Source organism: Dactylosporangium sp. NPDC005572 (assembly GCF_040605515.1).
GTDB lineage: Bacteria > Actinomycetota > Actinomycetes > Mycobacteriales > Micromonosporaceae > Dactylosporangium.
The window spans coordinates 1-53,384 of record NZ_JBEXCY010000067.1; the positions used below are offsets into that span (position 1 = coordinate 1).

Annotated in this window: 56 protein-coding genes; 19 read left to right on the forward strand and 37 right to left on the reverse strand. The window is 72.9% G+C overall.

What is annotated here, in order from left to right; translation table 11 throughout:
- Nucleotides 1-202: 202 nt before the first annotated feature.
- On the forward strand, nt 203-601 hold the full coding sequence (locus ABZS66_RS28465; protein ID WP_354762847.1) for a MarR family transcriptional regulator: 399 nt from the start codon (nt 203-205) through the stop codon (nt 599-601).
- Here the strand turns inward: ABZS66_RS28465 and ABZS66_RS28470 are convergent.
- The 3 genes from ABZS66_RS28470 to ABZS66_RS28480 all read right to left on the reverse strand — a co-directional run bounded on the left by ABZS66_RS28470 (nt 593) and on the right by ABZS66_RS28480 (nt 1,814).
- Nucleotides 593-1,195 carry an MBL fold metallo-hydrolase gene (locus tag ABZS66_RS28470; protein ID WP_354762849.1) on the reverse strand — a complete coding sequence of 201 codons (603 nt, stop codon included), beginning with the start codon at nt 1,193-1,195 and terminating at the stop codon, nt 593-595. The two genes, ABZS66_RS28465 and ABZS66_RS28470, sit on opposite strands and share 9 nt — an antisense overlap.
- 33 nt (nt 1,196-1,228) lie before the next feature.
- Entirely contained in the window at nt 1,229-1,447 is a 219-nt protein-coding gene (locus tag ABZS66_RS28475) for a hypothetical protein (RefSeq protein ID WP_354762851.1), read from the reverse strand.
- Between the two features lie 85 nt (nt 1,448-1,532).
- On the reverse strand, nt 1,533-1,814 hold the full coding sequence (locus ABZS66_RS28480) for a WhiB family transcriptional regulator (RefSeq protein ID WP_354762853.1): 282 nt from the start codon (nt 1,812-1,814) through the stop codon (nt 1,533-1,535).
- A 145-nt stretch (nt 1,815-1,959) separates the two neighbouring features.
- Here ABZS66_RS28480 and ABZS66_RS28485 point away from each other — a divergent pair, with 145 nt between their 5' ends.
- Nucleotides 1,960-2,862, forward strand: coding sequence for a phosphotransferase (locus ABZS66_RS28485; RefSeq protein WP_354762855.1), 903 nt, complete (start codon nt 1,960-1,962; stop codon nt 2,860-2,862).
- A gap of 29 nt (nt 2,863-2,891) precedes the next feature.
- On the opposite strand, the gene ABZS66_RS28490 is transcribed toward ABZS66_RS28485, so the two are convergent.
- The 7 genes from ABZS66_RS28490 to ABZS66_RS28520 form a co-directional block, all read right to left on the reverse strand.
- On the reverse strand, nt 2,892-3,761 hold the full coding sequence (locus ABZS66_RS28490) for an RNA polymerase sigma-70 factor (protein ID WP_354762857.1): 870 nt from the start codon (nt 3,759-3,761) through the stop codon (nt 2,892-2,894).
- Entirely contained in the window at nt 3,758-4,915 is a 1,158-nt protein-coding gene (locus ABZS66_RS28495; protein WP_354762859.1) for an FAD-dependent oxidoreductase, read from the reverse strand. The genes ABZS66_RS28490 and ABZS66_RS28495 overlap by 4 nt, the downstream gene beginning before the upstream one ends.
- A 99-nt stretch (nt 4,916-5,014) precedes the next feature.
- On the reverse strand, nt 5,015-5,578 hold the full coding sequence (locus ABZS66_RS28500; protein WP_354762861.1) for a hypothetical protein: 564 nt from the start codon (nt 5,576-5,578) through the stop codon (nt 5,015-5,017).
- Nucleotides 5,579-5,672: 94 nt separating this feature from the next.
- On the reverse strand, nt 5,673-6,482 hold the full coding sequence (locus ABZS66_RS28505; protein WP_354762863.1) for a PhzF family phenazine biosynthesis isomerase: 810 nt from the start codon (nt 6,480-6,482) through the stop codon (nt 5,673-5,675).
- 73 nt (nt 6,483-6,555) lie between these two features.
- Nucleotides 6,556-6,957 carry a hypothetical protein gene (locus ABZS66_RS28510; RefSeq protein ID WP_354762865.1) on the reverse strand — a complete coding sequence of 134 codons (402 nt, stop codon included), beginning with the start codon at nt 6,955-6,957 and terminating at the stop codon, nt 6,556-6,558.
- A gap of 132 nt (nt 6,958-7,089) precedes the next feature.
- The gene (locus ABZS66_RS28515; RefSeq protein ID WP_354762867.1) at nt 7,090-7,995 is read right to left on the reverse strand and encodes an RNA ligase family protein; all 906 of its coding nucleotides are present in this window, start codon (nt 7,993-7,995) and stop codon (nt 7,090-7,092) included.
- Nucleotides 7,996-8,040: 45 nt separating this feature from the next.
- Nucleotides 8,041-9,234 carry an FAD-dependent monooxygenase gene (locus ABZS66_RS28520; protein ID WP_354762868.1) on the reverse strand — a complete coding sequence of 398 codons (1,194 nt, stop codon included), beginning with the start codon at nt 9,232-9,234 and terminating at the stop codon, nt 8,041-8,043.
- Nucleotides 9,235-9,328: 94 nt separating this feature from the next.
- Between ABZS66_RS28520 and ABZS66_RS28525 the strand changes: the two genes are divergently transcribed.
- From ABZS66_RS28525 to ABZS66_RS28535, 3 genes are all read left to right on the forward strand, one after another.
- Entirely contained in the window at nt 9,329-10,252 is a 924-nt protein-coding gene (locus ABZS66_RS28525; protein ID WP_354762869.1) for a TetR/AcrR family transcriptional regulator C-terminal domain-containing protein, read from the forward strand.
- Nucleotides 10,253-10,302: 50 nt separating this feature from the next.
- On the forward strand, nt 10,303-11,322 hold the full coding sequence (locus tag ABZS66_RS28530; RefSeq protein WP_354762870.1) for a DUF6461 domain-containing protein: 1,020 nt from the start codon (nt 10,303-10,305) through the stop codon (nt 11,320-11,322).
- A gap of 218 nt (nt 11,323-11,540) precedes the next feature.
- Nucleotides 11,541-12,407, forward strand: a complete 867-nt coding sequence (locus ABZS66_RS28535) for a calcium-binding protein (RefSeq protein ID WP_354762872.1) — start codon at nt 11,541-11,543, stop codon at nt 12,405-12,407.
- Here ABZS66_RS28535 and ABZS66_RS28540 read toward each other — a convergent pair.
- The gene (locus tag ABZS66_RS28540; protein ID WP_354762874.1) at nt 12,396-13,472 is read right to left on the reverse strand and encodes a DUF4872 domain-containing protein; all 1,077 of its coding nucleotides are present in this window, start codon (nt 13,470-13,472) and stop codon (nt 12,396-12,398) included. The two genes, ABZS66_RS28535 and ABZS66_RS28540, sit on opposite strands and share 12 nt — an antisense overlap.
- A 247-nt stretch (nt 13,473-13,719) precedes the next feature.
- Between ABZS66_RS28540 and ABZS66_RS28545 the strand changes: the two genes are divergently transcribed.
- Together ABZS66_RS28545 and ABZS66_RS28550 are read left to right on the forward strand one after the other, a co-directional pair.
- Nucleotides 13,720-14,247: a SigE family RNA polymerase sigma factor gene (locus ABZS66_RS28545; protein ID WP_354762876.1), complete on the forward strand. Its 528-nt coding sequence runs from the start codon at nt 13,720-13,722 to the stop codon at nt 14,245-14,247.
- The gene (locus tag ABZS66_RS28550) at nt 14,234-15,274 is read left to right on the forward strand and encodes a hypothetical protein (RefSeq protein ID WP_354762878.1); all 1,041 of its coding nucleotides are present in this window, start codon (nt 14,234-14,236) and stop codon (nt 15,272-15,274) included. The genes ABZS66_RS28545 and ABZS66_RS28550 overlap by 14 nt, the downstream gene beginning before the upstream one ends.
- A 149-nt stretch (nt 15,275-15,423) precedes the next feature.
- Here ABZS66_RS28550 and ABZS66_RS28555 read toward each other — a convergent pair whose 3' ends face one another.
- Both ABZS66_RS28555 and ABZS66_RS28560 read right to left on the reverse strand, forming a co-directional pair.
- Complete coding sequence (locus tag ABZS66_RS28555) at nt 15,424-16,644, reverse strand: GAF domain-containing SpoIIE family protein phosphatase (protein ID WP_354762880.1); 1,221 nt, start codon at nt 16,642-16,644, stop codon at nt 15,424-15,426.
- The gene (locus tag ABZS66_RS28560) at nt 16,641-16,940 is read right to left on the reverse strand and encodes an STAS domain-containing protein (protein WP_354762882.1); all 300 of its coding nucleotides are present in this window, start codon (nt 16,938-16,940) and stop codon (nt 16,641-16,643) included. Before ABZS66_RS28560 ends, ABZS66_RS28555 begins: the two co-directional genes overlap by 4 nt.
- Before the next feature lie 140 nt (nt 16,941-17,080).
- Here ABZS66_RS28560 and ABZS66_RS28565 point away from each other — a divergent pair, with 140 nt between their 5' ends.
- Together ABZS66_RS28565 and ABZS66_RS28570 are read left to right on the forward strand one after the other, a co-directional pair.
- Nucleotides 17,081-17,458, forward strand: coding sequence for an ATP-binding protein (locus ABZS66_RS28565; RefSeq protein WP_354762884.1), 378 nt, complete (start codon nt 17,081-17,083; stop codon nt 17,456-17,458).
- A gap of 84 nt (nt 17,459-17,542) precedes the next feature.
- A complete protein-coding gene (locus ABZS66_RS28570; RefSeq protein WP_354762886.1) occupies nt 17,543-17,770 on the forward strand; it encodes a hypothetical protein in 228 nt (75 codons plus the stop codon).
- On the opposite strand, the gene ABZS66_RS28575 is transcribed toward ABZS66_RS28570, so the two are convergent.
- From ABZS66_RS28575 to ABZS66_RS28615, 9 genes are all read right to left on the reverse strand, one after another.
- Nucleotides 17,767-17,970, reverse strand: a complete 204-nt coding sequence (locus ABZS66_RS28575) for a hypothetical protein (protein WP_354762888.1) — start codon at nt 17,968-17,970, stop codon at nt 17,767-17,769. The two genes, ABZS66_RS28570 and ABZS66_RS28575, sit on opposite strands and share 4 nt — an antisense overlap.
- Nucleotides 17,967-18,347 (reverse strand): YbaB/EbfC family nucleoid-associated protein, encoded by a 381-nt coding sequence (locus tag ABZS66_RS28580; protein ID WP_354762890.1) that lies wholly within the window; start codon nt 18,345-18,347, stop codon nt 17,967-17,969. The genes ABZS66_RS28575 and ABZS66_RS28580 overlap by 4 nt, the downstream gene beginning before the upstream one ends.
- Nucleotides 18,347-18,757, reverse strand: a complete 411-nt coding sequence (locus ABZS66_RS28585; RefSeq protein WP_354762892.1) for a YbaB/EbfC family nucleoid-associated protein — start codon at nt 18,755-18,757, stop codon at nt 18,347-18,349. The genes ABZS66_RS28580 and ABZS66_RS28585 overlap by 1 nt, the downstream gene beginning before the upstream one ends.
- Nucleotides 18,754-19,482 carry a hypothetical protein gene (locus tag ABZS66_RS28590; RefSeq protein ID WP_354762894.1) on the reverse strand — a complete coding sequence of 243 codons (729 nt, stop codon included), beginning with the start codon at nt 19,480-19,482 and terminating at the stop codon, nt 18,754-18,756. The genes ABZS66_RS28585 and ABZS66_RS28590 overlap by 4 nt, the downstream gene beginning before the upstream one ends.
- Before the next feature lie 13 nt (nt 19,483-19,495).
- Nucleotides 19,496-19,804: a hypothetical protein gene (locus ABZS66_RS28595; protein ID WP_354762896.1), complete on the reverse strand. Its 309-nt coding sequence runs from the start codon at nt 19,802-19,804 to the stop codon at nt 19,496-19,498.
- A gap of 166 nt (nt 19,805-19,970) precedes the next feature.
- Entirely contained in the window at nt 19,971-21,056 is a 1,086-nt protein-coding gene (locus ABZS66_RS28600) for a lytic polysaccharide monooxygenase (RefSeq protein ID WP_354762898.1), read from the reverse strand.
- A gap of 137 nt (nt 21,057-21,193) precedes the next feature.
- Nucleotides 21,194-22,630, reverse strand: a complete 1,437-nt coding sequence (locus ABZS66_RS28605) for a DNA polymerase ligase N-terminal domain-containing protein (RefSeq protein WP_354762900.1) — start codon at nt 22,628-22,630, stop codon at nt 21,194-21,196.
- Between the two features lie 9 nt (nt 22,631-22,639).
- Nucleotides 22,640-23,662 (reverse strand): hypothetical protein, encoded by a 1,023-nt coding sequence (locus ABZS66_RS28610; RefSeq protein ID WP_354762902.1) that lies wholly within the window; start codon nt 23,660-23,662, stop codon nt 22,640-22,642.
- Complete coding sequence (locus ABZS66_RS28615; RefSeq protein ID WP_354762904.1) at nt 23,659-24,981, reverse strand: hypothetical protein; 1,323 nt, start codon at nt 24,979-24,981, stop codon at nt 23,659-23,661. Before ABZS66_RS28615 ends, ABZS66_RS28610 begins: the two co-directional genes overlap by 4 nt.
- Nucleotides 24,982-25,192: 211 nt before the next feature.
- Here ABZS66_RS28615 and ABZS66_RS28620 point away from each other — a divergent pair, with 211 nt between their 5' ends.
- Nucleotides 25,193-25,675 (forward strand): universal stress protein, encoded by a 483-nt coding sequence (locus tag ABZS66_RS28620; RefSeq protein WP_354762906.1) that lies wholly within the window; start codon nt 25,193-25,195, stop codon nt 25,673-25,675.
- A gap of 408 nt (nt 25,676-26,083) precedes the next feature.
- Here ABZS66_RS28620 and ligA read toward each other — a convergent pair whose 3' ends face one another.
- Together ligA and ABZS66_RS28630 are read right to left on the reverse strand one after the other, a co-directional pair.
- Entirely contained in the window at nt 26,084-28,114 is a 2,031-nt protein-coding gene (gene ligA / locus ABZS66_RS28625; protein ID WP_354762908.1) for an NAD-dependent DNA ligase LigA, read from the reverse strand.
- Between the two features lie 10 nt (nt 28,115-28,124).
- On the reverse strand, nt 28,125-28,898 hold the full coding sequence (locus tag ABZS66_RS28630) for a thioesterase family protein (protein ID WP_354762910.1): 774 nt from the start codon (nt 28,896-28,898) through the stop codon (nt 28,125-28,127).
- 23 nt (nt 28,899-28,921) lie between these two features.
- Between ABZS66_RS28630 and ABZS66_RS28635 the strand changes: the two genes are divergently transcribed.
- Nucleotides 28,922-29,956: a LacI family DNA-binding transcriptional regulator gene (locus ABZS66_RS28635; RefSeq protein WP_354762912.1), complete on the forward strand. Its 1,035-nt coding sequence runs from the start codon at nt 28,922-28,924 to the stop codon at nt 29,954-29,956.
- A gap of 27 nt (nt 29,957-29,983) precedes the next feature.
- On the opposite strand, the gene ABZS66_RS28640 is transcribed toward ABZS66_RS28635, so the two are convergent.
- The 6 genes from ABZS66_RS28640 to ABZS66_RS28665 form a co-directional block, all read right to left on the reverse strand.
- Complete coding sequence (locus tag ABZS66_RS28640) at nt 29,984-32,908, reverse strand: glycoside hydrolase family 3 C-terminal domain-containing protein (protein WP_354762914.1); 2,925 nt, start codon at nt 32,906-32,908, stop codon at nt 29,984-29,986.
- A gap of 19 nt (nt 32,909-32,927) precedes the next feature.
- Nucleotides 32,928-35,255 carry an alpha-xylosidase gene (yicI, locus tag ABZS66_RS28645; protein ID WP_354762916.1) on the reverse strand — a complete coding sequence of 776 codons (2,328 nt, stop codon included), beginning with the start codon at nt 35,253-35,255 and terminating at the stop codon, nt 32,928-32,930.
- A 23-nt stretch (nt 35,256-35,278) separates the two neighbouring features.
- Complete coding sequence (locus ABZS66_RS28650) at nt 35,279-36,148, reverse strand: carbohydrate ABC transporter permease (RefSeq protein WP_354762918.1); 870 nt, start codon at nt 36,146-36,148, stop codon at nt 35,279-35,281.
- A complete protein-coding gene (locus ABZS66_RS28655) occupies nt 36,145-37,026 on the reverse strand; it encodes a sugar ABC transporter permease (RefSeq protein ID WP_354762920.1) in 882 nt (293 codons plus the stop codon). The genes ABZS66_RS28650 and ABZS66_RS28655 overlap by 4 nt, the downstream gene beginning before the upstream one ends.
- On the reverse strand, nt 37,023-38,330 hold the full coding sequence (locus ABZS66_RS28660; protein WP_354762922.1) for an extracellular solute-binding protein: 1,308 nt from the start codon (nt 38,328-38,330) through the stop codon (nt 37,023-37,025). Before ABZS66_RS28660 ends, ABZS66_RS28655 begins: the two co-directional genes overlap by 4 nt.
- A 261-nt stretch (nt 38,331-38,591) precedes the next feature.
- Nucleotides 38,592-39,836 (reverse strand): helix-turn-helix domain-containing protein, encoded by a 1,245-nt coding sequence (locus ABZS66_RS28665; protein ID WP_354762924.1) that lies wholly within the window; start codon nt 39,834-39,836, stop codon nt 38,592-38,594.
- 99 nt (nt 39,837-39,935) lie between these two features.
- Here ABZS66_RS28665 and ABZS66_RS28670 point away from each other — a divergent pair, with 99 nt between their 5' ends.
- Complete coding sequence (locus ABZS66_RS28670) at nt 39,936-41,564, forward strand: FAD-binding dehydrogenase (protein ID WP_354762926.1); 1,629 nt, start codon at nt 39,936-39,938, stop codon at nt 41,562-41,564.
- Nucleotides 41,565-41,623: 59 nt separating this feature from the next.
- Here ABZS66_RS28670 and ABZS66_RS28675 read toward each other — a convergent pair whose 3' ends face one another.
- Both ABZS66_RS28675 and ABZS66_RS28680 read right to left on the reverse strand, forming a co-directional pair.
- Nucleotides 41,624-43,183, reverse strand: a complete 1,560-nt coding sequence (locus tag ABZS66_RS28675; protein ID WP_354762927.1) for an alkaline phosphatase D family protein — start codon at nt 43,181-43,183, stop codon at nt 41,624-41,626.
- Nucleotides 43,184-43,229: 46 nt separating this feature from the next.
- Complete coding sequence (locus ABZS66_RS28680; RefSeq protein ID WP_354762929.1) at nt 43,230-44,558, reverse strand: sodium:proton exchanger; 1,329 nt, start codon at nt 44,556-44,558, stop codon at nt 43,230-43,232.
- A gap of 122 nt (nt 44,559-44,680) precedes the next feature.
- Between ABZS66_RS28680 and ABZS66_RS28685 the strand changes: the two genes are divergently transcribed.
- Nucleotides 44,681-45,109, forward strand: a complete 429-nt coding sequence (locus ABZS66_RS28685) for a hypothetical protein (protein WP_354762931.1) — start codon at nt 44,681-44,683, stop codon at nt 45,107-45,109.
- Nucleotides 45,110-45,184: 75 nt separating this feature from the next.
- A complete protein-coding gene (locus ABZS66_RS28690; protein ID WP_354762933.1) occupies nt 45,185-45,451 on the forward strand; it encodes an acylphosphatase in 267 nt (88 codons plus the stop codon).
- Here the strand turns inward: ABZS66_RS28690 and ABZS66_RS28695 are convergent.
- Nucleotides 45,448-45,951, reverse strand: coding sequence for a SigE family RNA polymerase sigma factor (locus tag ABZS66_RS28695; protein ID WP_354762935.1), 504 nt, complete (start codon nt 45,949-45,951; stop codon nt 45,448-45,450). The genes ABZS66_RS28690 and ABZS66_RS28695 overlap by 4 nt on opposite strands.
- Nucleotides 45,948-46,829, reverse strand: a complete 882-nt coding sequence (locus tag ABZS66_RS28700) for a hypothetical protein (protein WP_354762937.1) — start codon at nt 46,827-46,829, stop codon at nt 45,948-45,950. The genes ABZS66_RS28695 and ABZS66_RS28700 overlap by 4 nt, the downstream gene beginning before the upstream one ends.
- Before the next feature lie 135 nt (nt 46,830-46,964).
- On the opposite strand from ABZS66_RS28700, the gene ABZS66_RS28705 reads away from it, so the two are divergent.
- Both ABZS66_RS28705 and ABZS66_RS28710 read left to right on the forward strand, forming a co-directional pair.
- Nucleotides 46,965-47,897, forward strand: a complete 933-nt coding sequence (locus tag ABZS66_RS28705; protein WP_354762939.1) for an ATP-binding protein — start codon at nt 46,965-46,967, stop codon at nt 47,895-47,897.
- A gap of 11 nt (nt 47,898-47,908) precedes the next feature.
- The gene (locus ABZS66_RS28710; RefSeq protein WP_354762941.1) at nt 47,909-48,295 is read left to right on the forward strand and encodes an SCO5389 family protein; all 387 of its coding nucleotides are present in this window, start codon (nt 47,909-47,911) and stop codon (nt 48,293-48,295) included.
- A gap of 20 nt (nt 48,296-48,315) precedes the next feature.
- Here the strand turns inward: ABZS66_RS28710 and ABZS66_RS28715 are convergent, their stop codons facing one another.
- A complete protein-coding gene (locus ABZS66_RS28715; protein WP_354762943.1) occupies nt 48,316-48,981 on the reverse strand; it encodes a hypothetical protein in 666 nt (221 codons plus the stop codon).
- A gap of 42 nt (nt 48,982-49,023) precedes the next feature.
- Here ABZS66_RS28715 and ABZS66_RS28720 point away from each other — a divergent pair, with 42 nt between their 5' ends.
- On the forward strand, nt 49,024-49,794 hold the full coding sequence (locus ABZS66_RS28720; protein ID WP_354762945.1) for an SDR family NAD(P)-dependent oxidoreductase: 771 nt from the start codon (nt 49,024-49,026) through the stop codon (nt 49,792-49,794).
- Nucleotides 49,795-49,882: 88 nt separating this feature from the next.
- Entirely contained in the window at nt 49,883-50,632 is a 750-nt protein-coding gene (locus tag ABZS66_RS28725) for a hypothetical protein (protein ID WP_354762947.1), read from the forward strand.
- Here the strand turns inward: ABZS66_RS28725 and ABZS66_RS28730 are convergent.
- Together ABZS66_RS28730 and ABZS66_RS28735 are read right to left on the reverse strand one after the other, a co-directional pair.
- A complete protein-coding gene (locus ABZS66_RS28730; protein WP_354762949.1) occupies nt 50,616-51,296 on the reverse strand; it encodes a response regulator transcription factor in 681 nt (226 codons plus the stop codon). The two genes, ABZS66_RS28725 and ABZS66_RS28730, sit on opposite strands and share 17 nt — an antisense overlap.
- Nucleotides 51,293-52,426 (reverse strand): histidine kinase, encoded by a 1,134-nt coding sequence (locus tag ABZS66_RS28735; RefSeq protein WP_354762951.1) that lies wholly within the window; start codon nt 52,424-52,426, stop codon nt 51,293-51,295. Before ABZS66_RS28735 ends, ABZS66_RS28730 begins: the two co-directional genes overlap by 4 nt.
- A gap of 153 nt (nt 52,427-52,579) precedes the next feature.
- On the opposite strand from ABZS66_RS28735, the gene ABZS66_RS28740 reads away from it, so the two are divergent.
- Nucleotides 52,580-53,254 (forward strand): hypothetical protein, encoded by a 675-nt coding sequence (locus tag ABZS66_RS28740; RefSeq protein WP_354762953.1) that lies wholly within the window; start codon nt 52,580-52,582, stop codon nt 53,252-53,254.
- The last annotated feature ends 130 nt before the right edge of the window (nt 53,255-53,384 follow it).

Sequence of the window (53,384 nt, forward strand, 5' to 3'; positions counted from 1 at the left end):
AGGGCGACCGCGGCACCCAGGACCACCACGCCGAGGCTCGCGAACGGCGCGAGCGTCGCGACCGTGGCCAGCACCGGCAGGAACGCCGACGCCGGCCGGAGGATATTACGCACCTGCTGAATAATCCGCCCTACCGGAATCGGGGTCAAGGGGTCCGTATAGTGAGGCGATCGACGATCCCGAACTGGCGGCCGCCCGGGCCGTGCGGCGGGCCACGCAGCGGCTCTCGCGGCGGCTTCAGGCGCAGCGCGCGCCCGACGGGCTCAGCCTGACCAAGATCAGCCTGCTCGGACACCTCGCGCGGCGGGGGCCCATGGCCGCCGGAGCGCTCGCCACGGCCGACCGGCTGCAGCCGCAGTCCGTCACCCGCGTGCTCGCCGAGCTGGAGCAGGCCGGGCACATCGAGCGGGTCGCCAACCCCACCGACCGGCGGCAGCGGGTGTTTTCGATCAGCGCCGCCGGGCGGGCGGCGCTGCGCGAGGACATGCGGTGGCGCGACGAGTGGCTGGCCTCGGCCATGCGGGCCGGGCTGAGCGACGCGGAGCGCGAGGTGATCGTGGCGGCGGCTGCGGTGCTGGAGCGGCTGGCCGACTCAGAGTGAGCGCGCCTCGGCGCCGATCGTCGTGTCGGTGCCGTGGCCGGTGTGGACGACCGTGTCCGCGGGCAGCGTCAACAGCCGGGTGCGAATCGAGTTGAGGATCGTGGGCTTGTCCGAAAATGATCGGCCCGTCGCGCCCGGCCCGCCCTGGAACAGGGTGTCGCCGGTGAAGACGACGCCGAGCGACGGCGCGAACAGGCTGACGGCTCCGGGGCTGTGGCCGGGCGTGTGCATGACCGTCAGCGCCACCCCACCGGCGGTGATCTCCTGGCCGTCCGTGAGGTGCGTGTCCGGCTCCAGGTCCGGGTACTTCATGTGCCACAGCATCAGGTCGTCGGCGTGCAGCAGGATCGGCGCGCCGGTGCGCAGGGCCAGCTCGGGGGCCGCGTCGATGTGGTCGTCGTGGCCGTGCGTGCAGACGATCGCCACGACTCGCCGGTGGCCGACGGCGTGCAGGATCGCGTTCGCGTCGTGGGCGGCGTCGATCACGACCACCTCGTCGTCGTCGCCGACGATCCACACGTTGTTGTCGACGTCGAAGGTCTCGCCGTCGAGCGAGAACGTCCCCGCCGTGACCACCCGGTCGATGCGCGCCATAGCCTTACCGTATGCGCTGCGCCCGGCCGGCGCTCACCCTTCGAGAGCGGCACGCCGCCGCTTCACGTACGGCAGCACGAACATGTACAGCCCGGTGACGAGCAGCAGCCCGAGCGGCAGCAGCGGCGTGAGCGTGATCCAGATCGCCGGCTCCTCCTGCCCGACCACGACGGCGGTGACGAGCACGACGCTCAGCGTGAACGCGATCGACGTCCAGCGGTGGAACTGCCGGATACCCTTGCTCCAGTTCATGGCGACCTCCCGGGTGTGTGTTCCGCAACCGGTTGCCACGCTAGGCGCGGTACTCCCACCGCCGCTTCTCGAATCCTGCGCGACCTCATCGCCGACCTCCGCGCGCGGAAGCCGTTCGTCTCGTCATGGCGCGGCGGAAGGCCGCACGCTCCTGTTCGGTGCTGCCACCCCAGATGCCGTGGCGTTCGCCGGCCGTGATGGCGTGGCGCGCGCACGGGCGGCGGACCGGGCAGGTCGCGCAGAAGGACTGGGCGCGGGTCACGGCCAGGCGGTCGTCCGGGTCCGGGTAGAACCAGGTCACGTCCAGGCCGCGGCAGGCCGCCTGGTCCCGCCACTCGTCCTGCGAAGATCGGCAGACAAAGCGCATGCTGCGCACGCTACTGACCGAGCATGCGTGCGACATCCGTACTTTGACTGCGGGGCGCGCCGGCTCGCCTGCCCCGGTGCTCCCGAACGTCAACCCGGCGGGATACGGGCTGGTCACGGCCCGGTAGGACTGCTGTAATCGGCCGATGACACGCGCACGCATCGGCTATCCCGACCTGCCGGTCCCCGTCCGGCTGGGCGTCGAGGACATCCTCGGCGGTCCCGTGGTCGCCGCGGTGTCGCAGTTCGGCGGCTTCTCCCCCGGCTCCGCGGACCGCGTCGTCACGGCGTCGGGCACCCGCGCCTTCGTGAAGGCGGTCAGCGGCGCCGCCAACGACGTGAGCCCGTCGATGCACCGGGCCGAGGCCCGCGTGACGGCGGCCCTGCCCGCGTCGACCCCGACCCCACGCCTGCTCGGCCTCTACGACGACGGCAGCTGGGTGGCGCTGGTCTTCGAGGACGCGGGCGGCCACCCGCCCGAGGTGCCGTGGCGCGCCGACGAACTGGAGGCGGTCCTGGACGCGCTGCGCCGGCTGCCGGTGCCGGTGACCGGCCTGCCGCCGCTCGCGTCGGTGGTGTCGTTCGGCGGCTGGCGCGACCTGGCCGCCGACCCGTTCCCGGACCTCGATCCGTGGGCCGCCGCCCGGCTGGACGAGCTGGCCGCCTGGGCCGACCGCGGCACGGCGGCCCTGGCGGGCGCCAGCCTGGTGCACGGCGACCTGCGCGCCGACAACGTGATCATCCGCGACGACGGTTCGGTGATGGTGGTCGACTGGCCGTTCGGCTCGGCCGGCCCGCCGTGGTTCGACACGCTGTCGCTGATCCTCAACGTCCGCCTGTACGGCGGCACCCTCTCCGACTCTGTGCTCGACCCGTTCGGGCCGGACCCGGACGCCGTGACGGGCTGCGTGGCCGGCCTGGCGGCGTTCTTCACCGACCAGGCCCGGCTGCCCGCGCCCCCGGGCCTGCCGACGCTGCGCAGGTTCCAGCACGACCAGTCGGTGGTCATGCTGGACTGGCTGCGCGAGCGGCTGCGCTGGACTCCGTGACCGGGTGACCGGCGCCCGCTCCGACCGGGTCAGCGCTCCAGCGTCGTGCCGGTCGCGACCGCGCCGAGCTTGTCGGGGTTGGCCACGTTGTGGATCTCCCGGATGCGCCCCTCGTCGTCCAGGTCGAAGGTCACCGTGGCGATCACGCGGCCCGCGCCCGTGAAGACGATGCCCGGGGCGCCGTTCAGGTCGACCAGGGCGGCGCCCATGTCGGCCGGGTCGACGCCCTCGTAGGGGCGGGTGGCGACCGCCGCGAACCACGTCGCCACGTGCTCGGCGCCGACCACCGGGCGCAGGGCCTGGCGGACCTTGCCGCCGCCGTCCGTCCACAGTGTCACGTCCGGGGCGAGCAGCTCCATCAATGCATTGAGATCGCCGCCCGTCGACGCGGCGAAGAACCGCTCGGTCACCTCCCGGTGGCGGCTGCGCGTCGCCGGGTACCGGGGCCGGCGGGTCCGCACGTGCTCGCGGGCCCGGTGGGCCGCCTGGCGGACGGTGTCCTCGGAGCGCTCGACCGCCGACGCGATCTCGCCGTAGCCGAACCCGAACGCCTCCTTCAGCACGAAGACCGCCCGCTCCAGGGGACTGAGCTGCTCCAGTACCACCAGCAGCGCCATCGACACCGAGTCCGCATCGACGGTCTCCGTGGTCGGCACCGGCTCCGGCAGCCAGGGCCCGACGTAGGTCTCCCGCCGCGCCTGCGCCGACCGCAGCCGGTCCATGGCCAGGTTCGACACGATCCGCACCAGGTACGAGCGGGGGTCCGCGACCTGCGAGCGGTCCGCCGACGACCAGCGCAGCCAGGCGTCCTGCACCGCGTCCTCGGCGTCGGCCGCCGAGCCGAGGACGCGGTACGCCACCGAGAACAGCAGGTTCCGGTGTTCGTCGAAGACACTCACCGGGTGTAGTTCCCGCCGCGCCGCCAGGCGAACATCCCCGACGCGGGCAGCTTGTAGGTGCGGGCGAACCCGGGCCACGGCGAAGCGCTCACCGTCTCCTTGTACCAGGCCGCGCGGCGGCCCGTGAGGTACATCCGCCGCGGGCTCCCGTCGGGGTGGGTGAACTGCACCACCGCGTCGCCCCGCCCCAGGCTGACCGGCGTGTGGAAGTAGCCGTAGCGGAACGGCCGCGGCGCCTTGCCGGCGAGCGCCCGCACGATCGTCGCGGCGGCGTGGACCCCGGTCGGCATGCCGCTCTGGCAGGTGCCGTGCATCATGCCGTACCGCTGGCGGATCGCGGCCGCGTCCCCGATCGCGTAGACGTCCGGGTGCGACACCGACCGCAGGTACGCGTCGGTCACGATGCGGCCGCGGTCGTCGACGGTGAGCCCCGCGGCGGCGGCGAGCGGCGCGACCCGGACCCCGCCGACCCAGAGCACGACGTCCGCGGCGAGGGTCTCGCCGCCGGCCAGCTCGACGCCGTGCGGCAGCACCTTGACGACGTCGGCACCGGAGCGGACCCGCACCCCGAGCCGGTCCAGGGCGGCGTCGAGGTGCCGGCGGGCGGCCGGGCCGAGCGCGGCGCCGGGCTCCTCGCGGGCGAGCAGCACGACGTCCAGCCCGGGGTGCCGCTCGGCGAGCTCGGCCGCCGCCTCGATGCCGGTGAGCCCGCCGCCGCACACCGCGACCGTCAGGTGCTCGCCGCTCGACAGGCGGTTCGCCAGTACCGTGGCCTCGGCCGGCCCGTCGAGGGTGAACGCGTGGTCGTCGGCGCCCGGCACCGCCCGCGTGTCGGTCACGCTCCCCAGCGCATAGACAAGGGTGTCGTACTGCACGACGCGCTCATCGTCGACGCGCACCGTGTGCGTTTCGGGGTCGATCCCGGTCACCCAGCCGGTCACCAGTTCGATGCCGGTGCCGCGCAGCAGGTCGGGGATGCGCAGGTCCTTGAGCTCCTGCCCGGAGGCGACCTGGTGCAGCCGCAGGCGCTCGGTGAAGCGCTCGCTCGCCGAGACGAGCGTGACCCGGACATCCTCCTTGCGCGTCCGGCCGGCGATGCTGACGGCGGCGGTCATTCCGGCGTACCCGGCGCCCAGTACCACGATCTCGTGCATGTCCGTTGCCCTTCCCGTGTCGTTCTTTGACGAACACGAGACGGATCGCTGCGGACCGAGCGTGAAGCGTGGTGGCGGGCGTCACACTCGTTGGCCGCCTCAGCAGGCGTCGGCGGCCTTCCGGTCGAACTCGGCGCGGCTCATGACGGTGTCGGTGCGCACCTGGTCGGGCCCGAGCCGGTCGAGGTCGGCGAGCGTGAAGTACAGCGGGGTCGGGGGCGGCTGCGCGAACACGTCGATGCGGTACACGACGCCGTCCTGGAACTCCACCTTCCCAGCGGACCCGGTCGGCGACGGCTGTGGCCCGGTCGACTTCGACGGCCGCGGCTGCAGGGCCGCCGACGACGACGCCTGCGCTGCCGGTGACTCGGGTGCCCGGACCTGGGCCGCCCAGCCTTCCGGGACGACGCCGAGCTCGATCGTCTCCGGGGCGCGGCTCGGCACGGTACGGTCGACGCGCCACAGGATGTCGCCGAACCGGTCCTTCGGGTCGGTGCGCAGCTGGAGGCCGGGCTGGTACTCCTTGCACAGCCGCAGGTGGACGACGGCCCGGCCGTCGGCGGTGCGGCCGAGCGCGAGCAGCGGCAGGGTCGGCTGCGGGCAGGCCGCGAGCGTGGACGCGGCCACGGCAAGGAGTGCGATCGAGGCGCCTCTACGGAGCATGGAGGCGATCCTGGCCTGCCGACCCCGACGCCACTGTCCGCGCATCGACACGCCGGGTGACTACGTTATGTCACCGCACTGGTACATTTCAGTCTCAGTCAGGCATCCGGACCGCGGCGCCGGTGACGGCGATGCCGGTGGTCGGGTCGGCGGGCAGGCCGACCGTGAGCAGGCTCGGGCGGCCCATGTCGGCGCCCTGGTGGATCGTCAGCGTGGCCGGGAGCTCGACCAGGGCCAGCTCGCGCAGGTAGCCGCCGAAGGCGGCGGCCGCGGCGCCGGTGGCCGGGTCCTCGTAGACGCCGCCGGGCGGGAACGGGTTGCGGGCGTGGAAGACCGTGGGCGACTCGCGCCAGACCAGGGCGACGGTCGTCCAGTCCTGCGCCGCCATCAGGTCGCGCAGCGCGGGCACGTCGTAGTCGAGGTCGGCCAGGCGCTCGCGGGTCGGCGCGGCGACGATCGGGTGCCAGGCGCCGGCGTACGCGGCCCGCAGCGGAAACGCCTCGTCGGTCGCGTCCCAGCGGAGGGCGCGCAGCAGCGCGGCGCGGACGTCGGCCGGGATCTCGCGGGTCGCCGGCGGGACGCTGCGCAGCGTCGCCGTGCCGGGCGTGGTGTCGACGTGGATGTCGCCGGCGTTCGCCCGGAGGTCGAGCGGGCCGGGGCCGAAGCGCTCGGCGTACGCCACGGCGGTCGCGATCGTCGCGTGCCCGCAGAACGGGACCTCGGCCAGCGGGCTGAAGTAGCGGATCCGGCCGCCGGGAAACAGGAACGCCGTCTCGGAGTAGCCGACCTCGGCCGCGATCGCCTGCATCCCGGTGTCGTCGAGGCCGGTCGCGTCGAGCACGACCCCGGCCGGGTTGCCTCCGGCCGGATCGGTGCTGAACGCGCTGTACCGCAGAATCTCCATGCCTCGACGCTAGGCGCGCCGGGCGGCACCAGTGCGGTCCAATCCGTTTCCGGTGGACCGCACCGGCCGGCACCTAGTTGGAGGTGATGGCGTGACCCTCGCCACCCTCGATGTGGGTCGCCTCCTGGAACGACGAGTCCAGCTGCTGGCGCAGGGCGTCGAGCTCGGAGAACTGGGCCTCGTGCGACGACTCGGAGCCCTCGGCGGCGAAGACGTGGTTCGAGTCGTACGAGTCGTTGCTGTAGTTCGTGAAGTTCTGCTCTTCGTAGTGCGTGCCGTCCGGGCTGTCGAACTCGACGGAGCTGCCCTGCTGGAAGTCGGTCGACTCAGCCGACACGGTGTCCTGCTCGTAGACGTTGAACTGCGAGTTGTAGTCGGCCTCGCTGCCCTCGGCCTGGTGCAGCTGGTCGAGCTCGGCGTGCTCCGCGCCGGCCTCCGCGTGACCGTACTCGAAGCCGGGGTCGTAGTCGCTCATGGTGATGGTCTCCCTCGGATGCGGGCTCGGGTGCTGTGACCGACGTTACGTTGCGCTCCGCCCCCTGGAATCCCCCGAACAGGCCACCCACCCGGCCCGGTAGAACCCCCTGGAACGCGGTCCGAACGGGCATCACGCTGCTATTCGGGCCCGCAGTGCGGTCTCCAGCCGGTGCTGGTCGGCCTCGGACAGCACGGCCATCGCGGCCGGGAACGCGTCGGTGAGGTCGACGAGCACGTCGAGGACGACCTCGTCCGCGAGCGCCTCGGGATCGCCGGGGCCGACCTTGGACCGGGCGCTGGCCAGCCGGGGCGGGTTCACCAGGCGCTCCGCGAGCCGGCGGAGCTCTTCCGGGCCGATGAAGGCGTGCGGATCCCAGGGCTGGCTCTCGCCATACCGAACCTCGTCGAACTCGGCGATCTTGACCTTGAGTGACGGGCGCTGCCCGGGCGGGACGGCGGCATCGGGCCGCAGGACGATGCCCTCGGCGTGGTTGCCGTCGATGGCGGGCAGGCGGTGGACGGCCGGCATCCGCGTCCGGAACCGGGCCGTTGTCGCGTCCACTGTGGACCGTGGGCCGCGGGCCAGCAGCGGGACCACGTCGACGCCGCTGCTGTCGGCGATCGCGGCAACGTCGTCATAGCGGACGAACACCTCCTCGGCGAGCACGTCGAACAGGGCGAAGCGTATGTCGGGGGCGTACCAGACACCGGTCTGCACCGGGCTCGCGCCGGGCACGGCCGGGACGTCGGGGTGCGGGTAGTGGCCGCCGTACAGCTCTCCGTAGAGCCGGACGGTGTGCTGCCCGGTGTGTTCGAGCGCGGCGGCGACGGCCCGCTCGAACGCCGGGCGGAGCAGCTGCCAGCCGAAGAACGCCTCGTCGGGCCGCAGCCATGCCTTGCGCTTGCCCACTTTGATCGCCGCTTCGGTACCGGCGATGACCACATTGGCGCCGTGGATCTTCTCGGTCGCGATCCACGGTCCCTGGGTGGCGACGGGCTGTCCACTGAGGATCTTCGGGTACGCGAGGTGCTCCACCGCCGCAGGTTAGTGCCGCGGTGGCGCTCGCGGCACGGCGTTTTCCTAGGGGCGTGTGGTGGCGAACCCGTAGTCGGGCAGGTCGAACGCGCCCGCCTTGGCGAACTGCCCGGCCAGGATCTGCCGCATCGGCCAGCGCAGCATCATCCGCATCGACATGGCCCGCATCCGGATCATCGCCCGCCCCTGCGGCGCGAACGCACCGATCCCGCCGGGCGGCAGCTCGGTGGCCGTGGCCACGTACTCGCGCAGCCGCTCCTGACAGGCGCCGAACGCCCCGATCCCGCGCGCCTGCGTCAGCTCGCCCGCGAGGACGTACGCTCCGACGAGGGCCAGGCTGGTGCCGAGCCCGGCGAGCGGCGACCCGCAGTACCCGGCGTCGCCGAGCAGCACCACCGCCCCACGTGACCACGTGTCCACCCGCACCTGGCTGATCGAGTCGAGCACGAAGTCGGGCGCCCCGGGCACCGCGGCGAGCAGCTCCGGCACCCGCCACCGCGCCGGCGCGAACCGCTCGGCCAGCCGCCGCCGCTGCTCACGCACCGGCGCCCGCTCGAGGCCGGGCTCGGTCGAGGTGAAGCTGAGGTACGCCTTGGCGATACCGTCACGCTCGGGCCGCAGCCCGGCGACGAGCCCGCCCGGCGCGTTGTACATGTACATCCAGTGGTCGAGGTCGCCGGGGTCGGGCACGCTGAACCAGGCCATGTAGGCGCCGAGCGGCCGCACGTAGTCGGCCTCGGGCCCGAACGCGATGGCCCGCACGCCGGAGTGCACCCCGTCGGCCCCGACCACGACGTCGAACCGCTCCCGCACCCCGTCGGCGAACTCGACGACCGCCCCGTCACCCGACTGGTCGATCGCGGTGACCCGGGTCCCGAAGCGATACTCCACGCGGTCGCGCGTGGCCTCGTAGAGCACCCGTCCGAGATCCCCTCGCATGATCTCGATCTCGGCCACGAACCCTTCGCCGCCGAACGCGTCGGCAGGCATCTCGGACGTCCGCCGCCCCCGATCGTCGACGGTGGCGACCCCGCGCTCGTCGAGCCGCAGGGCCATGACGTCGGGCATGAGCCCCATCCGCTCCACGACCCGCTTGGCCGCCCCACGGATGTCGACGGCCTGGCCACCGACGCGGGGCTGTCCGGCCCGCTCCACGACGGTGACGTCGATGCCGCCGAGCTGCAACCAGTGGGCCAGGGCAGGTCCGGCGATCCCGGCACCGGAAATGAGCACTCGCATGCGCTCGAAACTAGGCTTCCGGCGACCCGGGCGACGCGACGACTAGTACACCCAAGCCGCACGACCAGGCAGCAGTGCCTGGTGTACTAGTACGGTGACCGCCCCACGACCCGACGCCGACCCGCCGTACCTCCGCATCGCCGCCGACATCCGGCGCCAGATCGCCACCGGCGCCCTGCGCCCGGGCGATCGCGTCCCGTCGGCCCGGCAGATCACGAGGGACTGGGGCGTGGCGGTGGCGACGGCGACGAAGGCCCTGGCGGCACTGCGCCAGGCCGGCCTGACGAGGGTTGTACCGGGAGTCGGCACGGTGGTGTCCGGCGCTCCCACCGCCGCGCCGACGGCCAAGGGCCTGACCCGCACGGAGATCGTCACGGTGGCCACGAACCTGGCCGACGCGGAGGGCTTCGCCGCGGTCTCCCTGCGCCGCGTGGCCGCCGAACTGGGCATCGCCACGGCCACCCTGCGCCGCCACGTCACATCGGAGGACGAGCTGATCCTCCACATGATCGACGCCGCCTTCGCCTCCGCCCCGCTCCCATCCGCCCCGCCCCAGGGCTGGCGGCTGCGGCTGGAGATCGCGGGCCGCCGCCTGTGGACGCTGTTCCGCCGACACCCGTGGCTGGCCCCGACCCTGTCGTTGACCCGCCCGCAGCCTTCGGTGAACGGCGCGAAGTACCTGGAGTGGGTCCTGGCCGCCCTGGACGGCACCCCGCTCTCCCTGCACGACCGCATGTACATCCACCTGATGCTCTTCGGCTACGTCCGCGGCCTGGCCACCACGCTGGAACCCGAAGCCCAGGCCGAACGCGAGACAGGCATGACCGGCAACGAGTGGATGGACTCCGGCTTCGGCGACGCAGCAATCCCGCCGGACGTCCCGCTGTTCGAGCAACTGGTGGCCATGGAGGACTTCGAACTGGACGTGGACCGCCTGTTCGACTTCGGCCTGGCCCGCTTGCTGGACGGCCTGGCGGTCTTCATCACCCGCACGCCACGCTCAGCACCCCGCCCGTAGCCCCGTCGTCGGGGCATCGGCGGCGGGTGGGCGGCAGTATGGTGGCGCGCGTGGACGGGGAGCTTGCCGGTGAGGTGTACGAGGAGCTCGGGGAGATCTGGTGCCTCACGTTCGTGCGTGGGGTCGACGGTCGGGAGGCGCTGCGGAGGTTCGGGGCGTTTCCGGAGACCGTTGCGCCGCGGACGCTCGGCGAGCTCGGGGACATGAGGCTGTCGTTCGACGCCGGGTATCCCACCGTCGCCGCTGTTGCCGAAGTGGGTGGGTGGGCGGTCGTGCTCGAGCCCGACGGGTTTGAGGCGGCGCACACCTTGCTCGAGGCGGTGTCGGTCGGTAGTGAGGCGGTGTCGGTCCTTCGGCACGACTACGCCTCCGATCACTTCGGGCATGCGGTCGACGGTGTGCTCGTGACCGGGTTCGATCCCGGGTGGCCGGGTCGGCGGTGGGGGGTCGAGCCGGACCGGCATGGGGTGTTCAGCGAAGAGGACGACGAGCGGGACGCTGCCTGGGCGCTTGCGCTCGCGGGGCGGCTTGCCGGTGGGTTGCCCTCGCTGGGGGCGTTGGCGGAGCCGTGGTTGTCGGCGGAGTTCGATCCGTGGTTCACGCCCGCGCGGCCGACCGAGCGGCTGCGAGGGGAAGGCGCCGAACTGGCGGCGGCGGTTGCGAGCGCCGGGCCGGGCGAGCTGCGGGCGGTGGCGGTCGCCGAGGTGCGGCGGCTTGCGGGGCTGATTGGTGTTGCGGACGCGCCCGGGCTGGAGGAGGCGCTGCGGCAGGCGGGTGAGGAGCGGTTTCCGGGGGTGCCCGTCGACTCGGCGCTGGGTGGTGCCGTGCGTGGGTGGCTGCGGCTGGCCTCGCAGGCGTCCTGGTCGTTGAACGTCGACCAATATCGGATGAGTGAGGGCGAACGGCAACGCGGGTACCTGTTCGGCTGGTTCACCGCCGCGCTGCGTGGTGCGCTGGAGCCGGATCCGGTTGCCGGGGCGCACGCCGCGCTGAGCCCCCTGGTCAAGGGGCCGGCGTCGCTGAAGGATCCCGCCGCCCGCGCCGCCGCGATCGAGCGGCTGCGGGCCTGACCACGCCGCCGCCGCGGGCTGGTCACTGCGCCTGGACGTGGGACGTGTTCGGAAGTTGACAGTTGCAGGCGTGGACGGCGGGGCACTGCAACTGTGGCGCGATGAGTCACGTCCTGCGATCCGCAGCTCGACTCGGGCTTGCGGTCATGGTCGGCGCCGGCTTCTTTGCCGTGGCGGCGACACCCGCTCATGCCGCACCACCGGTGGCCACGCTCACCATGAGCGGTGAGATGCACTACGAGGCCGCGCTCAACCAGACGAACTACCTCCGCATCACCATCGCGGAGCCCGGCGTCTATCAGTTCCAGGACAGCTACCCGATCACGTTCAGCACGCCCGACGGCAGCACCTGCTGGTACCCGTACGCCCCGGCACAGACGACGGTCCGCTGCGAGCACTCGGCGTCGTTCCTCGACGTCAAGACGTACGACCTCAACGACACCATCGACAATCGGACCACCTCGAACATGCACGCGTTCGGTGGCGAGGGGAACGACACCATCCGACTCGGGGGTCACGTCACCGCCGCGGCGGCCGGCGACGCGGCCGGTGAGGGTGGCGACGACCTCATCTACTCCGGGCCCGGCGACGACTGGATCTCCGGGGGTCCCGGCGTGGACACCGTCTCGTACGTGGGGCGGACCGCGGCGATCACCGCTTCGCTGACCGCGGGCGGGGGCGGGGACCCGTTGACCGACGAGGAGGACGTCTACCTCGGCGGCAGCATCGAGAACCTCACCGGCGGCGGGGCCGGCGACACGCTGACCGGGAACGGTTCCAACAACGTGCTCGACGGCGGGTACTACACCACGCCCTGCCTCCCGACGCCCGGACCGCCGCTGTCCACGACCGCCGTGCTCGCGCCGCCGCCGTGCACGACGTACTCCGGCGACGACACGATCGACGGCGCCGGAGGCAACGACACGCTGAAGGGGCGGCAGGGCGCGGACTCCCTGCTCGGCGGGCCCGGCAACGACGTCATGTACGGCGACGCCGGCTACGACTACCTGTTCGGCGGCACCGGCACCAACGTCTGCTACCCGGGCACGGACGGCGCCCTGTCAGTGAACTGCTCACTGGCGTAGATCAGACCCGGGAGGCGGAGCCAGCAGCCGTACCGCTGCCTCCTCCGCCTCCCGGGCCGCGTCCACAAGGTCCGCCATCTCCGCGAACGACCCGTCGAGCCCCATAGCGGCCAGCGACGACCAGGACCGCCCGGACTCGCGGAACAGGCCCGCGGCGGACGACAACGCGGCAGCGCCGGTCACCACCGACGCCTCCTCCAGGAAGTCGGCGTACAGCGGGCGGGTCGCCGACGGCGCCGTGTACTGCTCCTCCAGGCACTCCCGCAGCCGCTGCGCGAAGAAGTCGCGGTCGGCGAACCGCCGGGGGAACGTCGTGCGCAGCTGCGCCGCGAAGCGGGTCATCCCGGCGAAGCCGAAGTTGGCGTCGAACGCGTTGCCCAGCACCGGGCCGGTGAGGTGCGCGACCGTGGTCGCGATCGCGGCCCGGACCGCCGACGCGAGCGGCACGGTGGGCGCCTCCCCGGTCACCACCAGCCGATGGTGCCGGCCCTTGCGGTGCGCGGACCAGGCGGCGGCGAAGTCGAGGGCGCCGACCGCGACAAGCGCAGCACCCCCGGAGTCGACCAGGAACGACGCGCCGGATTCGCCGGTGACGACCACGCCGTGCGGGTCGGTGTCCAACCGCGGCGGACCCGCGGCGATCGTGCAGTACACCGGAAGCCCCGAATCGAGCGTGGAACGCAACGCGGCCATGGCCGGGCGCGCGGAGGAGTTGTGGCCCTCGGTGAACGTCACGCCGAGGCGCCCGAGGGCGGCCGGGAGCCAGGGCTCCGGGTGGTGCTGGGCCACGATCGTGAGGATCGGTGGGGCGCCGCGGTACTCGAAGACGGCGGCCATGAACCCGATGCCCCCGGCCAGCCCGCAGGCCATCGCCTCGCTCAGCTCGATCCCGTTGCGGCGCAGCAGCCGCCGCAGGAGGGTGCTCGGGGCGTGGACGCCGCCGCCGCCGAGGGAGTAGCCGGGGGCGCGCGCGGCGAGCACGTGTCGCCGGGCGGTGGTGTAGGACTCGCCGGTGCGGGCGGCCCGCTCGCGGATGAGCTGCTTGCGTCGGTGCTGGTCGGTCATCGCGCTGCCTTGCCGGCGGCCGGGCCGCGTCCCCTGCCCACGCGACGGATGCGGCGGCCGCCTGCGAACGCGGACGAACCCGACGAGAAGCAACACCGCGACGGCATGGTGGCCACCTTCTCCCCCGCGTCGCCGGTGGGCGTGGGCCACCGGTCAGGGGGTACGGCGCACGGCGGCGCCACGACCAGCGTAGAGAAAGTCCCCACGGCCGTGCAACAGTCCGCGGCCCGGCAGCCGTCCTATCCCCGTGGACCAGGACGACCAGCGGGCGTTTCGCGAGTTCGTCGGCGCGCGGATGGCGTCGCTGCGCTCGCTGGCCTACGTGACCTGCGGCGACTGGCACGCCGCCGAGGACGCGGTCGCCAACGCTTTGATCAAGCTGTACGCGCGGTGGCGGCGGGTCGACCGGCCCGACCTCTACGCGCAGACGATGGTGTACCGCGCCGCCGTCGACGAGACCCGGCGGTCGTGGTGGCGGCGGGAGCGGCCGGCCGGCGACGCCATGCCCGACGTGGAGTCGGCCGACCCGGCGGGTGTCAGCGACGAGCGGATCAGGGTCCGGCAGGCCCTGATGGCGGTGCCGCCGGGCCAGCGGGCGGTGCTGTTCCTGCGCTACTACCAGGGACTCACCATCGAGGAGGCGGCCGACGTCCTGGGCTGCCACCCCGGGACCGTCAAGAGCCAGGCCGCGCGCGGCCTGGCCCGCCTGCGCGAACGCCTCAAGGACCTCAGTGAATCAGACGAGCTGGAGGAGCACGCCGATGCGTGTGTATAAGGTGGTGGAGCTGGCGACGTCAGACGCGCCGCCGCTGCGCCGATCGGTCGACGAGATCATCGAGCAGGGTGAGCGGGCCCGCCGGCGGCGCCGCACCGTGCTCGCGGCCGCGTCGGCGGCGGCCGCCGTGCTGGCCGTGGTCGGCCTCGCCGCCGTCGCCCGGCTGAGCGCGCCCCGCCAGCCGGAGCAGCTCACCCCGGCCGCCGGGCCGCTGCCGGACTTCCCGCAGCCGAGCGGCCCGTTCGAGTTCACCATCGCCGGCTATCAGGTGGGCCGCTTCAAGGTCAGCGCGCCGACCGGGGCGAGCGCCGCCTACCAGCGGGCCCCGGTCTACGCCGACGGCGCCACCACGAAGGTCGACGACACGACCGCTCCCGAGTCGGTCGCCGAGCTCGTGGTGTACCGCCCGGGCGCCTTCGCCGCCGACCGCCTCACGGACACGAGGCCGGCAACGGTCGCCGGGCGGGACGCACTGCAGCTCACGGCCGAGGGCCACCTGGTGCTCGCCTGGCAGTACACCACGGGCGCCTGGGCGACGCTGGAGACGCCGCAGGTCAGCATCGCGGAGCTCCAGGACATCGCCGCCGGCCTGCGGCCCGGCGAGCCGACCCCGGCGCGGGTCCCGTTCACGCTGTCCTACGTCCCGGCCGGCTACCGGGCCGTCGAGGTCACCTCCGGCGCCTACCCGGGCCCGCAGCTCGGCCTGGACCCGGCGTTCATGGCCAGGGGCGGCGCGCTCTTCGCGAACCCGCTGCCCGAGCCGCGCGACCTGACCGAGCCGTGGAACTACGGCTTCGGCCCGACGGGCGGCTTCACGATCAGCCTGATCCCGAACTCGCAGTCGAACTACCCGCTCAACCCGGGCGAGCCGAGGACCCCCCGGTGCCCGAGCGAGGCGCTCTGCCACGCCTGGAACGCGGACGGCTCGCTGCAGGTCGAGATCGTCGGCGACGGCCGGCTCCCGGACGCTGAGCTGCTGCGGATCCTGAACGGGCTCACGCTCGCCCCGTCGGTGCTCGCGCAGTGACCTAGGTCACTATCAGGTTTGACCGCTCATGATCTCGGAAACCTGAGCGACCTCGCCGGAACGCGCGGGGGGTGCGCGCGGCGGGACCGTGGGGGCGGGGTCGAAGGCAGGCGATCACAGCATCGCCCGCCCTCGGCCCCGCGGCACGTTCAGGCCGCAGGCGCGCGGGCGCGGCGCACCGCGAGCACGGCCACGTCGTCGGTCGGGGCCCGGTCGAACAGCAGCGCCGCCATCGCCTCGGCGCACATCACGTCGGCGGGAGCTGCCCGGACGGCACTCACCAGCTGGTCGAGGCCGTCGCTCAGCGCGCGGTCGCGCCGCTCGACCAGGCCGTCGGTGTAGAGGAACAGTGCCGTGCCGGGGGCCAGCGGCAGCCGGGTGTTGTGGCGCGGGGCGTCCGGATAGGCGCCCAGCGGCAGATCGGGCAACACCCTCGCGAGCGCCGACGACGGGTCGCTGACGATCGGCGGGAGGTGCCCGGCGCTCGACACGGTGACCGCGGCCAGGTCCGGGTCGAAGACGGCGTAGACGGCGGTCGCCATCGCGTCGGGCTCGAAGCGCTGGACCTTGCGGTCGAGGCGGGTCAGGACGTCGGCCGGGTCGTCGGTCTCCATCGCGTACGCGCGCAGGGCACTGCGGATGCGGCCCATGACGACCGCCGCGTGCAGGCCGTTGCCGGCGACGTCGCCGATCACGATGCCGACGTGCCCGGACGGGAGGTCGAACACGTCGTACCAGTCGCCGCCGACGCCGACCTCCGCACCCGGCACGTACCGGACGGCGAGGTCCAGGCCGGGCACGGCCTGCGGGCGGGCCGGCAGGAGGCTGCGCTGCAGGGCGAGCGCGGCCGCCCGGTCGAGCCGGGACATGCGGGCCTGGGTGGCCAGGCTGGCCCGGTCGGCGACCAGCTGGAGCAGCTCGACGTCGTCGCTGGTGAAGCGGCGCCGGCTGCGGGTGCCGACGTACAGCACGCCGATGACCCGGCCGCTGACGACCATCGGCACGCCGAGGACCGACTCGATGTGCTCGGCGAGCAGGACCGGGCTCACGACGTTGGTGTGGTCGACGTGCTCGATCGCGAACGGCTCGCCGCGCGCGGCGACGGTGCCGGAGAAGCCCCGCCCGACGGGCACCCGCACGCCGAGGTGGACCTCGCGCTCCAGGCCGCTCGCCGCGGTCGCGATGAGCTCGGTGCCGCTCGGGTCGACGAGCATGACCGCGGCGCTGTCGGCGCCCAACAGCTCGCGGGTGCGGGCGAGCAGCTCGGCGAGCAGGTCCTCGACGCCGAGCCGGGACAGTGCCGCGTCGGTGATCGTCTGCAGCCGGCGCAGCTTCTCGGCGCTGCCGTCGACCGGCGCGTCCGCCGTCACCGCCGCGGCTCCGACAGGTGCTCCCACACACCACCGAGGCGCAGGACGTCCAGCACGATGCCGGTCGCGTTGATCACCCGGTACCGCGGGTGCGCCCGACGCCCCTTGAGCAGCACGTTGATGCCGGCCGAGTCGATGAAGCCGAGGTCGGCGAGGTCCACGACGATCTCCTCGTGGCCCTCGCCGGCCGCGGCGACGGCCCGGGTGAGCTCGTCCGCGGTCGCCAGGTCGAGATCCCCCGCGACCCGCACGGTGAGCGTGTCACCGTCCCGGCGGGTCGAGACGGAGAAGGTCATCTTCGCCTCCCAAGTTGCGCAATCGGCCGATCGAGTGCCGAATCTATAGTGTTGGACGGGCGTGGGGGGTGCCCGCGCCGGATTTCACGTGGTGGATGAGACCTTTGGCCGACGAGTCGCACATACTCACGATGCCGCCGGTGACGGTGGACGGGGTCGCCGGTGTGCGCCGGTCGGTCGGTGCCGCCGCCCATCGGGCCGGGCTGCCGCCGGAGCGGGCCGACCTGTTCACGGTCGCGGTCAACGAGATCGTGATCAATGCCATCGAGCACGGCGGCGGCGTCGCCGACGTGACGATCATCGTCGTCGGGCCGCGCCTGACGGTCGAGGTGGGCGACCACGGCACGGCCGAGGCGGTGCTCGTCGTGCCCGGCGAGCCGCCGCCGGTCGACCAGCCGGGCGGCCGCGGTCTGTGGCTGGCCAGCCGCCTCTGCGACGAGCTCACGATCGAGCCCCGCAACCGCTCCGGAGGTACGGTCGTCCGCCTGACCACCGTCGCCCACCGCCAGCGGCACTAAGCTTCGTGCAGAAACTCCCAATTGTCCGATATTGGGGGCTAGCCCGCTGGCGCCCGACCCCGGATGCGCGACACACTTCGCGGTGTGGTGATCTCGCGACGGTGGGCGGCGTTCCTGGTCGGTGTGGGCGTATGGAGCTGGGTGATCTGGCCCCGCTTCGCGGTGGCGATCTGGAACGACGACCGGGCGTGGTCCGGCGACCGGCCGACCGCCTTCTTCTGGGTTCACGCCCTGCTGATCGTCGTGTCGCTCGCCCTGGGCACCGCGGTCGCGGTCCTGGGCGTCAAGGCCTGGCGCCGGGCGAGACCCTAGGAACTGCTCCGGCGCAGGCCGATCAGGACCATCACGAGCCCGACGCTGATCAACAGCGTCACCAGGAGGAGCCCGACGAAGCCGGTCCAGTTGTCGGGGTTGCGCAGGGCCTCGACGAACATCCATACCATCATGCCGAAGCTGGCCAGCCACGCGAAGCCGATGAAGACCAGCATCGCGTAGGCCTTGTCCCTGGTCACTGCTGCGGCTCCGTCCCGAACGTCGCGGGGACCTTCGGCACCAACGAGGTCGGGTCGCGCATGAACCGGTCCATGTCGAAGCCGGCGGGCTGGAACTCGCGCATGAGCGCCTGCCGCCGCTCCTCGGCCTGGTCCTCGGCCGCGTTGACCGCCTCGACCACGGCCTCGCCGAGGGTGAAGTTGTCGATCTCGCGGGTCGACCGGGGCGCGAAGTCGATCGCCACCAGGTTGCGGCCGCCGGTGACCACCGCGCGGACCCGGCCCTCGGCCGCGCTGCCGACGAACTCCTCCGTCGCCAGCCGGCGGATGCCCTCGGTGGCGCCCTCGATCATGCGGCCGAACTGGCTCATCATGTCGTCGATGTCGATCCGCGCCATCAGCGCAACTCCCTCATCTTCTCGCGCCAGTACGTCAGCACGTCGCCGCGCGGGGCCTGGCCCAGCTCGACCGCGCCGCCGGAGAGGTCGCTCAGCGTCTCCCGCAGCGCCTCGCCGATGTGGGCGCGGGCCGCGTTGATCGCCTCCATGCAGTGCGCGCCCAGCTCGTGGCTCGGGATGTCCCGGATCGCCCGCGCGGAGATCTCCATCTTGAGCAGCTTGCCGGTGCCCAGCACCACGGCCCGGATCGTGGCGGTGGAGTCGAGGCCCTCGTGCTCGGCCTCCCGCTGCGCGGTGATCCGGGACAGGAGGTCCTCCATCGCCGCGGCCGCCCGGCGCAGCTCCAGCTCCTCACCGGGGCCGGTGGAGCCCTTCGCTCCGGCGATCACCGCCTGGTACGGATTGGTCATGCCTGGACTTCCTTGTTCCAGTTCTCCGGGTTGATGATCAGGTCCCGCTGGTCGGCGCCGACCTTCGAGCTCTCCTTGACGACCTTGTCGCCCTCGAGCTTGAACCCGCGCTTGAGCTCCTCCAGCGCGGTGCCCATGGCGCTCGTCGCGGACCGCGTGCCGGTCATGAGCAGGATGATGGCGACCAGGCAGGCGGTGACGAACGCGACCCAGATGCCGATGATCGCCCATTTGATGGCGGGCGACACCGGGCCGGAGAGGTCGGCCGCCATGCAGGCGATGGCCGCCCCGGCCGTCGCGCCGGCCCACGCGAGGAAGATCTCCACCATGGCGTCGCCGACGCCGTTGCAGCCGTCGGACCCGCGCTCGGCCATCTCCTGGAGGGCGTTCAGCGGGGTCAGCACCTTGGTGGTGACGAAGCTCTTGAAGGCCTCGGAGCCGGCGCCCTTCCAGTACGGGTCGACCTCGCCGTTGAGCTGCTCGATCTCCCGCGCCATGTCCGCGAACGTGCCCGACAGCCCGGTCCACCCGTCGTCGGCCTCGTAGAACGGGCTCCAGGTGCGGATGTTCATGATCGCCACCGGCGTCACGTAGGCCATCGCCACCGCGCCGGCCCCCGACGGCTCCGCGGCGATGGCCAGCCAGCCGCCCAGCGCGATGATGATCGCGTCCAGGCCGGCCGTGCCGAGCGAGTCGCCGGTGGAGTAGACGCCACCGTCCCCCATATCGTCGTCCCCCTCAGTTCAGCGCGGTGTCGAACGCCCGGCCGTGCTCGGCTTCCATCGTCTTGTAGTGGTCGATGACCTTCTGCACGGCGGACGCCGCATCCCGGAGCGCGTCGGCGAGGGCGGCGCTCGCGTCACCGGCGGCGGTCTGCATGGTCGCGTAGGCGTCCGAGGCCCCGCCGTCGAGCACCGGGAACGCGCCACCGGGGATGGTCAGCCGAGCGATCTCGGCCTTGAGCTTGTTGTCGTAGGTGGACGCGATCTCATTCATCTTCGCCACCATCTGCGTCAGCTTCTCGACGTTCATCGAGTAGCCGCTCATCGCCACCGCCTCCCCGCGTGTCGGTCGTGACCGCCGGAGCTTACCCCACGAAGCCCACGGGGCAGCCCAGCCCGTCGGCGGCACGTCGATGCGCAGGACGAGGGGCACGTCGATGCGCAGGACGAGCGGCCGGAGGGGCGCGGAGGAACCCGCGCCCCTCCGGTGATCAGGTGGCGGTGCAGCTCACGGTCGGTGCGTTGTTGGATCCGGTCCAGGCGCCGTTGAAGCCGAAGCTCGTCGACTGGCCGGCCGACAGTTTGCCGTTGTAGCTGACGTTCGTGGCGGTGGAGACGCCGCCGCTGCTCGTGATGGTCGCGTTCCAGTACGACGTGATGGTCTGCCCGTTGGGCCACGTCAACCGGACCGTCCAGCCGTTCGTGCCGGAGGACCCGGCGGTCACGGTCACATTGGCGCCGAAGCCGCCCGCCCACTCGGACGTCTTGGCGTAGGTGGCAGAGCAGCCGCCGGCCGGCGGAGGGCTGCTGCTGGCGCTGCGCGACGGGGACGGCGAGGCGCTGGCGGACGCCGATCGCGACGGCGACGGCGACGCGCTGGCCGACGTCGACGGCGACGGGCCCGTACCACCGGTGAAGATCACGTCGCTGCAGATGTAGTACGACTGGTCGAGGTGACTGGCCTGCCAGATCGTGTACACGACGTGCCGTCCGGTGCGGCTGCCGGCGTTCACCTGGGCCTGGTACTGCGGCGCCGGCGCATAGCGGCCGGTCCGGTTGACCAGCTCCAGGTTCGCCCACGTCAGCGGCTGCGTGGTGGAGTCGAAGCCCTGCCTGGTGATGTAGATGAGCAGGTAGTCGGCGCCGTGCTGGGCCTGGTCGGTGAGCGTCAGCGTGAACTGGTTGGGCTTGGTCGAGGCCGTCCAGGTGCCGACCGTGTCGAGCGAGCCGTAGAAGCCGTTCTGCGTCCGGCCGCCGCTGCATAGCTGGCCGTCCGGGATCGCGGCCTGGTGGTTGCCGGCCACGCCCTCGCGATAGAGGCCGTTCCAGTTCCACATGGTGTTGGGGTTGGCCTGCCACGCCTGCCAGCACATCGGGTCGACGTTGGCCATGTTCGGGTTCTGGAAGTCGCTGCCCCAGCGGCTCCAGCAGCCCCAGTTGCGCGAGGCCGGGTCGGTGACGGAGCCGTGGGCGGACGCCGCGTCGGGCCGGCTGACGACCACGAGGGCGAGTGCGGCGACGAGGACACCGATCGCCGCGAGCCCGAACCGCACGGCGCGGGCGGATGAAAGATACATGGATGCTCCACTGATCGGGGTGCACGGAAGGCGCGGCGCCCCGGTCGCCGGAGCGCACACGCCGGTCACGCGGCCCCAGCATCTGGCTGGTTGCGCGTGGTGGTGCGGCTCCCGAATGCATCGTACCGCTTCGATGGCTACCGCAGCTTCGGCAGCCTTTGTGAGTGCTCGAGAACGCCCGCGAAGAGGTCGCCGCGCTCGGTCAACCGGGCGGGAAGCGTCCGGATGGTGAAGCCGTCGGGGCGCAGCGCCGGGTCGTCGAGCTCGTCCCACGCGATCGGCGCCGAAACGGGCGCATCGGCGGCCGGGCGCGGGCTGTACGGCGCGACGAGCGTCTTGTTGATCGCGTTCTGCGTGTAGTCCAGCCGCGCCCGCCCCGCGCGGTCGGCGCGCTCCCACTTCCAGCTGACAAGGTCCGGTACCACCGCACCCACCATCTTCGACAGCTCGGCCACCCACGCGCGGGTGGCGTCGAAGTCGGGGCCGCGGGCGATCGGCACCCAGATCTGGATGCCGCGCCGGCCGGTCACCTTCGGGTAGGCGGCGACGCCCAGGTGCTCGAACGCGGTGCGGTGCAGCCGCGCCAGGACCAGCACGTCCTCCCACGGCGTCTGCTCGCCGGGGTCGAGGTCGATCAGCGCGTACCCCGGGCGCTGCGGATCGTCCACCGTGGACGTCCACGGGTGCCACTCCAGGCCGCCGAAGTTCGCGGCCCACACCAGCGCCGCCGGTTCGTCGCCGACGAGGTACGTCGTCCCGTCGTACTCCCACCGCGGAAGCCAGGCCGGCGCGTGCGACGGCAGGTCCTTCTGCCAGAACCCCTTCGTCTCGGCCCCGTTCGGGAACCGGTGCAGGTTGAGCGCCCGGCCGGCCAGGTAGGGTCGCAGCGTCGGCGCGATCCAGGCCGCGTAGCGCAGCAGCTCCCGCTTGGTGACCGGCGGATCGCCGGGGAACAGCGGCTTGTCGAGGTTGGTGACCCTGAGGCGCCGCCCGAAGATCTCCCACGTGCCACCGGCCCCGAGCCGGTCGAGCGCGTCGAGCTCCGGCTCGCTCACCTTCAGCGCGACGGCGGCCCGGTCGGCCGGCCGGTCGGAGTGCCACTCCCGGTCCGGGTCGGCGGCGACCTCGTCGTTCGTGCGGCCGCTCAGCACCGAGCGCGGGTGCTCGTCGGGGTCCCAGCCGGTGACCGCGTGCTCGTCGCGCTTGTGCATGAGCAGCCACTCGTCGTTGCGGGTGCGCACGATGACGAACTTCCCGCGCAGCTTCTGCCCGTGCAGCTCGATGTGCAGCTCGCCGCCGGCGATCGCCGCGGCCGGGTCGGCGTCCTTGTACGCCACCCAGTCCCCCGCGTCCCAGACGATGACGTCACCGGCCCCGTACGTCCCGCCCGGGATCACCCCCTCGAAGTCGACGTACTCCATCGGGTGATCCTCGACGTGGAACGCGGCCCGCCGCACCGCCGGGTCGAGCGAGGGGCCCTTGGGCACGGCCCAGCTGACGAGCACCCCGCCGACCTCGAGCCGGAAGTCGTAGTGGGGCCGCCGCGCCCGATGCCGCTGCACGACGAACCGCATCCTTGCAGGTTAGCTCCCCGGACGCAGCAGGTGGGCGAAGCCGGCCCGCTCCAGGCGCTGGGCCACCCCCGCCCGGTCGGTGCCCAGGGCGGCCGCCGTCTCGTCGAGGTTCCAGTCGTGGGCGTACAGCGTCGACAGCAGGTGGCCGCGGCGGGTCTGGGCGGCGGAGAGGCGCAGCGTCGTGAGGTACGCGATGCGGCCCTCGGCGTCGGTGATCGCCTCGCCGACGTGGTTGTCGACGTCGAGCGCATAGGGCGGGACGAGGCGCGCGAGCGTGTACGGGCCGAGGGCCCGCACCCGGTGCGGCACCACGCGGCTCTGCAGGAGACCGCCGGCCATCAGGTCGTGGAACCGGCCCCACTCGTCGCGGGCGCGCGCCACCTCGCTCCGCAGGTCGTCCACAGTGGACACCTTGGACGCCTCCAGCCGCGGCGTGAAGTCCTGCACCGGTGGGAACAGGTGGGCGTACTGGAACAGCGGCTCGCCGTACATGTCCTGCAGCAGCGTCGGGTGCAGCAGGCGGTAGTCGTCGGGGTGCGGCGTGACGAACACCCCGGCCAGCGCGTCGGCCAGGTACAGCGCGACGCCGCACTGCCGCGGGTGCAGCTCGAAGACGCGCAGCGCGTCGTCGAGCCCGGCGATCTCGGTGCCCTTGTAGGCGGCGTCCGCCCGTGGGCTGAGGCCGCGGCCGACGGTCGCGTTGGTCCACTCGCGCCAGGCGATCGGCGGCCGGCCCGACTGCAGCGTCAGGTACCCCTCGGCGGCCACCGGCAGCGGCAGGAACCGCGGCCGGCGGCGGCGCGAGCGCACCTCCATGCCGGTCGGCGGCCCGCCGCCGAGCTGCGTGCCGTAGGCCGCCGTCGTCGACAGCACGAACGCGTGCGGCAGGTACTGGCACTCGCAGTCCACTTCGGACAGCTCGCGGTGCAGCCGCAGCCCCGGCACCGGCTGGTCGCGCAGCAGCGGCACCAGCCGGACCGCGCCCCACACTTGGGCCGGCGCCGGGGTGAGCCCGGTCAGCACGCCGTTCATCGCTGCAGGAACCTTTCTACGCGGGCGGCCAGGTGCGCGCGCAGGTCGCCGAGCGACGCCGTGCCGGCGCCGAACCGGGCCAGCTCGACGAGCGCCGCCGCGTCCTCCGCGTCGCGCACCCCGACCGTGGGAACCTCGGGCGCGAGCCGCCGCACGTCGAAGGTCTCGCTGTCGTACACCGGGTTCAGGTGCACCACCTCCGTGCCGCCGTCCCGGTCGAGCCGCTCCCGCCACACCCGCAGCACCTCGGCGGCGAGCCCGGGCGGCGCGTTGTCCCACCCGTCGGAGACGATGACGAGCCGGTCCGGGCGCATGGCGAGCCCGTCGAGGATCCGCTCCCCGAGCCGCGTCGGCCCGGCCGCCCGGACCAGGAGCGGATCTCCGCGGTGGTTGATCCAGCAGGAGTTGTACTGCGGGGAGAGCGCCTCCAGCAGGTAGTGCGTCCCGAGCGCGACCCCGAGGGGCCGCTGCCGCTTGACGGCCGACCCGCTGGACGAGTAGCTGTCGTCGAGCACGCCCACGACGCTCCCCCAGGTGCCGGCCTGCGCCCCGGCGGCCCGCCGCGCCTGCTGCCGCAGGGCCTCGGTGAGCTCGTCCCGCCGCCGGCGCCGCTCGTCGTGCCCGAGCGACAGCACGTACGACGCGAGCCGGGTGAGCGTCGCCGCGCCGAGGTCGGCGTCCAGCCGCATCCGCTCGCGTGCGGTCAGCTTCGCCCTGATCCCGGCGAGGAACCGCTGCCGGTCGATGCCATGCTTGGCCGCGAACCCTTCGGCGACGGTGTACGGCAGCTCGTACACGGCCCGCTGGTCGTAGTGCGCCTTGCGCCACGCCTCGAGGATCGGCGTGCGGTACCGCTGGACGCTGCGCCAGTCGTACAGCACGGCCCCGACCTCGTCCGGCAGCCGCAGGTGCGCATGCCCGGCCGCGGCGGCCAGCCCGCGCCGGTACTTCACCGCGTCGAACGCGAGATCGGGCCGCGCGGCGACCCAGTCACGCACGACGGCCCGCGTGCGGCGGTTGTTCACGCGCTTGGCGCGCAGCTGGAGGATCAGCCGGTACACCCGCTGCGGCGGCAACCGCTGCAGCCGCCGCGCGATGAGCCGCCCCTCGACCCGATCCGCGGCGGCGGTCGTCAGCAGCCCCTCGATGATCCGCGCGGCGTTGTGGTCGTTGATGTCGAGGGCGAGGGTGGCGGCGTAGAGACCCCGGTAGTTCGTGCGGACGTATTCGTGGAGGAAGTCGAGCGACATCCGCTGCGCGTCGCCGCCAGTGCGGAACTCCCGCTGCGACGTGGCCGCCACGGCCGCGTTGACGAACATGACAAGGTCCTCGCAGGCAACCCGCTCCGCCGCCTCCACCGCGCTGTCCTCTCGTCCTCAGGGCCGGCCGGGGAGTGTGCCGCACGAACTGCGAAGCATCGCTTCAGAGGCGGGTCCGGAAGTCGCACAGAAGTCCCGCGGCCGGCGCCTCAGCGTAGACCGCCCACCTTCCGCGGGCGACGCGGTTTCCGCCGCCGCTGGTCAGTCTGGGATGGTGCTGCCGGTCATCATCGGCTACGACGGCTCCGAGCCGGCCGAACGCGCCATCCGCGAGTCGGCCGCCCTGCTGTCCGCCCACCCGGCCGTGGTGGTGACGGTGTGGGAACCGGGCCGGGCGTACGAGGCGGCCACGCTCCCGATCATGGGCTTCGACATCCCCCCGACCGCGGTCGACTTCCGCGCGGCAACGGAGGCGGAGCTGCGCCTCCGCCAGGCGATGCAGGAGACGGCCCAACGCGGCGCCCAGCTCGCCCGGGAGTCGGGCTACGCGTCGGCGCAGGGCCTGGCCGTGGCGGACGACCTGACGGTGGCCGACACCCTGCTACGGGTGGCCGACGAGCAGAGCGCCCGCGGTCTGGTGGTGGGCCGCCACGGCCACCGCCGCCTGACCGAGGCACTGCTGGGCAGCACCTCAAGCAGACTGATCCACAAGTCCACCCGCCCGGTCCTGGTAGTCGGCCCACCCCCAACCTAGCCAAGACGCCGCCACCCGCACTCGGGTCGCTTCGGGCGACATTTCCGACATTTCACTCGCGACCTGCACTGCTACCCGGGGCAACGGCGGGGACCACCATGATCGATGGCGAGTTACGGCTGTCATGGCAACCAGAACTCTCCATGGATCATGAACGGCATGCGGGTGGACCGGCGTTCGCCGTCGATCCGTGAGGCGGCGAACGCCGCGGAGCATGCCGACGGGCCGGGCACTCGGCTGGGCGGCGGGTCGGTCGGTTGTGCCGGGCTTGGTTCGCGTTACAGCCGCGGGACACCCCCAGCCCGGCCCGGCCGCGTGAGTCGGTTGTGCCGGATCGGTGCGCGACCGGCCCGGGAAATCGCTCGCCGGGCGCACGGGTGGTGGGGCCGGGGTTCGGGGCGGTTGCCGTTACGCCGGGGTCGGGGTCGGGGCGAGCAGGGCGGCGAAGTCGGCCGCGGGCATGATCTGGATGCCCAGCTCCGCCGCCTTCTGGGCCTTCGAGCCGGCGCCCTCGCCCACCACGACCAGGTCGGTGCGCTTCGAGACCGAGCCGGCCGCCCGGCCGCCCAGGCGCTCCACGGCCTCGTTGCCCTCGTCGCGGGTCAGGCCGGGGACCGCGCCCGTCACCACCACCGTCATCGGGGTGCCGTCCTCCTTCTGGAGCGGCAGGCGGGCGGCGCCCGGCTCCGCCGCGGCCGACGGCGGCGGGGACTGGTCGGCGGGCTCGATCAGGTTGACGCCCCGCGCCGACAGGCGGGCGATCAGCGGGGCGATCTCGACCAGCTCGGCGGCGATCATCACGGCGCGCTCGGGGCCCACGCCCTCGACGTGTTGGAGGTCGTCGACCGTGGCGGCCAGCAGGGCGTCCATCGTGCCGAAGTGGCGGGCCAGGCGGCGGGACATCGAGCGGCCCGTCATGCGCACGCCCAGGCCCGTCAGGACGCGCGACAGCGGCTGCTGCCTGGAAGACTGGATGGCGGCCACCAGCTTCGTGGCGGAGAGCTCGCCCATCCGCTCCAGCGCCGCGACCGTGGGGACGTCCAGGTCGTACAGGTCGGCCGGGTCGGTCACATGGCCGGCCGTGACCAGCAGGTCGAGAACCTTGCCGCCCAGGCCCTCGATGTCCATCGAGTGGCGGGCGGCGTAATACGCCAGCGACTCGTGGGCGCCGCAGGCGCGGCCGCGGGTGCAGCGCCAGCGCTTCTGGGTGCGGTCGATCTCGCCGGCGCAGCGGGGGCACACCGACGGGGGCTCGAACGGGACCGAGTCGGCCGGGCGCTCGTCGAGCTTGGCGCCCGTGACCTCGGGGATGACGTCGCCGGCGCGGCGGACGAAGACCGTGTCGCCCGGGCGGACGTTGCGGCGGACCAGGTCGTCGAAGTTGTGCAGAGTGGCCGACGTGACGATGACGCCGCTGATCTGGACCGGCTCGAGCACGGCGACCGGGGTGATGACGCCGGTGCGGCCGATCTGGACCTCGATGCGCAGCAGCCTGGTGGTGCGGGTGTCGGCGGGGAACTTGTAGGCGATGCCCCAGCGCGGTGCGCGGCTGGAGAAGCCGGCGGCGGCGCGGTCGGCGGGCTGGTCGGCCTTGATCACGGCGCCGTCGATGCCGAAGCCCAGGGTGCCGCGGGCGGCGTTGAGGGCCTGTACGGCGGCGAGGACCTCGTCGACAGTGGCGCACACGGGCATGCCGGTGGGCGAGCCGGCGGTGGTGGCGACGCCGAGGCGGGCGATCTCGGCCATCTCGGCCGAGTGGGCGTCCTCGCCGCGGCCGTGGACGGCGTAGGCCAGGAAGGACAGCGGCGCGTCATAGGTGCGGTCCTGGGCGCGCAGCGTGCCGGCGGCGGCGCTGCGCGGGTGGGCGAAGGCGGGCTCGCCGGACGCGATGCGCATGCCGTTGGCGACCTCGAAGTCGGTGTCGGTCATGAAGACCTCGCCGCGGATCTCCAGCGTCACCGGCTCGGCCAGCCGCTCGGGCAGGCCGACGGCCCGGCGGGCCTGGGCGGTGACGTCCTCGCCGGCGCGGCCGTCGCCGCGGGTGGCGACCTGGACGAGGCGGCCCTCGACATAGCGCGCTGCGATGGCCAGGCCGTCGATCTTCGGCTCCACCGTGTAGCCGGCGGCGGGGCGGCCGAGCAGCCGGTCGAGCCGGGCCGCCCAGCGGGCCAGGGTCTCCTCGTCGAAGACGTTGTCGAGGCTCAGCATCGGCGTGCTGTGGACGACGTCGCCGACGACCCCGCCGCCGGCCGCGACGACCTCGGTCGGCGACTCGTCGACCTTCCACTCGGGGTGCTCGGCCTCGGTGGCGGCCACGCGGGCCATCAGCGCGTCATAGACCGCGTCGTCCATGGCGAGCTCGGCGCCGCCGTAATACAACGCCGCGGCGGCCCGGATCTCCGAGACGGCCGCGCGGTACTCCTCCACCGATCCGAACATGCCCCGCAGCCTAGCCACCAGGTACGACAGTTTTCCGCGGCGCCACGAAGAGACTTTGCGCCGAACGCCCGATTCGTCCGGACAAATCAGACAACGCGGTATCTGCCAGGCCGATGCCGTCCGGCGAGATCGACGTCGCGGACTCCAGGCAGACCCACTCGCCGTCGGGATGCCGCGCCAGGTGCACGGTCAGGTCGGCGTTCACGAAGAGGAACCGCGAGAAGTCCAGCACGTTGGAGATCCCGTTGCCCGAGTCCGCCGCCACCAGGACGCGCACCAACGGCGAGGGCGACTCCCCCGCCACCAGCGGCACCCGCATGCGGAACCAGGCCGTCGACGGACCGAGCGCCAGGAACGACCCCGAGGAGAACCGCACCTCCATCGCCCGGTGGTATCCGATGTCATACGGCACGTCGAAGAACGGCTGCTCAAGAGCCCCCTCGAACGAGGGCCCGGGAGCACCGATCGAGGGCGCGACGGAAGGCGCGGTCCGCATCAGCACCGCCGTGCACCGCATGAAAGGTTCCACGGCCGCCGACAGCACCGTCACGCTGCGCCCCGACCGCACCACGGACGTCGTCACGGTCAGCGGCGCGACCGGCACCGGCCGCGCGATCTCGTACGTCATCCGGACGACCCGCAGGCCAGGCGGCGCGGCCTCCTCGACGGCCCGGCCGAGCAGCGCCGCCGGCGGGCCCGCATGCTGGGACGCTGCGTCCCACGGGCCGCGCGTGTACTCGGTAGACTCGAACCGGTCCGCGGCGACCTGCTCATAGAAAGCCACGGCCGGATTCTAGAGTGGCGGGCATGGCGACGACGATCGGTGATGTGGCACGACAGGCGGGAGTCTCCCCGAGCACCGTGTCGTATGTCCTGAGCGGCAAGCGGACCATCTCCGAGGAGACCCGCCAGCGGGTGCTCGCCGCCATCGAGGTCCTCGGCTACCACCCGCACGCCGGTGCGCGGGCCCTGGCCAGCAACCGCTCCAACGTCGTCGCGCTCATCATGCCGCTCTACACGGGCCTGTATGTCCCGGTCCTCATGCAGTTCGTCATCTCCGTCGTGACGGCCGCCCGCCGGTTCGACCACGACGTGCTGCTGCTGACCCAGGACGAGGGCGAGAAGGGCCTGGAGCGGGTCGCCGCGAGCTCCCTCGCCGACGCGCTCATCGTCATGGACGTCGAGCTGCACGACCGGCGCCTGCCCCGGCTGCGCACCCTGGGCCGCCCGTCGGTGCTCATCGGGTTCCCGGCCGACGCGTCCGGGCTGACCTGCATCGACCTCGACTTCGCGGCGGCCGGCGCGGCGTGCGTCGACCACCTCGCCGACCTCGGCCACGACTGCGTGGCCCTGGTGGGTTCGCCGCCGGAGGTGTATGAGCGGGAGCTGGGCTTCGCCAGCCGGACCGCCGCCGGGTTCACCGAGGCGCTGCTGCGGCGCGGCCTGCGGGGCGCGACGGTGCCCTGCGAGCCGACCCCGGCCGCCGCCCTGGAGACCGTGAAGAGCCTGCTCGACCGGCACCCCGACCTGACCGGCGTGGTGGTGCACAACGAGGAGACGGTGGCCCCGCTGCTGGAGGCCTTCGCGGCGGTGGGCCGGAAGGTGCCCGGCGACGTGTCGGTGGTGGCGATCTGCCCCGACGACGTGGCCGAGCGGGTCAAGCCGCGGGTGACGTCGGTGAGCATCCCGGCCGAGGAGCTGGGCCGCCGCGCGGTCGAGCTGGTGGTCGCCAAGCTCGACGGCACCGCGGTCCCGGAGGCGACCCTGCTGGCCCCGACGCTGACGGAGCGCGACAGCGCCGCCGGGGCCCGTCCCACAACCGGGTCCCGGCGGCGCCGCTGAGAGACCGACGCGCCGAACGTCGGTCCCTTAGCGCAACGCGAAGGTGGCCAGCCGCACGGGCCCGCCGAAGACCAGATACACGTCGTGCCGCCCGGTGGCGCGGGCCAGCGCGCCGGTGACGGTCGTGTACGCGTACGGGTCGCCGGTGGAGGGCACCGTCAACGTGGCCAGCACGGGTCCGGTTCGAGGGTTGTCCAGCCGGACCTGTACCGTCGTCGCCGCGCCGGGGTTGGCGAAGCGGCCCGAGAACGAAGCGGGACCGCCGCGCAGGTCAGTATCGGCGTAGCGGACCCACTGCCCGCCGGCCGAGGCCCCGACGGACGTGCCTGCCGCCTTCGAGAAGTCGACGAGCGTGATCCCGCTGTACGAGTCGAAGTTCTGCGCCGAGGTCGTCGAACGCAGGTCGCGCGGCGGGATCGTCTCACCCCGCACGCGCAGCGTTCCACGAGCACGGATGTCGGACGACGAGGCGCCGACCAGGATGTCGTGCGTCGCGTCCTCGACCACCCAGCGGTCCCGCGTGACGTCCCAGAACCGGAAGTCGGAAGGGTCGACGGAGAACGTGACCCGACGGGTCTGCCCGGGCGCCAGGTGTACCTTCTGGAACCCGCGCAGCTGCTTGAGCGGCTGCTCGACGCGCGAGGTGCGCTGGTGGGTGTAGAGCTGCACCACCTCGTCACCGGCCCGCGCCCCGGTGTTGGTGACGTCCACCGAGACGGTCGAGCGGCCGACCGACAGCCGTCCATAGTGGAACGTGGTGTACGACAACCCGTACCCGATCGGGTACAGCGGCTGCCCGGTGAAGTACTGGTAGGTCCGGTCCGACCCGATGATGTCGTAGTCGGTGATCGACGGCAGGTCCGCGGCCGACCGGTACCACGTCTGCGTCAGCCGCCCGGACGGGTTGACGTCGCCGAACAGCACGTCCGCCAGCGCATGCCCGGTCTCCTGCCCGGCGTGGCTGGTCCACAGCAGCGCCGGCACGTTGGCCTGCTCCCAGTTCAGCGCCGTCGGGTAGCTGTTCTCGACGACCACGACGGTGTTCGGGTTGGCCTGCCGTACCGCGCGGACCAGCGCCGCCTGCCCCTCGGCGAGCGACAGGTCGGTGCGGTCGTGGTCCTCGCGGCCGTTGATGAAGGGCATGCTGCCCACGACGACGACCGCCGCGTCGGCCCCGGTGGCCGCCGCGACCGCATCGCCGACCCCGCTACGAACGACGGAGCGGGTGAAGGCGGTCGCCTCGGCGGCAGTGGCCGCGCCGAGGTTCAGCGTGCCGTCGGCCTGCACCACGACGTACGGGTTGTGGTACGAGGGCGCCCAGTCGAACGCCGACTCGTAGCCCACGTAGCGCAGCACGGTGGCGCCGTCCGCACGGGTCTCCAGCTTGAACTGCTGCTGCACGAACCACCCGTTCGGCTGCGCCTGGTCGTTCGCGAAGCCGGACCAGTTGTAGCCCACCGTCTTGCCGTTGGCCACGCTGCGCAGGGTCACGACGCCCGCACCCCAGTCGAAGACGTCGAACTGTGCGGTGGCGTCGGCAGCGGTACCGTTGGCCGCCAGCATGGCCCCGGAGGCGCCACTGCCACCCGTCACGTAGCGGCCGCTGGACGTCTCGCGCAGCGCGATGCGGTCGACGCCCTCGCTGGAGCGCACCGTTCCCGAGGTGCCGAGCCGCTCGGCGATCCCCTGCCGTGGCGTGACCTGGTACGGCATGTTCCCGCCGTACCAGTCGCTGTAGAGCGTGTCGGCGAGCGGCCCGACGACCGCGACGGTCTTCGGCGCCCGCAGCGGCAGGACGCCGGTGTTCTTCAGCAGCACCATCGACTCCGCCGCCGCCTCCCGGGCCAGCCGGGCGTTGGCCGCCGCATCGGCGGTCACGGCCGCGTACGGGCCGCCGTCCGGGTCGAACTCGCCCAGCCGGAAGCGCAGCGACAGGCTCTGCTTGACGGCGTCGTCGATGTCGGCGGCGGTCAGCAGCCCCTGGTCGAGCGCGGCGTGGATGGCGTCGACGGTACCGGCCGCGTTGGTGCCGTCCTGCGTGAAGCTGTTGATGCCGGCCTTGACGGCGGCCGCGTTCGCCTCGGCCTGGGTGGCGTAGTACTGCTGCGAGGCGGTGAGGTTACCGGGCGCGAACGCGTCGCTGGGGTTGAACAGCGGCCGGTCCGTCCATTGCCGGATGCTGTCGAGGTCGGGCGAGACGGTGCTCGGCCGTCCGTTGACCAGGTTGTACCCCGGCATCACGCCGGTGGCCGCGTTCGCCTGCAACGGGATGCGGAACGGCACCTCGTCGTACTCGTGCAGCACCCGCGGCGGCACGAATGCCGACGTCGTGTCGCGGCGCACCTCGTTGTTGTAGGCGAGGTAGTGCTTGAGCGTGGGAGCCGTCTTGAGGTACCGCGGATCATCGCCCTGTAACCCGGTGCCGTAGGCGACGGCGAGCTCGCCGGTGAGCAGCGGGTCCTCGCTGTAGCCCTCCTCGTTGCGCCCCCAGCGCGGGTCGCGGAGCAGGTTCACCACCGGCGCCCAGACGTTGAGTCCCCAGACGTCGGGGTTCTGGCGGTGGTACTGGCGGGCCTCGTCGCCGACGGCGGAGCCGACCCGGCGCACGAGGCCCGGGTCCCAGCTGCTGGCCAGCCCGACGGCCTGCGGGAACTGGGTGGCGGTGGCGGTGACGACGTTGCCGTTGTCGTGGTAGTCGTTGGACCAGGCGAGGCCGTGCAGGGCCTCGGTGCCGGACTTGAAGAGCCTGATGCCCAGCCGTGGGATGGCCGGCTGGTACTGGTGCAGCAGCGAGATCTTCTCGTCGAGCGTCAGCCGGCCGGCGAGGTCGTCGACCCGGGCCTGCAACGGCAGCCGCGGGTTCTGGAACGGGTACTCGTAGGCCGGCGGCGCGACCACCGCCGGCGGTGCGAGCGCCAGCACGATGGCCGCGACGAGCACGGGTGGAGCCATCCTTGCCTCCCTGCGGGGTTCAGCGGAGGTGCACGGTGACTTGCTCGGTGCCGGGTTCCGCGTCGATGAGGACCCCGGCGGGGTCCGGAGTGAGCCGGCCGGCGCCGACAGCCGCCACCGCGACGACGCCGGCCAGCTGCACCCGCCAGGCGCTCGGAGTGCTCCCGCCACTCCTGCGCACCTCGACGGTCGTGCCGGTCCGCTGCACCGTGAAGGTGGCATCGGGCCGGCCCTGGGCGGTCGGGATGTCGACGGTGCAGCGGGCGCCGTCGGGCAGCTCGAACACGCGCAGGGTCACGCCGTCGGCGTATGGGTAGTCGGGGCGGTCGTCCACCGCGCCGAACGGGACGACCGAGCCGGGACGGGCGAGCACCGGCAGGTCGCCGAGCGCGTACCGGCGGCGGACCCAGCCCGGCCCGGCCAGCACCTCGCCGGAGCGCAGGTCGGTCCAGCGCCCCCCGGGCAGGTAGAACGCGGTGTCGCCGTCGGCGCTGAAGACCGGCGCGACGAGGATCGACTCGCCCAGCATGTACTGGCGGTCGAGGTGCCCGCAGGACGGGTCGTCGGGGAACTCCAGGGCCATCGGCCGCATCACCGGCAGCCCGTCGCGGTGGGCGGTGACGGCGGCGCCGAAGAGGTACGGCATGAGCCGCGCCTTGAGCCGGGTGTACTCGGCGACGGTCGCGACGGCGGCGTCGCCGAAGAGCCACGGCACCCGGTACGAGCCGGCGCCGTGCAGCCGGCTGTGCGAGGAGAGCAGGCCGAACTGGGCCCAGCGGGTGAACACCACCGGGTCCGGGGTGCCCTCGAAGCCGCCGATGTCGTGGCTCCAGAACCCGAAGCCGGACAGCGCGAGGGACAGCCCGCCGCGCAGGCTCTCGGCCATCGACTCGAACGACGACTCGCAGTCGCCGCCCCAGTGCACCGGGAACTGCTGCCCGCCGGCGGTCGCGGAGCGGGCGAAGACGACCGCGTCGCCCTCGCCACGGTGCTCCTGCAGCAGCTCGAAGACGGCCTCGTTGTACAGGTGGGTGTAGTAGTTGTGCATCCGCAGCGGGTCGGAGCCGTCGGCCCACTCGACCTCGACCGGGATCCGCTCGCCGAAGTCGGACTTGAAGCAGTCGACGCCCGTGTCGAGCAGCGCCCGCAGCCGGTCCTGGAACCAGCGCTTCGCGTCCGGGTTGGTGAAGTCGACCAGGCCCATCCCGGCCTGCCAGCGGTCCCACTGCCAGACGTCGCCGCCCGGGGTGCGGACCAGGTACCCCTTCGCCGCGCCCTCGGCGAACATGGCCGAGCGCTGCGCGATGTACGGGTTGATCCACAGGCAGATCCGCAGCCCGCGGGCCTTCAGGCGGGCCAGCATGCCGGCCGGGTCGGGGAACGTCGCCGGGTCCCACTCGAAGTCGCACCAGTGGAACTCGCGCATCCAGAACGTGTCGAAGTGGAACACCGACACGGGCAGGTCGCGCGCCGCCATGCCGTCGAGCATCGACGTCACCGTGCCCTCGTCGTACGGGGTGGTGAACGACGTCGACAGCCACAGGCCGAACGACCAGGCCGGGGGCAGCGCCGGGCGGCCGGTGAGCGCCGTGTACTTGCGCAGCACGTCCCGCGGGGTCGGGCCGTAGATCACGAGGTACTCCAGGACCTGCCCGGGCACCGAGAACTGCACCCGCGACACGGCCTCGGAGCCGACCTCGAACGACACCGGCCCGGGGTCGGCGACGAAGACGCCGTAGCCCGCGCTGGAGACGTAGAACGGGACGTTCTTGTAGGCCTGCTCGCTGCTGGTGCCGCCGTCGGCGTTCCACACGTCGACGGTCTGGCCGTTCTTGACGAACGGGCCGAACCGCTCGCCGAGGCCGTAGATCGTCTCGCCGACGCCCAGGCTGAGCTGCTCGCGCAGGAACTCGCCGTCGGCGGTGTGCAGCGCCGCGGCGGCCTTCGGGACGCTCGCCGTGAGCACCTTGCCGGCGGCGACGAACTCCAGCCGGAACCGGTCGCCGAGCGAGAACCGCGCGCCGAGGGCGCCGGAGGTGAACGTCACCGACTCCTCGTCGCGGGTCACCTTCGGGTCGGCTGCCGGGTCGGCGTCGATGCGGAACCGCGGACCGCGGGCCCGGCCGCCGGTGTGCCGGCTGATCCGGACCGCCACGACGTCGGGCGCCGGGGCGGTGCAGTCGACGGTGAACAGCGGCGTGTTCAGGGTGTCGCCGCGGTCGGTGATCCGCTTCGTCGGCGCGTAGACCGACAGCCGCTCGGCACTGACGGCGACGTCGCGGACGTGAACCGGGTATAGGGCCTCGACGCCGGGCCGCAGCTGCCAGTACCCGTCGGTGAACTTCATGCACGCTCCATCGGGTTGCGCATTTACTTGACCGCCCCCGCCATGACCCCGCGGGTGAGGGTCCGCTGGAAGACGAGGAAGAAGAGGACCGCGGGCGCGATGCCGAGCAGCGCCGAGGCGCTGGTCGTGGTCGCGTCCATCATGCGTTCGCCCTGCAGCACGCCCAGGGCGACCGGCACGGTCTGGTGCTCGTTGGAGATCAGGAAGATGAGCGGGATGAACAGCTCGTTCCAGGTCCAGACGAAGAAGAACGTGAACAGGACGCCGAGCGTGGGCCGGCTGACCGGCACGACGACCTTCCACAGGGTGCGCAGCCGCCCGGCGCCGTCCATCGCCGCAGCGTCGAGCAGCTCGGTCGGGAACGACGCGAGCACCGACGACAGCAGGAACGTGCCGAACGCGCTCTGGATCGCGGTGAAGATGACGATCACCGCGAACTCGGTGTCGTACAGGTCGACGAGCTTCGCCAGGTAGTACAGCGGGTAGACCAGGCTCTCCTGCGGCACCAGGTTGGCGACGAGGAACGCGGCCAGGAAGAAGTTGCGCCCGCGGACCCGCCCGATGCCGAGCGCATAGGCGTTGAGCATCGAGAACACCACGGCCAGCACCGCGACCGTGCCGCTGATGACCGCGCTGTTGAGCAGCTTGCGGCTGAAGTCGACGCGCTGCCAGAAGTCGGCGACGCCGCTGAGGTGCAGGCCGTCGGGCAGCGCCAGCGGGCCGTTGGTGCTGTACTCCGCCGGCGACTTGACCGCGTTGAGCACGACCAGCAGGAACGGCGCGAGCACGAGCAGCACGACCACGACGAGGACGCCGAGCACGATCCAGCGCCCGGGCCGGATCGGAGGTCTCGACTGCTTCGGCGCCGGCCGGTCTACAGCGATGGCGGTCACAGAGCATCACCCCGCCGCTGTACGCGCAGGAAGACGAACGTCAGCGCCACGATCACGACCGTGAGGACGGTCGAGATGGCCGAGCCGTAGCCGACGTTGGCCCGCTCGAAGTAGTTCTGGTACGCGAAGTACGACGGGACGAGCGTCGCGTTGCCCGGGCCGCCCCGGGTCAGCACGAAGATCTGCCCGAAGATCTTGAGCGCGGCGATCGTCGTGGTGATGAGCACGACGTAGATCTCCGGCCGGATCTGGTGGATCGCGATCCGGGTGAACCGCTGCCACCAGCCGGCGCCGTCGAGGTCGGCCGCCTCGTAGAGCTCCGGGTCGACCCGCTGGAGGCCGGACATGAACATGACGACCGGGTAGCCGAGCTGCACCCAGACCATCACGGCCATGACGGTGTAGAGGGCGTACCGCTCGTCGCCGAGCCAGTTGCGGCTGAGCGAGCCGAGCCCGATCGTGTCGAGGGTCGAGTTCAGCGCGCCGTAGCCGGGGTGCAGGATCCAGCCCCAGACGATGCCGGTCACCGCGAGCGGCAGCACCTGCGGCAGGTACAGGCCGGAGCGCAGCGCCCGGGCGACGCGCGGGCCGAGCCGCGGCGCGACGTAGTCGAACAGCAGCGCCGCCAGGAACAGCCCGAGCAGGGTCGGCACCACCGCCATGGCGACGACGAGGAACGCGATGTTGCGGAACGACGCCCAGAAGTTCTCGTCGTGCAGCAGCCGGTCGTAGTTGGCCAGCCCGGCCCACTGGGGGTCCCCGACCCCGGTCCACTTCGTGAAGCTCGTGCCGACCGTGACGAGCACGGGACCGGCGATGACGAGCGTGCACAGCAGCAGACCGGGGATCAGGAACGGCCAGTACCCCTTGCGTGTCATCCGCCCACGTTCGCCCGGTTGTCGTTGTATGGCTTGGCGATCTCGTCGAGCACCTGCTCCGGCTTGGCCGAGCCGTTGATGAGCTTCTGGACGCCCGCGACGAGCACGTCGTAGTACCCGGGAGCCGGCCAGTCGGGGTAGAACGCGATGCCGTCGTCCTTGACCACCTGGTCGAAGTTCTGGATCAGCTCCTTGCTCTTGGCGTCGGTGATCGCCGAGGCGTCGGCCGCCACCGGGATGCCGCCGGAGTTGCCGAGCAGGTTCTGGATCTCCGGCTTCATCGTGATGTCGATGAAGTCGTACGCCAGCTGCTTGTTCTTCGCCTTGGCCGGTACGACCCACAGGTTGCCGCTGGAGCCCGGGTGCAGCTTGTTGCCCGGGAACAGGAACGTGCCCCACTGGAACGAGGTGGCCTCCTTGACCACCCGGCCGTACCACCAGGAGCCGGACACCATGATCGGGAACTTGCCGGACAGGAACGCCTGGCCCATGTCCTCGGCCTTGACGCCGGCCGAGTTCTTGTCGATGTAGCCCTTGCTCACCCAGTCGGCGAACGTGTTCGCGGCGTAGGTGAACTCCGGCCCCTTGAAGTCGATCTTGTTCTTGTACAGCTGGAAGTCCTCGACCCACTTGCGGTCGGCCTTCGACAGGGCGAGCAGGTAGAAGATCTGCTGGGCCGGGTACTCCGCGCCGCCCACGGACAGCGGCGCGACCCCGTTCTGCTTGAAGGTCGCCATCGCCGTCTCGAGGTCGGCAAGGGTCTTCGGGACCTGCACGTTGTACTTCGCGAAGAGGTCCTTGTTGTAGTACGCCATGACGAACTCGCCGTAGTTGGGCACGCCGTACCACTTGCCGCCGCCCATGATGCCGCGCTCGTCGTAGCGGGCCGTGGTGGCCAGGCTCGGGCTGAGCGCCTTGGCCCAGCCGCGCGACTCGGCCTCGGCGCTGATGTCGGTGAGCAGCCCCTGCTTCGACAGCAGGCCGGCGCTCGCGTTGCCCTTGTTGTACTCCATGACGTCGGGCGCGTCGTTGGAGTTGAGGATCATGTTGGCGCTCTGCCGGATCTGCTCGAAGCCCTTCTCCTCGAACACGACCTCGACGCCGGGGTGGGAGGCCTTGAACTGCTCGATCGCCTTGGCCCAGGCGACGCCCATGGCGCTGTTCGCGCCCTCGTAGTGCCACAGCTTGAGGGTCTTGCCGTCGCCGCCGGCCTCGTCGTCGCCGCCGCACGCGACGAGCGCGGGACTCACGAGGGCTACGACGGCCGCCGCGGCGGCGGCGGATCTGCGCAGGCTGCTGAACACGTCTACTCCGTGTCTGCTCGCTGGGGTGTGCATGTGGGTGTGCCGGCCATTGACTCCGCCAGCAGGCGGTATCGCCGGCGGGGGTGGCGCCGGTTGGTTCAGAACGCTGTCGAAGCGCTTCGACAATGAAGCTACGAAACCACGCCGCCGCATGTCAACAGCCCCTGAAGAGACAACCGGAAGACAACCTTGGACGTCGACGGTGGCCGATTCAAGCGCTTCGACACTGTGGGCTGCTCAGGCGGCGGCGGAGCGTGAAACTTACCCGGCCGCGGTGAGCGCGAGTTGCAGGGCGAGACGCTCGTCGGGGTCTTCGAGCCGCTCGCCGAAGAGATCACGCAGCTTCTTCATCCGGTACCGAACGGTCTGCGGATGGGTGTGCAGCGCCGCCGCGGCCGGGATCACCTGGCCCTGGGCCCGCAGCCAGGCGAGCAGGGTGGCCGCGAGCGGGCGCCGGGTCCCGGGCGGCAGCGCGGCGAGCGGCGCGAGGACGTGCTCGGCCAGCCGGTCGGCGACGCCGGGCTCCCAGGCGAGCATGAGCGGCACGAGGTGGTCGTCGCAGGCCAGCACGCCGTCGGGGAGGCGGCCGGCCTGCTGGAGGTCGAGGGCGCGGCGCGAGATCCGGTACGACGTCCGCGCCTGCCGCAGCGGCACCACGGGCCCGACCGCCGCGCGGCGCCCGGTGAGCCCGCGGCTGGGCACCACGAGGCTGGGCGGCGTCGGCGCCGCGGCCTTTGCGGGCGCCGCGGCCAGTCCGGGCCTTGCCGGCGCCGCGGGCGTCCCGGCCTTCGCGGGCGCCGCGAGCGGGCCGGCCTTCGCGGACCGTCCGGGCGGCGGCGGCTGTGCGGGCGTCACGATCCGGGTGGCGCCGTCGATCACCGTGGCGATGGCGCCGCCGCCGATGGCGCTGGCCAGGTGGTCGGCGTCGGTGCCCTCGGCGCTGATCACGGCGACCGCCAGGGGCAGCGGCCAGCGGGCCGCCTCGGCCGCCGCGTGCAGCGCCGCGTCGGCCGGCGGGCCGGGCTGGACCAGCAGCGTGATGAGGCGGCGGCGGACCGTGGCCCAGTCGTGGGCGGCGTCGCGCTGCTCGTCGAGGTAGCCCTCCGCCGCGGCGCCGGCCAGCGCGTCCACGTAGCCGAACAGCGCGGCCGCCGTCCCGTACAGCTCGTCCGGGGTCAGCGGGCCCGGCCGCTCGACGAGCCAGGACCAGATGGCCTGGGTGCCGACGACCAGGATCGAGCGCAGGGCGTCGACGCGGTGGCCTTCGCGGTACTCCGTGCGGCCGAGCTCGGTGAAGACCCTCCGCGTCGCCGCGAGCTCGGCCTCTCCCGCACCGGCGACGAGCGCGGCGACCGCGGTCTCGACACCGAGCGCGAGGCCGTGGCCCTGCCCGCCCGTGAGCGAGCGGCCCTGGCCGCGCATCGCTTCACGGACGACCGCCAGCACCCGCCCCTGCAACCCCGGCTGCAGGGCCCGGAGCTGGTCGGCCGATCGACGCGACAACACGTACGACACCTTCTTTTGTCATGGCGATGACAAGATCCCGCCGGAATTCTGTGTCCGGCTCCACGATTTTGGCATGCCGGTGCGCCTAGCCTGGGGGCCATGGATGCGGATGTGATCGTGGTCGGTGCGGGGCTCGCGGGACTGGTCGCGGCGGCCGAGGCGGCCGACGCCGGCCGGCGGGTGATCGTGCTCGACCAGGAGCCCGAGCAGAGCCTCGGCGGCCAGGCGTTCTGGTCGTTCGGCGGGCTGTTCCTCGTCGACTCGCCCGAGCAGCGCCGGATGGGCATCCGCGACTCCGTCGAGCTGGCCTGGCAGGACTGGCTCGGCAGCGCCCAGTTCGACCGGCCCGAGGACGAGTGGCCGCGCCGCTGGGCCGAGGCGTACGTGAACTTCGCCGCCGGCGAGAAGCGCGCGTGGCTGCGCGCGATGGGCCACCGGGTGTTCCCGGTCGTCGGGTGGGCCGAGCGCGGCGGCGGCCCGGCCGACGGCCACGGCAACTCGGTCCCCCGCTTCCACATCACGTGGGGCACCGGCCCGGGCGTCGTCGAGCCGTTCGCCCGCCGGGTGCTCGCCAGCGACCGCGTGCAGCTGCGCTTCCGGCACCGCGTCGACGCCCTGGAGCCGGGCGGCGTGGTCCGCGGCACGATCCTGGAGCCGAGCACCGTCCTGCGTGGACAGTCCAGCTCCCGCACCGCCGTCGGCGAGTTCGAGCTGTCGGCGTCCGCCGTCATCGTCACCTCGGGCGGCATCGGCGGCGACCACGACCTGGTCCGCAAGGCCTGGCCGGCCCGCCTGGGCACCCCGCCGGAGCGCATGGTCGCCGGCGTGCCGGCCCACGTCGACGGCCGCATGCTCGCCATCACCGAACGCGCCGGCGGCCAGATCATCAACCCCGACCGGATGTGGCACTACACCGAGGGCCTGCAGAACTGGGACCCGATCTGGCCGAACCACGGCATCCGCATCCTGCCCGGCCCGTCGTCGCTGTGGCTGGACGCCGAGGGCCGCCGGCTGCCCGCTCCCCTGTTCCCCGGCTTCGACACCCTGGGCACGCTCAAGCACCTCATGGCGACGGGGTACGACTACAGCTGGTTCATCCTGACCCAGAAGATCATCGAGAAGGAGTTCGCGCTCTCCGGCTCCGAGCAGAACCCGGACCTCACCAACCGCAGCGTCCGCCAGGTCCTCCAGCGGGTCCGCCCGGGCGCCCCGGCCCCGGTGGAGGCGTTCAAGCGCAACGGCGCCGACTTCGTGGTGGCACCGACCGTCCCGTCGCTCGTCGACGGCATGAACAAGCTGGCGGGCTCGTCACTGCTCGACGCGGCGGCGGTGACGCGGGTGATCGAGGCCCGCGACCGCGAGCTGACCAACCCGTTCGCGAAGGACGCCCAGATCACGGCGATCCGCGGCGCCCGGGCGTACCGCGGCGACAAGCTGATCCGCGTCGCCACCCCACACCGCCTGCTGGACCCGAAGGCGGGCCCGCTGATCGCGGTACGGCTGAACATCCTGACCCGCAAGACCCTGGGCGGCCTGCACACCGACCTGTCCGGCCGCGTCCTGCAACCGTCGGGCGAGCCGCTGCCGGGCGTCTACGCGGCGGGCGAGGTGGCCGGCTTCGGCGGCGGCGGCATGCACGGGTACAACTCCCTCGAGGGCACGTTCCTGGGCGGCTGCCTGTTCTCGGGCCGGGTGGCCGGCCGCGCCGCCGCAGCCGAGGTCGCCTAGCGGCGCCGCACCGGCTGCAGGACCGCGATCCTGCAGCCGGTGCGAGACATCGTCGGGGTTCAGGAGGTGTGCAGGCGCGCGGTGCCGGACTCGACGGTGTAGGAGGCGGTCGTGGTCACCGGGGACTCGCGGACCTCGATGGAGTCGACGGTGCGGGCGTCGGTGCGCCACGCGTGCCGGTCGACGGTGCAGCGCAGGTAGCCGCGGCGGGAGCCGTCGAAGTACCGCACGTGCGGGTTCAGCGTCGGGTTGAGCGCCTTGAGCGGGCCGTCGAACGCGATCGGGAAGTCCGACGAGATCGACGTCGCCGTGAACTCCACGGCCACCGGCGCCTGCTCCAGGCGGTCCGGGTCGACCCGCAGCTCGCTCATCCACGTCGAGTGGATGTCGCCGGCCAGCACCACCGGGTTGCGGACCTGGGCGGCGACCAGGTGCTGCAGCAGCCGGGCCCGCTGCGGCGCGTACCCGTCCCACTGGTCGAGGTTGGCCAGGATCGCCGGCAGGCCGCCGGTCGGGTTCGGCAGCTGGATGCGGCTCATCATGACCTGCTGCGCGATCACGTTCCAGCGGGCCGGCGAGCGGTCCAGGCCGGCCAGCAGCCAGCGCTCCTGGTCCTCGCCGGTGAGCGTGCCGGTGGTGTTGGCCAGGCCGGCCTGCGGCAGGCCGAAGTCGCTCGGGAAGCCGCCGGGCTGGTCGGTGCGGTACTGCCGGGTGTCGAGCACGTTGATCCGGGCCAGCCGGCCGAAGTCGAACCGGCGGAAGATGCGCAGGTCGGCGCTGCCCGGCTTGAGGTTCGCGCGGATCGGCATGTGCTCGTAGTACGCCTGGTAGGCCGCGGCGCGCTGCCGGGCGAACTCGGCCGGCGTCTGCCGCTGCGCGCCCGTGTCGTCGATCTCGTCCGTCAGCGCCGCGTAGTTGTTCTCGGTCTCGTGGTCGTCCCAGGTGACGACCCACGGGAAGGCGGCGTGCGCGGCCTGGAGCGCGGGATCGGTCTTGTACTGCGCGTGCCGGTTGCGGTAGTCGTCCAGCGTCACCAGCTGGTCCAGGCCGGGCGTCGCCGGGCTGGTGTGGTTGCGGTCGGCGAAGCGGCTGTGCGGGTCGTACTCGTAGATGTAGTCGCCGAGGTGCAGCACGACGTCGAGGTCCTCGCCGGCCAGGTGGCGGTAGGCGGGCCAGTAGCCGTTCTGGAGGTCCTGGCAGTTGACGATGCCGAAGCGCAGCGCGCCGCCGTCGGCCCACGGCGCCGGGGCGGTCTTCGTACGACCGGCCGGGCTGAGCGCGCCCTTCGCCCGGAAGCGGTAGAAGTACTCCCGGCCGGGCTGCAGGCCGCGCGCGTCGACGTGGACCGAGTGGGCGAGCTCCGGCCGGGCGATCGTCTCGCCGCTGCGGACGACCTTGCGGAACCGCTCGTCGAGGGCGACCTGCCAGTCGACCTCCACGGGCCGGCGACTGTCGGTGAGCAGGCGGGTCCACAGGATGACGCTGTCGGGCAGCGGGTCGCCGCTGGCGACGCCGAGCCCGAACGGCGACGTGCCGTGGGCGTCGGCAATGGAGGCGGGCAGCAGCGCGGCGCCGGTGGCGACCGCCGCACCCGCGAGGACGTGCCGTCGAGTCAGCATGGGGCTCACCCTGCCGCTCGTAGTCGAACACTGCGCGAACGTTCGCTTAGCTACGCACGTGGATCTTCTCGCGCAGCCGGTCGCGGACCCGCAGCCGCCCGGCCGTCGTCGTGCAGCACAGATCGTCGCCGAGCTGCGCGTAGGGCGTCACGAGCCCGTCGCGCAGCAGCGGCAGCACGGACCGCCGCTTGCGGACGAGCACGACCACGGCCAGCGCGAGATAGACGATCGACAACCCGATGCGCTCCTTCCCGTGGAGATCCGGCGGTACCACGGCCGCGAGCACGAACTGGGCACCGAACAGCACGAGCAGCGTCGCGGCGGCGCGCAGGCTCAGGGTCAGTCCGGCCAGCAGGCTGATCGCCAGCACCGACTGCGCCGCCGTGAGCAGCAGCTCCTCGCGCTGGGCCGGCTCGATCGGCAGTCCCGAGGTACCGCCGCTGGACACCGCGAAGACGACCGGCAACGTCCCGACGAGCAGCGTCCACTGGTTGACCTTGCTCGACACGAGCGCGCCGAGCGCCTCGGTGGTGTGCAGCCGCCAGGCGTACAGCCCGGCGACGAGCAGCTCCGGCGCCTCGGAGGCGAGCGGCGCGATCCACTGCACCAGCAGGAACTCGCTGACCCCGAGCTCGGCCCCGGTCTCGACGAGCGACTCGGCGAACCGCTCCGCGCTGAGCAGGATCACCCCGGCCGCGGCGACGAAGAGCCCGATGACGGTCGCCCGGCGCGGCTTCTTCGCCATCGCGCCGACCCACGCCGCCGGCCCGATGAGGTCGGGGTCGCCGGCGGGCGCGCGGCTGACCCGCCAGCTGTACGCGATGAAGACCGCGAGCAGCACGGCCGTGTCGAGCAGCGTGAGGGTCCGCTTGAAGGGCAGGATGAGGCAGTACAGCGAGGCGACGGTGAGGAAGGCGAGCGGCACGGCGTCGGCCCGCTGCAGCCGGATGCCGCCCCGCCCGCTGCGCCGCCAGGCGATGAGGACGACCAGCGCCCACCCGACGCCGACGAGGATGCGGTTGGCCCCGGTCATGTTCGCGAGCGCCAGCGAGCAGGCGGACGTGCTCTCGTCGGCCGCCTTGCAGGCAACCCCGTGCTCGGCCGCGGCCGCACCGCCCCGCCAGGTGAACACGAAGTCGACCGCGTACTCGGGCAGCACCGCGATGAGCGCCAGCACCGCGACGGCGAGCCCGGCGGACACGTCGACCTGCGCCGCCTCCGCCGCCCAGGCGAGCAGGAAGGCGGACCCGACGATCGCGACCCCGAACACCACCGCCGCGACGGGCGCCGCGGGCTCCCACCCGGAGAGCGCGGCGACGACTCCCGGGAGGGTGGCGGCGAGCGCCAGGAGGCCGGACAGCGGGGGTCTGCGCATGGGAGCGGACTCTACCGCCGCCGCCGCGTTGCCGTCTTGTCGTGGAATCCGCCGAAACGGCGGCGTAACATCCCGTCCGTCGATCGGCCACTTTCGACGGCCGGGGCGGTATGGTCGGGGCCGTGCATCGCGTCGCCTGGGCGCTCGCCGGAGCCGCCGTCGTAGTCTGTGCGCTGTCGGCCGTCCTCGACCGGCCGTGGTCCACCCTGGCCGCGCTCGCGGCCGTCGTCATGCTCGGGGTCGGGCTCGCCCTCGCCTACGTCAACGGGCGGAGCATCCAGGGGCAGTGGGAGCGCAGCGGCGTCAAGGCCGAGTTCGTCGTCGAGCGGGCCGTCGCCGAGTTCAGCGACGACGGGCACACCCGCTTCAGCATCCACGGGCGGGTCGACGGCGGGCCGAGCCGGCGGTACGAGGCCTTCGTGCGCATCCCGGACGCCGGGATCGTCACCGACGGCGCGCGGCTCGCCGCGACCGTCCTGGCGGCCGACCCGGATGCGGTACGCCTCCACCTGCGGCCGGAAGGGTTCGTCGTGCTGCAGGCGCGGTCATAGGCTCGACGCGTGACGACCCGGCGTGGTTCACCCGAACCGTGACGGCGTTCCTGGGCTGACGGGTAGCGTCGGGGCATGATCCGCAGGAGGGTGCTCGTCTCCGGACGGGTGCAGGGGGTGTACTTCAGGGACACGTGCCGCCGCGTCGCGACGGCGGCAGGCGTCGGCGGGTGGGTGCGGAACCTGGCCGACGGCCGCGTGGAGGCGGTCTTCGAGGGCGCCGACGCCGACGTGGCCCGGATGCTGGACTGGGCCGGCCAGGGCCCCCGGTCGGCCGTCGTCACGGACGTCGCCGTGCACGAGGAGCCGCCCGAGGGCCTGACCGGCTTCACAGTGCGTTAGTCGCGCAGCGCGAGCAGCGCCTCGTCGTCGGCGCCCAACAGGGAGCGCAGCCTGGACAGGCCGCGGGCGCTCTGCGACTTCACCGTCGGGACCGACACGCCCAGCAGGTCGGCGACCGTGTCGATGCTCTGGTCCTCCCAGTACCGCAGCACCAGGATCGCCCGGTCGCGGGCCGGGATCCGGCTCAGCGCCTCGATCAGCGTCAGCCGCAGCTCGGGCTGCCCGCCAGGTGCCGGGCCGTCGGCGACCCGGTCGACGACCACCTCGTGGCTGCTGCTGCGGCGCTGGTGGTCGAGGAACACGCGGAGCAGGACCTTGCGGGCGTAGGCGTCCGGCGAGTCCCGGCGGTGGATCCGTCCCCAGTGGACGAACAGCTTGGCCAGGGCCGTCTGGGTCAGGTCCTGCGCGAGGTGCCAGTCCTGGCAGAGCAGGTAGGCGGTGCGGCGCAGCCGGGGCGCCGCAACGCGGGCGTAGTCGACGAACTCACCGTCCACGCTCATGCGATCTCCGGCAGGTTCGGGAACCGCGCCGCGCCCGCGTCCACGATGGACTTCGCGAGCGTCACGTTCCAGCGCGGGTCGAGGGCGATGCCGGCGGCCTGCTGGACGGTGATCACCGGCGGCGCCGGCGGGTTGCGGGTGCCGTCCCAGGCCAGGCAGCCGGCGATGTTCACCTGCACCCGGATGCCGTCGGCCCGGGTGACCTCGACGACGGCGTGCTGGATGCAGTTGTCGTCGAACTGCCGCACCACGATCTCGCCACCCTGCTCGAGCGGCTGCCGGTAGACCACGCCCTCGTCCGGGGCCGGGCAGGCGTCGAGCCCCATCGTCCGGCAGCGCGCGTCCGCCTCCCCGGTGGGTGCGGTACCGCCGGATCCGATCACCTTGGAGACGTTCACGCGCAGCATGCCCTTGCCGTCGCCGGGGTCGAGGTACGTCTGCACGAGCAGGTCGTCGTTGCCGGCGTAGGCGCCGGTCGGGCCCGCCGGCAGCAGGGACAGCAGCAGCTCCAGGACCCCCTCGGGGGTCGCGGCGACCTGCGGCCCGGTGGCCGGCGCGCCGGCCGGCGGCTGCCAGGGCACGAGCTTCGTCGACGGGTCGAACGACTGGTACACCCGCGGCGACACCGTCTGGCCGGTCGGCCCCGCTCCCGGCGCCGCGACCTGGGGGCCGGGCGCGCCGCCGGCGGCGCCGGACGCCACTACCGCGGCGATCGCGACGACGGCGAACACGGCCACGGCCACCCCGCCGGTCTGGAACCGGCGAAAGGCGCGCAGCCGGCGGCCCTGCCGCACCGACGCCCCGACGAGGTCGCCGATGGGCGGCTCTGGCTCGGCGGCCAACTCCTCTGCCAGCCGCGACCGGAACTCCTGGTCCACGTCTCCTGCCTCCCTCTCGTACATCGTTGCCGTCATCTGGAACCACGGGCCCGAACGGCGCCCAAGTCGCTGTGACCTGGGTCACATCGGCGTGTTCCGGTTGCTGTCGAAAATGAAAACCGATACCAACAGGGGGTGAAAACTGCCTTCGTCGGCAAGGGCGGCAGCGGAAAGACCACGCTCGCCGCGCTCTTCGCCAGACACCTGCACGGCCGGCCGCTCCTGGCGATCGACGCCGACATCAACCAGCACCTCGCCGCCGCGCTCGGGGCCGGGCCGGCGGCCGCGCTGCCGGCCCTCGGCGCGCACCTCGCCGAGATCAAGGAGTACCTCCGCGGCGACAACCCGCTGATCGCGTCGGCCGAGACCATGCTGAAGACCACGCCGCCCGGGCCCGGCTCGCGCCTGCTGCGGGTGGACGGGGCCAACCCGATCTACGACCGGCTCGTCACCGGCGTCAACGGCGTGCGGCTCGCGGTCACCGGCCCGTTCGCGACCGAGGACCTCGGCGTCGCCTGCTACCACTCCAAGGTCGGCGCGGTCGAGCTGCTGCTCAACCACCTCGTCGACGGCCCCGGCGAGTACGTCGTGGTCGACATGACGGCCGGCGCCGACTCGTTCGCGTCGGGGCTGTTCACCCGGTTCGACCTGACGTTCCTGGTGTGCGAGCCGACCGTGCGCAGCGTCGGCGTCTACCGGCAGTACGTCGGCCACGCCCGCGACCACGGGGTCGCCGTCGCCGTCGTCGGCAACAAGGTGGAGGACGCCGACGACGTGGCGTTCCTGCGCGCCGAGGTCGGCGACGACCTGCTGTGCTGGATCGGCCGGTCGGGCTTCGTCAAGGCCGCTGAGCGCGGCCGGTTCCGACCGATCGAGGAGCTGGAGCCGCAGAACGCGGCGGCGCTCGGCCGCATGCGGGAGGCCCTCGACGCGCGGCCCAAGGACTGGGCCCGCTACGCGGCGCAGGCCGCCGACTTCCACGTCCGCAACGCCGTCGCCTGGGGCAACGACCGCCTCGGCGCGGACCTGACCGACCAGATCGACCCGCTGTTCACCCTGGCCCGTTGAAAGGAACCACCATGTCGCTCAATGTCCCCACCGCCCTGCTGGAGCGCGCCGAGGCCGGCCCGGTCGACGACGCCGAGTTCGTCGCCTGCGTCCGGGAGTCCCTGCCGTACGCCTGGAGCGTCATCAGCGAGGTCGCGTCAGCGGCCGGCGGCGACGGCCACGCCGAGCACGCCGTGCCCCCGCCGAGCGAGGCCGAGCGCGGGCAGCTGCTGCGCGCCCTGGCCAGCGACGCGATCCGCAAGTCGCTCGAACGGCACTTCGGGGTCGTCCTCGCGTTCCAGAACTGCCACCGCGTCGCGGCGTTCACGCCGGATCAGACCACGACCGAGCGGTACCGCGCCTTCACCTCCGTGCGCGGCCAGCTGCTGAACCAGTCCCCGGAGCTGCGCGACTGCTGAGGCCGACTGCCAAGGCCGGCCTAGATCGCGATCCAGGTGGCCCGGGCGGTGGCCAGGCGGTCGCCGCCCGGACCGTACACAGTGGACAGGACGTCGGCCTTGCGGCCCTCGCCGCCGACGTGGCGGCCGAGCACCACGCAGTCGTCGCCGGCCGACGGCAGGGCGTCGACCCAGACCGCCAGGCGGCCCAGCACGTACGGGCGGCCCTCGCTGATCACCGACCAGCCGCCGGGGCAGTCGAGCGCGGCCCACAGCGTCACGGGGCCGGGCTCCCCGGGCCCGTCGGCCACGGTCCACGGCGCGGCGACCCGGCCGTCGCCGACCGGGCCGGGGAAGATGCCCATGCCGTCGCCCCGCGCGTGGCCGCAGACGTAGCAGGTCGGGAACGGGTGGTCGGTGAAGCCCGGGTACGCCTTCGCGGCCTCGGCGGCCTCGTCCGGCGACACCGGCGGTACCGCTGATGGAGCCGGCTCGTCGAGGTGGCGCGCCTCGGCGATCACCGTCTCGCCGTCGAGCGCGCGCACGACCGGGCCGTCGTGGCTGAGGCGGAACTCCACGCCGAGCGGCGGCGGCTTGCGCAGCGTCACCTCGGCCGGGCCGGTGCCGAGCTCGGCGGCGAGCAGGCCGGCCGAGTAGCCGCCGTTGCCGGAGCCGGGCGGGCCGTTGAAGCGCGCGCCGATGATCATCCTGCCTCCTCGAAGCTGTCCTGCGAACGATACGCTGCGCCGATGACCGACTTCCCCCGCTTCACCGTGCCCGGGCAGGTCGCGCTGGTCACCGGGGCGGCCCGCGGGCTCGGCCGGGCCGTCGCGCTGACCCTCGCCGAGGCCGGCGCCGACGTGGCGATCGGCCTGCGCGACCGGACCGCCGACGCCGGCCTGGCCGAGGAGATCGCCGCGCTGGGCCGGCGGGTGCTGCCGCTGCAGATGGACATGACGCGGACCGACGAGGTGCGCGCCGGGGTCGACGCGGTGGTGGCCGAGTTCGGGCGGCTCGACATCCTGGTCAACAACGCCGGCATCGCGCCCGGCAACCCGGCCGAGGACGTCGTCGAGGAGGACTTCGACCACACGCTCGCGGTCAACCTGAAGGGCACGTTCTTCGCCAGCCAGGCGGCCGGGCGGGTGATGATCCGGCAGCGGTACGGGCGGATCGTGAACGTCGGCTCGCAGGCCGGCGCGGTCGCCCTGCCCGGCGAGGCGGTCTACTGCATGACCAAGGCCGCGATCGCGCACCTCACGAAGTGCCTGGCGGTCGAGTGGGGGCCGCACGGCATCACCGTCAACGCGGTGGCGCCCACGTTCGTGCACACGCCCGGCACGCAGGAGTACCTCGCCGACCCCGCCCACCGGGCCGACGTGGTCGAGCGCATCGCCGCGCTGCACCGCATCGGCGAGCCGATGGAGGTGGCCGGCGCGGTGCTGTTCCTGGTCTCGCCGGCCGCGTCGCTGGTCACCGGCGAGGTGATGCTCATCGACGGCGGCTGGACGGCACGCTGATCGTTTGCCGCAGACCTGGCTGATCGCCCGACCCGGTCCGACCCCGCGGGCCATGTGCGGGGCCCCTCGGCGGTGCTATGAACGGCGGATGCTGCCCGGTGGCATGATGCCCGTCACCCAGCTCGTCGCGATGATCCGCAGCTCACCGCCCAAGTCGGCGGCGGGGCTGCTGATGGCCATGCCGGCCGAACGGCTGCCGGTGGTGACCGCGGCGATGCGCCCCGCCGACGTGGCCCGGCTGGTCCCGGCGCTCCGCCCCGAGTCGCAGCGCCAGCTCGTCCACGCCCTCGGCCCCGACCACCTCTTCGAGGTGATTCGCACGGTACCGCTGGAGCAGGCCACCGCCCTGCTCGCGCTCGTGCCGCCCGAGCGCCTGGCGCCGGTCGTCGCCGGCCTGTCCGACAGCGCGCTCGCCGCCCTCCTCGGCAGCCTGCCGGCGGCGGAGCGCCAGCGGATCGAGTCGGTCGCCGACCCGCGCCGCGAGCACCGGGTGCTCGGCCTGGCCTACGGCGACGCGATCGCCCGCGCCCTCGTGCGCGGCAACCTGGAGGTGACCGCCGAGCGGGACACGCTGCTCATCACCAAGGCGCGCTGGCGGGTCGCGGTCGCCGCCCGGCACGGCGACGACGGGCGGGTCGCGGTGCGCGACGCCGAGGACACCGCCTACCGGTGCCGGGCGACGGGGGCGCTCGCGGTGACGGACGTGCCGGCCGCGGACGACGTGCTGCGGTACTGCCGGGAGGCCCGCGAGGACGGCCGGCCGCTGTCGGCGGTGACCTGGGTGGACGAGCGGCACGACGGGAACCTGATCCGGTCGGTGGTCAGCCTGTTCCAGTAGCCCCCGGTGCCTGGCTTCCCGGCGTGATGAGGCCGCTCTCGTAGGCGAAGGCCACCGCCTGCACGCGGTCGCGCAGGTCGAGCTTGGTGAGCATCCGGGACACGTACGTCTTCACCGTGGCCTCGCCGAGGTACAGCTCGGCGGCGATCTCGGCGTTCGACCGCCCCCGCGCGACCAGCCGCAGCACGTCGACCTCGCGCTCGGTGAGATCCTTGAGCCGCTCGGCGGCGCGCGGGTCGGCCCCGGGCGCGGCCGCGAACGACTCGATGACCCGCAGCGTGACGGCAGGGTCGAGCAGCGCCTGCCCGGCCGCCACCGTGCGCACGGCGTGCACCAGCTGCTCGGGCGGGGCCACCTTCAGCAGGAAACCGCTGACGCCGGCCCTCAGCGCCTGCTGTACCGCGGCATCCTCGTCGAACGTGGTCAGGATGACGACCTTGGCCGGCGACTCGGCCAGGATCTGCCGGGCCGCGGTGATCCCGTCGGCGCGGGGCATCCGCACGTCCATGAGGACCACGTCGGGGCTGGTGCGGCGGACCTCGTCGCGGGCCTGGACGCCGTCGGCCGCCTCCCCGACGACCTCGATGTCGGGCTGGTGGTCGAGCAGCATGCGCAGCCCGGCCCGGATCATCGCCTCGTCGTCCGCGATGACGACCCGGATCACCGCTGACCTCCCGGGGTGGGGAACACGGCACGGACGCTGAAGCCGCCGCCCTCGGCCGGGTTCACGTCGAGCGACCCGCCGAAGACCGCGACCCGCTCGCGCATGCCGGCCAGCCCGTGCCCCGCCTGACCGCGTTCCTGCCGGGGTCCCGGCGCGTTCTCCACCGCGATCGTCGTTTCGGTCGCTGTCACGGTGACCTTGACCGTGGTCGTGACCGGGCCGGCGTGCTTCAGCACGTTGGTGAGGGCCTCCTGGAGTACGCGGTACGCGTTGATGTCGACGGCTCGGGGCACCCTCGTGAGGTCGCCGTCGATCGTCAGGTCCACCGGGAGGCCGGCCGCGCGGACGTCGTCGACGAGGTCCCGGGCGCGCGCCAGGGACGGCTGCGGCGCGCTCACCGGCTCGCGCAGGACGCCGACGAGCGCGCGCAGCTCCTGCACCGACTCGCGGCCCAGGCGTTCGACGCCGACCAGCATCTCGGCCTGCGGGGTGCCGGCCGGCAGCGTCGCCCGCACCGCGCCGAGCTGCAGGACCATCACGCTGATCGAGTGTGCCACCGCGTCGTGCATGTCGCGGGCGATCCGCTGCCGCTCCTCGGCGACGACGGCCGCCTCGCGGGCCTCGCGCTCCGCCTCGACGGCCTGCGCCAGGCGGGCCATGAGGTCGGCCCGGTCGCGCAGCCGGCGGGCGAGCAGCCCGACGCCCCAGGCGCCCCAGCACAGCACCCCGAAGAACAGGTTCTCCCAGGCCATGGCGCCGAGGCCGGCCACCGTCGAGCCGGCCGCGCGGCCGGCGACCCAGGTGCCGAGGCTGGCCATGAGCTGGGCGGCGAGCGGTGCCGGCCAGGAGCCCCGGAGTTTCCGGTACCCCGCCCAGCCCGGAGCCAGGAAGAACCCGAACACGGCGGCGCCGGTCGGGCCGTTGAGCCCGCCGACGACGGCGATCGGGAACGCCAGCGCGACGACCGCGCTGCCCACGACCGGGAACCAGCCGGCGAGCACCGCGCCGCCGACGACCGCGGCGAGGGCGGCGGCCGGCGCGGCGGGCGCCGCGGCGAACCCGCTGTCGAGGACGATCTCGACGACCCCGATCACCGCCAGCAGCGCCGCCGTCGCCCAGGGAACGATCATGCGGGACATGGTTGGAATGTAGGCGGCCCGGGTTGACCGGCGGGTCGCCCATACGACGGACAGCGTGACGCCGTCACGTCCGCCGCGCGACGGACGCGCATCGAGACGCGCGCAGGCAGCGCCGGGGGTGCCCGTTTCCATAGCGTTCCTGGCATGACGGTTACCGAAACTCCTCCCGCCTCGCGGGTCTTCTCCTACGCCGCCGGTATCGCGCTCGTCGTGGGTGCCGTGTCCTTCTTCGCCGGGCTGGCGACCTCGCCGCCGCAGGCCGCCGACGACAAGGCCGCGTACCTCCAGTCGCTGGCCGCCGACCCGTTCCAGACCCAGCTCTCGGCGCTGCTCCTGCACTACGGCAACCTGCTGATGGGCGCCGGCCTGCTCGCCCTGCCGTTCCTGGTCCGCGGCCGCAAGGGCTTCGCCCTCACCGCCGTCGGCGCGCTGCTGGGCGCCCTGACCCTGCTGGAGATGTCCGGCGCGCTGCTGTCGGACTGGTTCCACATGGAGATCGGCCGCAACCTGCCGGCGGACCAGGCCGTCGCGCTGTCCGACAAGGTCCTCGCGCACCCGGCGCAGCAGCTGGCGTTCAGCCCCGGGCCGCTGGTGTCGCTCGCGCTGCTGCTGACGTTCGCGGGGCTGGCCCGGGCCGGCGTGCTGGGCTGGTGGACGGTGCCGGCGATCGTGGCGGGGTACGCGGGTCTGCTGCTCCTGCCGTACGACACCCCCATCCTCCCCGCCGTCGGCACCATCCCGATGCTGGCGGTGCTGGTCACGGCCGGTCTCCGCACGTTCGCCCGGGCCCGGCTGCGCCCGGTGGTAGCGATCGCGTAGCCCGCTGCGGCAGTCTGACGCACGACGATCAGCCTTGATGCATCGCGCCTGATGCATCAAGGCTGATCCGTCGTTTCGTATTTATAGGGGTGGTTTCATTAAGTAACCACCCATTTATTATATTAATTAA

What these genes read in the sequence shown, in the direction of transcription:
- ABZS66_RS28470 (WP_354762849.1), bottom strand. Translation starts at nt 1,195, where the DNA reads ATGGCGCGCATCGACCGGGTGGTCACGGCGGGGACGTTCTCGCTCGAC.
- ABZS66_RS28475 (WP_354762851.1), bottom strand. Translation starts at nt 1,447, where the DNA reads ATGAACTGGAGCAAGGGTATCCGGCAGTTCCACCGCTGGACGTCGATC.
- ABZS66_RS28480 (WP_354762853.1), bottom strand. Translation starts at nt 1,814, where the DNA reads ATGCGCTTTGTCTGCCGATCTTCGCAGGACGAGTGGCGGGACCAGGCG.
- ABZS66_RS28485 (WP_354762855.1), top strand. Translation starts at nt 1,960, where the DNA reads ATGACACGCGCACGCATCGGCTATCCCGACCTGCCGGTCCCCGTCCGG.
- ABZS66_RS28495 (WP_354762859.1), bottom strand. Translation starts at nt 4,915, where the DNA reads ATGCACGAGATCGTGGTACTGGGCGCCGGGTACGCCGGAATGACCGCC.
- ABZS66_RS28500 (WP_354762861.1), bottom strand. Translation starts at nt 5,578, where the DNA reads ATGCTCCGTAGAGGCGCCTCGATCGCACTCCTTGCCGTGGCCGCGTCC.
- ABZS66_RS28505 (WP_354762863.1), bottom strand. Translation starts at nt 6,482, where the DNA reads ATGGAGATTCTGCGGTACAGCGCGTTCAGCACCGATCCGGCCGGAGGC.
- ABZS66_RS28510 (WP_354762865.1), bottom strand. Translation starts at nt 6,957, where the DNA reads ATGAGCGACTACGACCCCGGCTTCGAGTACGGTCACGCGGAGGCCGGC.
- ABZS66_RS28520 (WP_354762868.1), bottom strand. Translation starts at nt 9,234, where the DNA reads ATGCGAGTGCTCATTTCCGGTGCCGGGATCGCCGGACCTGCCCTGGCC.
- ABZS66_RS28535 (WP_354762872.1), top strand. Translation starts at nt 11,541, where the DNA reads ATGAGCGGTGAGATGCACTACGAGGCCGCGCTCAACCAGACGAACTAC.
- ABZS66_RS28540 (WP_354762874.1), bottom strand. Translation starts at nt 13,472, where the DNA reads ATGACCGACCAGCACCGACGCAAGCAGCTCATCCGCGAGCGGGCCGCC.
- ABZS66_RS28550 (WP_354762878.1), top strand. Translation starts at nt 14,234, where the DNA reads ATGCGTGTGTATAAGGTGGTGGAGCTGGCGACGTCAGACGCGCCGCCG.
- ABZS66_RS28560 (WP_354762882.1), bottom strand. Translation starts at nt 16,940, where the DNA reads ATGACCTTCTCCGTCTCGACCCGCCGGGACGGTGACACGCTCACCGTG.
- ABZS66_RS28580 (WP_354762890.1), bottom strand. Translation starts at nt 18,347, where the DNA reads ATGGCGCGGATCGACATCGACGACATGATGAGCCAGTTCGGCCGCATG.
- ABZS66_RS28585 (WP_354762892.1), bottom strand. Translation starts at nt 18,757, where the DNA reads ATGACCAATCCGTACCAGGCGGTGATCGCCGGAGCGAAGGGCTCCACC.
- ABZS66_RS28590 (WP_354762894.1), bottom strand. Translation starts at nt 19,482, where the DNA reads ATGGGGGACGGTGGCGTCTACTCCACCGGCGACTCGCTCGGCACGGCC.
- ABZS66_RS28595 (WP_354762896.1), bottom strand. Translation starts at nt 19,804, where the DNA reads ATGAGCGGCTACTCGATGAACGTCGAGAAGCTGACGCAGATGGTGGCG.
- ABZS66_RS28600 (WP_354762898.1), bottom strand. Translation starts at nt 21,056, where the DNA reads ATGTATCTTTCATCCGCCCGCGCCGTGCGGTTCGGGCTCGCGGCGATC.
- ABZS66_RS28605 (WP_354762900.1), bottom strand. Translation starts at nt 22,630, where the DNA reads ATGCGGTTCGTCGTGCAGCGGCATCGGGCGCGGCGGCCCCACTACGAC.
- ABZS66_RS28610 (WP_354762902.1), bottom strand. Translation starts at nt 23,662, where the DNA reads ATGAACGGCGTGCTGACCGGGCTCACCCCGGCGCCGGCCCAAGTGTGG.
- ABZS66_RS28615 (WP_354762904.1), bottom strand. Translation starts at nt 24,981, where the DNA reads ATGTTCGTCAACGCGGCCGTGGCGGCCACGTCGCAGCGGGAGTTCCGC.
- ABZS66_RS28620 (WP_354762906.1), top strand. Translation starts at nt 25,193, where the DNA reads ATGGTGCTGCCGGTCATCATCGGCTACGACGGCTCCGAGCCGGCCGAA.
- ligA (WP_354762908.1), bottom strand. Translation starts at nt 28,114, where the DNA reads ATGTTCGGATCGGTGGAGGAGTACCGCGCGGCCGTCTCGGAGATCCGG.
- ABZS66_RS28635 (WP_354762912.1), top strand. Translation starts at nt 28,922, where the DNA reads ATGGCGACGACGATCGGTGATGTGGCACGACAGGCGGGAGTCTCCCCG.
- ABZS66_RS28640 (WP_354762914.1), bottom strand. Translation starts at nt 32,908, where the DNA reads ATGGCTCCACCCGTGCTCGTCGCGGCCATCGTGCTGGCGCTCGCACCG.
- yicI (WP_354762916.1), bottom strand. Translation starts at nt 35,255, where the DNA reads ATGAAGTTCACCGACGGGTACTGGCAGCTGCGGCCCGGCGTCGAGGCC.
- ABZS66_RS28655 (WP_354762920.1), bottom strand. Translation starts at nt 37,026, where the DNA reads ATGACACGCAAGGGGTACTGGCCGTTCCTGATCCCCGGTCTGCTGCTG.
- ABZS66_RS28670 (WP_354762926.1), top strand. Translation starts at nt 39,936, where the DNA reads ATGGATGCGGATGTGATCGTGGTCGGTGCGGGGCTCGCGGGACTGGTC.
- ABZS66_RS28675 (WP_354762927.1), bottom strand. Translation starts at nt 43,183, where the DNA reads ATGCTGACTCGACGGCACGTCCTCGCGGGTGCGGCGGTCGCCACCGGC.
- ABZS66_RS28680 (WP_354762929.1), bottom strand. Translation starts at nt 44,558, where the DNA reads ATGCGCAGACCCCCGCTGTCCGGCCTCCTGGCGCTCGCCGCCACCCTC.
- ABZS66_RS28690 (WP_354762933.1), top strand. Translation starts at nt 45,185, where the DNA reads ATGATCCGCAGGAGGGTGCTCGTCTCCGGACGGGTGCAGGGGGTGTAC.
- ABZS66_RS28695 (WP_354762935.1), bottom strand. Translation starts at nt 45,951, where the DNA reads ATGAGCGTGGACGGTGAGTTCGTCGACTACGCCCGCGTTGCGGCGCCC.
- ABZS66_RS28710 (WP_354762941.1), top strand. Translation starts at nt 47,909, where the DNA reads ATGTCGCTCAATGTCCCCACCGCCCTGCTGGAGCGCGCCGAGGCCGGC.
- ABZS66_RS28715 (WP_354762943.1), bottom strand. Translation starts at nt 48,981, where the DNA reads ATGATCATCGGCGCGCGCTTCAACGGCCCGCCCGGCTCCGGCAACGGC.
- ABZS66_RS28720 (WP_354762945.1), top strand. Translation starts at nt 49,024, where the DNA reads ATGACCGACTTCCCCCGCTTCACCGTGCCCGGGCAGGTCGCGCTGGTC.
- ABZS66_RS28725 (WP_354762947.1), top strand. Translation starts at nt 49,883, where the DNA reads ATGCTGCCCGGTGGCATGATGCCCGTCACCCAGCTCGTCGCGATGATC.
- ABZS66_RS28735 (WP_354762951.1), bottom strand. Translation starts at nt 52,426, where the DNA reads ATGATCGTTCCCTGGGCGACGGCGGCGCTGCTGGCGGTGATCGGGGTC.
- ABZS66_RS28740 (WP_354762953.1), top strand. Translation starts at nt 52,580, where the DNA reads ATGACGGTTACCGAAACTCCTCCCGCCTCGCGGGTCTTCTCCTACGCC.